Raw genomic sequence first — 47,955 nt, forward strand, 5'->3', positions numbered from 1 at the left:
CCGTACCACCCCGGTACGCTCCCGCAATCCTCGCGGGATGCTGGCACGCCACCCGGATTGTCCCCGCCCCCTCCGCCACGCCGGGCGCTAGGGAAATCCACTAGTCCGTTCCAACGATTCCCCGCCGCCGCGCCATCACTACGCTGTCACCACAGGCACAGGCACAGCCAGCGCCGGCAATTCCTCTTTACAAGGAGCGAGACTTCAATGAAATCCAGCACAAGACAACTGATACGCGGTGGCCTGCTGCTCACCAGCATGGCCCTGGCGGCGGCATCGTGGGCGAAGGCCACCCCGGAGGAGCTCAAGCAACTGGATGGCACCCTCACGCCGATGGGCGCCGAGCGTGCCGCCAGCAAGGACGGCGAGGTCCCGGCGTGGACCGGCAAGTGGTTGGGCACGCCGGCCCATGTCAAATACCAGCGCGGCGAACGCTACCCGGACCCGTATGCCGATGAGAAGCCGCTGTTCGTCATCACCGCGCAGAACATGGCGCAGTATGCCGAGCGGCTCAGCGACGGGCAGAAGGCACTGTTCAAGAAGTACCCCGACAGCTTCAAGATGCCGGTGTACCCCAGCCATCGCGACTTCCGATATGAGGACACCGTCTACAAGGACATCCGCACCTACGCCTCCACCGTCAGCATGACGAGCGATGCCAACGGCCTGAAGGAAGCAGGACCCCAGGTTCCCTACCCGATTCCGAAAACCGCGATGGAGCTGTTGTGGAACCAGCGCTTCTCGTCGGCCATCGGCACCGAGAAGGCGCAGTTCGACCAGGCCGTGGTCTATCCGAACGGCTCGATCGCGTGGGGGCGCGTCTCATACAGCATCCTGTCGCCGCGCAACAACGGCAAGTTCGACCCGCGCAGCGCGCTCAACGAGCGCTCCTTCTTCCGCACCGCCACGGACCTGCCGTTGCGTGACCGCGGCCAGGTGATCGTTGGCTATGCGGTCTGGGACCAGGAGGGTTCGGACACCAACCGCACGTGGATCTACAACCCGGGCACGCGGCGGGTGCGCCAGGCACCGGAATTCGGCTTTGACCAGCCCCAGGGCCCCGGCGGCTTCCGCACGGTGGACGACGACCGGCTCTTCAACGGCTCCGGCGAGCGCTACAACTGGAAGATCGTCGGCAAGAAGGAGATCTTCGTCCCGTACCACAACTACAAGCTGCTGAGCACTTCCGTCAAGTACAAGGAGCTGCTCACGAATGGCCATGCCAATCCGGACGTCATGCGCTATGAACCGCATCGCGTATGGGTACTGGAAGCAACGCTCAAGTCCGGTTTCCGCCACCAGTATGCGAAGCGCGTGCTGTATCTCGACGAAGACAGCTGGCTCGCCCTGGCGGCCGACAACTACGATGGCCGCGGCCAGTTGTGGCGCACCAATCTTCAGGCCTCGGTGTACGCCTATGATGCACGCCGCTACTATCCGACCACGGTGTTCTACCATGACCTGATTTCGGGTGCCTACCTGGCCGACCGCCTGACCAACGAAGGCCCGATGGCAACGCTGAACAACAGCCCGGAATTCAACGAGGCGTTTTTCTCCCCGGACGCCGCGCGCGGGTCGGGTACCTGATCCCATCGTGATATCCGGCCGGGCGCAGCCTTTGGCGCCCGGTCGCGCTCCCCGCCCTGAACTGCCCCCCAAAAGTTGGAGACAACTTTTGGGGGTTTTTGCATGGCAAAGCCCAGCCGCTCCGATTGCAACCCGGGCTGCACCGGTTGCTTCTACCTCGAAAAGGAAGCCATGTATCCCGGCGAACGCGAGCGCCGGATGCAGGACGATGTCGTGGCCGCGTAAGTCCGGAACGCCATCAAATAAAAATGGGGCATCCGCCGCGGCTCGCGGCGGATGCCCCATTGACCAGGAGATCAGAAGTTCAGCGGTCGCTGCGCGGCATCCAGGCCGCCGTCGATGAACACCACGTTGCCATGGATGTAGGCAGCCTGCGGCCCGCACAGGAACGCGATCAGCGCGGCCACCTCTTCAGGCTGGGCGCGGCGCCCCAGCGGCGGCAGGAAATCGCGGATGGCATCGCCATAGCGCGGATCCTTGAGCCCTGCCTGCAGCAGCGGCGTTTCCACCGCGCCCGGCGCGACCACGTTGAGGCGCACGCCGGCCTGGCCCCAGGCGGCGGCGCGTTGCCGCGCGGCCGCCGCCACCGCATGCTTGGAGCTGGCATAGGCGATATAGCCTGCCTGGTCGCGGGTGGCTTGCGCCGCAGCGGCGGCTGCCACCATCGCGCGCACGCCTGGCTCGTCGCCGGCAAGGTAGGCATCACGCAGCGGGCTGCTCTCCCAGGACTGGAGCGTGGCCGAGTTGGACGACACCACCACGGCGCACGGTTCCGAGCCCTGGCGCAGCGCCTCGAACAGGCCATCCAGCAGCGCCACCACGCCGAAGTAGTTAACCGATGCCACCAGCGTGGCGGGTTCGACATGCGGGCCCAGGCCGGCGCAGCAGACCAGCTGGTCGATGCGGCCGCCTGACCGCGACAGTACGGCGTCGATCGCGGCAGCGCGGCCCTGCTGGCTGGACAGGTCGGCAACGATGTCGGCATCGCGCAGGTCGATGCCGATGACCCGGCAGCCGTCGGCGAGCATGCGCTGGCGCACGGCCGCACCCATGCCGGACGCGGCTCCGGTAATGACTACGGTTTTCATGGTGCGAGGTTCCGTGGAGATTGCCATCAGGCCTCGAACACATGCCGCAGCGCCGGCGGCTCGATATTGCCCGGGTTCAGCTCAAAGATGCGCCGTGCCACGCTGGACGGCCGCACCTGCTCCACGTCGGTGTAGAACTGCTGGTACCAGTCACGCATCTGGTAGATGGGCCCGTCGCCTTCGCACAGCAGCGGGTTGTCGATGCGGATCTTGCTGTCCCAGATCGCCACGTCCTCGTAGAAGGCCTGTTTGGCCTGCTCCACATAGGCTTGCGCCATGGCACGGTTCTGTTCCTCGGACAGCCCCGGGATCTTCTTCACCAGCACGCCGTAACGCAGCGCGAAGCTGTTGAGGTCGATCGGCACATGGCAGTTGAGCAGGATCGAGTGGATCTGCTGGTCGCCCATCTGTCCGATCATCTCGGTGATGTGGTACGCGGGCCCGAAGTACGTGGACAGCGCCGTCAGCTGCGCATCGCCCGAGAGCCGGGCACTGCGCCCGATCATCAGCTGCGTGGCCTTGTGGTCTTCGAACAGGTTGGCAAAGTAGTCCACCGGCGCGCCGTGGACCGTGCCGAAATGCGCCATGTCGGAGATATTGTCGACCAGCTCGCGGCAATTGGTGCGGATCAGCATCTCGTCGATGGCCCAGTCCGACCAATCCGAAGAGAAGCAGGCCTCGATGCGCGGAATCGCCACCTCGGGGGGTGCCGGGCGGCCTTCGGGATCGTGCCAGATGAAGAGCAGGCGGTTCTGCTCGCAGGTCTCCCAGGCGCCGACGCGGGCCTTGGGCGGCACGCGCTTGCAGTAGGGAATGGACTTGCAGCCGCCGTCGCCGCCCCACTGCCAGCCGTGGAACGGGCAGACCAAGTTGTCGCCCTGCACGGTGCCGGTGCTCAGGTCCGCGCCCATGTGCGGACAATAGCCGTCGATCACGCGAATCGCGCCGGTCGAGTCGGCAAACGCCGCCAGGCGCCGGCCGAAGATATTCAGCGTGTGCGGCGCGCCGTCGCGGTAGCCATCGGCCGGGCCGAGGCAATGCCAGCCGCGCGCGTAGCGGGCCTCGAGCGGGCGTGATTCGATCTTGTAGCCGGCCTTGTAGCCAGTCTGGTTGCCGTCAGCGGTCATTGCGTCTGTCTCCTTGAATTCCCGTGGGACCTTCAAGATAAGAGCGTCTGGCCGGCGGCTCATCGTCTCATCGGACTACTGCAGCGCGGCAATCCTGGTCAGCGCCGGATCATTGCCCGGGCCATGCACGCAACTGACGCCGGCCGGATCGTAGATCCGGGCCACGCAGCCATTGCAGCTGTCACAGGCCGAATGCGCCACCGCGCCGCTGCGCCAGTTGGCGACCAGCGCGGGATCGTGGATCAGCGCGCGCGCCAGCGCGACGCAGTCGAAGCCCTCTTCCATCAGCTGCGCGACATTGCCGATCGACTTGACGCCGCCGATATAGGCCAGCGGCATGCGCACCGCCCGCCGCACCACGCGTGACGCCTCCAGGAAGTACAGCTCGCGAAAAGCCAGCTCGCGCGGCGTGCGCTTCTCCAGCATGGTGATGCCGAAGCGCGCCACCGCGGTCGGCGCGGCGGCCTTCATCTGCGCCGTGGGCATGGGGCTGCCGAACAGCGCCCACGGGCTCTCGACGTTGCGCCCGCCGCTGAGGGTCAGCAGGTCGGCGCCTTCCGCCTCCAGCAGGCGCCCGGTCACGGCGGAATCCGCGGGCTCGTTGCCGCCCGGCACGCCGTCGCTGACGCTCAGCTTGCAGCAGACCGCCAGCTCGGCGCCGACCGCGTCCTTCACCTGGCGCAGCACCGAAGCCGGAAAGCGGGTGCGGTTCTCCACGCTGCCGCCGAACGCATCGCGCCGCCGGTTGCTCAGCGGCGACAGGAACTGGTTGAGCAGGTAGCCGTGCCCCATGTGGATTTCCACCGCGTCGAAGCCGGCTTCGCGCGCCAGCCGCGCCGCCGCGGCGAACTGGCCGGCAACGCGTGCCATGTCCGCCTCGCGCATGGCACGCTGGAAATACACGCCATGCAGCATGCCAAACGCATTGAGTCCGGATGAAGCACTGCCCGGGGCGCGGCTGCCGCCGTGGCGCATAGTGGTGAACGAGCCCGCATGGGTGATCTGCAGGCAGGCCGCCGCGCCTTCGCGATGCACGGCATCGGTCAGCACGCGCAGGTGCGCAACCTGCTCCGGGCGCATGCTGAGCTGGTGCGAAAAAGTCAGGCCGTCGTCGGCCACGGCCGCGTATGCGACCGTGGTCATGCCCACGCCGCCCGCGGCAAGCTCGCGGTGGTGCCTGACCAGCGCCTGGGTCGGCAGGCCCTGCGTCGTCATGCCCTCGTTGGCGCCGGCCTTGATAATGCGATTGCGCAGCGTGAGCGGGCCGATGCGGACCGGCGTGAATGCCGCCGCCGCGTAAGCCTGGTGATCGTGCATGCTGTCTCTCCGGGTCATCGGCCTTACACCGCGTCGGATTTCAGGGCGTGCGCCGGCGGCACCGTCTCGCCGCGCGCGGCGCCACCGGCACCACCGGCGGCCACGCGCGCACGCTCTTCCTCCTCCACGCCCAGCCATGCAGCCAGCGCCGGCAGCAGCGACACCGCGCCGAACAGGTTCACCAGGAACATGAAGGCCAGCAGGATCCCCATGTCGGCCTGGAACTTGAGCGCGGCAAAGGCCCACGTGCCCACCCCGATGCACATCGTCAACGCCGTGAACAGCGCCGCCGAACCGCGCTGGCGCATGGCCTCGGCAAAGGCCTGCGGCAAGGCCTGCCCTTCCTCGCGGATCTGGTGCTGGATGCGCTCATACAGGTAGATGCCATAGTCCACGCCGACGCCCACGCCCAGCGTGATGACCGGCAGCGTCGACACCTTCAGCCCGATGCCAAGCCGCGCCATCAGCGCATTGCACAGCACCGACACCAGCGTCAGCGGCACGATGATGCACAGCACCGCGCGCCACGAGCGGAACGTCAGCAGGCACAGCAGCGTGATCGCGCCGAAGATCGACAGCAGCATGGTCACTTCGGCTTCTTCCACGGCCTCATTGGTGGCCGCCATCACGCCGATATTGCCCCCGCCCAGGCGGAACGCCACGTTGGGGGTCTTGTCGGCGGCGGTGAAGCGGCGGATCTCGCGGATGATGTGGGCGATGGTGGCGCCCTCATGGTTGGCGGTGTAGATCAGCACCTGGATGGCCTGGCAGTTCGAGGTATTCATGCCGTTGTCCGGGTCGAAGGCCTTGGCGCCCTGGCTCAGGCCCTCGCTGCTGCGCGGCAGCGCCTCCCAGCGCGGGTTGCCCTCGTTGTAGGCGCCGATCACTACCTTGGCCAGCGACGACACGCTCACCACCGACTGCACGCCGGACACGCCGCGCATATGCATCTCGAAGCGCTCCACCGCACTCATCACCGGGTAGTGCAGGCAGCCGTCATCGAAGCCGGTCGGCTCCACCACCACGGTCAGTGCATCCGAGCCGATGTTGTACTGGCTCACGATGCTGGCGCTGTCGCGGTTGTAGCGCGAATCCGCGCGCAGTTCCGGTGCGCCGCTGCCGACATCGCCAATCTTCAGGCCGCGCGAATCGATGGCGCCGGCCGCCAGCAGCGCGAGCGCGGCCACGAACACGCCCAGCGCCGGGCCCGGGCGCGCCAGCGCGCCGAACTTCTGCCACAGCCCGCCGGATCCGTTCGCGCGCCGGGCCTGCGCCGATGCCAGCGCCGACGGCTCCAGCCGCGTGTACGACAGCAGGATCGGCAGGAACACCTTGTTGGTCACGATCATCAGCAGCACGCCCAGGCACGCCGTGATGCCAAGCTCGCGCACGATGTCGATCTCGATGCGCATGATGACCATGAACCCGAGCGCGTTGGTCAGCAGCGCGACCGTGCCGGGGATGAACAGCTTGCGGAAGGCCGCGCTGGCGCTGTCGAGCGCGCCATGTCCCTGCACCACTTCCTGCTTCCAGGCATTGGTCATCTGCACCGCGTGCGAGACCCCGATCGAGAAGATCAGGAACGGCACCAGGATCGACATCGGGTCGATGCCGTAGCCCAGCAGCGGCAGCAGGCCCAGCAGCCAGGCCACGGGCAGCAGCGCCACCACCAGCGACAGCAGCGTGATGCGCAGCGAGCGCGTGTACAGCCACAGCAGCAGCGCGGTCACGGCGAAGGCCAGCGCGAAGAAGCCCATCACGCCGGCGATGCCCTCTTCCACATCGCCCACCAGCTTGGCAAAGCCGACGATATTGACCTCGACGTCGGTGCCGCTGAATTCCCCGCGGATCTTCTCCAGCTGGCGCGCGACCGAACCGTAGTCGATGGTCTTGCCGGTCGCCGGATCGGTCTCGCGCAATTCCGCGCGGATCAGCGCGGACTTCAGGTCGTTGCTGACCAGGCGGCCGATCTGGCCGGAGCGCGCCACGTTGCGGCGCACCTTGTCGAGCTCGGCCGGCGTGCCGGAGAAGCGTCCCGGCACCACCACGTCGCCGCGAAAGCCCGCCTCCGTCACCTCGGTGTAGCGCACATTGGGCGTGAACAGCGAGAACACGCGCGAGCGGTCCACCCCGGGGATGAAGAACACGTCATCGGTGGCGCGGCGCAGCTTGTCCATGAAGGCCGCGTTGTAGATGTCGCCGTCGCCCTTCCAGCGCAGGCTCAGCAGCACCGTATTGGCACCGGAGAAGGTGCTCGCGTACTTGGTGAACACCTGCATGTACGGGTGCTGCAGCGGGATCATCTTGTTGAAGCCGGGATCGAGCCGCAGCCGCGTGGCCGAGACGCCCAGCACCACGGTCACGGCCAGGCACAGCACCAGCAGCAGGCGGCGCCGCTGCATCAGCAGGCTGGCGCAGGCATCGACAAAGCGGCCCAGGCGGCCGGAGGAATGGGGGCGGTTCATGATCGTTCTCGCATTCGGTAAGCCAGGGTCAGGCAGGGTCAGCGGGGATTGGCGGCGAGCGTGGCGCCGGCAAGGCCGCCATTGCCGCCCAGCGCCAGCGTGCCCTTGCCGGCAGGGGCCAGCGCGGCCAGGGTCTGCGGGCTGCCGGCGGGCAACGCGGTAAAGTGGCGCCCGCCGTCGGCGGACATCACCAGCGTGCCGCCCTGCCCGGCCAGCACGATGCGGCCATCGGGCAGCTCGACGCCGCCGAAGAACGAGGTCTTGAGGCCAGTGTCCGCGGCCTGCCAGGTGGCGCCGAAGTCCTCGCTGCGCAAGGCGTTGCCGCGCATGCCGAAGGCCAGCCAGGCGCCGTCGCGCAGCGGCTGCACGCCGTACAGCGAACCCTCGTAGGGGGACTTCACCACTTCCCAGCGGCTGCCGCCGTCGGGCGAGCGCAGCACCAGGCCGGCTTCGCCGACCAGCATCAGGCGTCCCTGCCCGTCGCCGGCGATGCCGTTGAGGTGGCGGTCCTGCATGGCCCTGTCTGCGGCTGTCTCCCAGTGCCGGCCCTGGTCGCGCGAGACCAGGAAGCGGCCAAAGCTGCCGACCGCGAACCACGGGCCGCCCGCCTGCGCCCAGGCGCCCAGCAGCGGATCGGACGAGCTCGCGTCGAACGCCACCTGCTGCCAGTGGGCACCGCCGTCTTCGGTGCGCAGGATCCAGCCGCTGTGCCCGACCGCCATGCCGTGGCGGCTGTCGGCAAAGGCCACCTGGGTCAGCGCGGCGCCTTGCGGATGATCCACGGCGGCCGTGCGCCAGTTGGCGCCCTGGTCGTCGCTGAACAGGATCTGGCCGCGCTCGCCCACTGCCACCAGGCGCTCGCCGGCGCGCGCGATGCCGTTGACCTGCAGGCCGTCCGGGCGCAGCGTCGTGGCCGCGAACGGCGGCAGCGGGCGCGGCGCGAAGGCCCATACCGCGGTGGCCAGCACGGCCAGCGACATGGCGACGCCGATCAGTCGTTTCATGATGTCTCCTCCTGATGGAGTGATGGCAGGCGGCCTCGTTGCGGGCCGGTCCGTGCCGGGCTGCTTATCGAACCAAAGTGTTTGCTCCCCTCTCCCGCTTGCGGGAGAGGGTTGGGGGGAGGGCCGGCGTGTCTTACGAAGTATGGCCTGCGGTATGCCACCGCCCGCCCCCCCCCCCCCCGCCCCGGGAGCGGGGAGAGGGAGCACACCCATCGGCACACCAACGGCTATCCCCGTCCAGGGTTCTTATTACAGAACGTCGAACAGCGCGGCGGCGCCCATGCCGCCGCCGATGCACATGGTCACCACCGCCTGCTGCACGCCGCGGCGCCGGCCTTCAATCAATGCGTGCGCGGTCATGCGCGCACCGGACATGCCGAACGGATGGCCGATCGAGATCGCGCCGCCGTTGACATTCAGCCGCGCATCCGGGATGCCCAGCTTCTGCTGGCAGTACAGCACCTGGCAGGCAAAGGCCTCGTTCAGCTCCCACAGGCCCACATCCGCCACCGTCATGCCATGGCGCTCGAGCAGCTTGGGCACCGCGAACACCGGGCCGATCCCCATCTCGTCCGGCGCGCAGCCCGCCACCGCCATGCCGCGGTAGCGGCCCAGCGGGCGCAGGCCACGCCGGCGGGCCTCGTCGGCGCTCATCATCAGCACCGCGGCGGCGCCGTCCGACAACTGCGAGGCATTGCCGGCAGTGATGTGCTCGCCGGCGGCCACCGCCTGTCCGCCGCTCCAGACCGGCTTCAGCGCTTCCAGGCTGCTGGCCGTGGTCTCGGGCCGGTTGCACTCGTCGTGCGCAAGCCGAACGGTCTCGTGGCCGGTCAGCGTGCCGGCCTTGTCGAACAGCGCGCGGCGCGTTTCCAGCGGCACGATCTCGTCGTCGAAGGCACCGCGCCGCTGTGCCTCGGCGGTGCGCTGCTGGCTGCGCCAGGCGTAGGCGTCCTGCTCGGCGCGGCTGATGCCGTAGCGTCGCGCCACTACCTCGGCGGTCTCGATCATCGCCATATAGGCTGCCGGCTGCCGCGCCAGCACCGCTTCGGACTGGGCGCGGTAGCTGTTCTTGTGCTTGGTCTGCGTCAGCGAGATAGACTCCGCGCCGCCGGCGACGATGATGTCGGCCTCGCCGCACTGGATCGCGCGGGCGCCCGCAGCGATCGTCATCAGGCCCGAGCCGCACATGCGGTCCATGGTCATGCCGGGCACGCTGTCCGGCAGGCCGGCCGCCACCGCGCACAGGCGGCCCAGGTTGTAGCCCTGGGTGCCCTGCTGCGCGGCCGCGCCGATCAGCACATCTTCCACCTCGGACGGATCCACGCCGGCGCGCTCCACCACCGCGCGCACCACGTGGCCGCCCAGCGCCGGGGCCTCGGTGTCGTTGAAGGCACCGCGGAAGGCCTTGCCGATCGGTGTGCGCGCGACGGCGACGATGACTGCTTCTTTCATGCTGGATTTCCTGTTCAGAAGTAATAGCGGCTGATGGTCTCGGCTACGCAGGCCGGCTTGTCGCCGCCTTCGATTTCCACGGTCATGCGCACCACCGACTGCACGCCGCCCTGCAGGGTCTCGGCCCGCACCAGTTCCCCCACCCCGCGCACGCGCGCGCCCACGCGCACCGGCGCCGGGAAGCGCACCTTGTCGCAGCCGTAGTTGACGCCCCACTTCATGCCTTCGACCGTGACCAGCTCCGGCAGGAACTGGTTGACCAGCGCCAGCGTCAGGTAGCCGTGCGCGATGCAGGCGCCGTATGGGCCCTGCTCGGCGCGCTCAGGGTCCACGTGCAGCCACTGGTGGTCGCCGGTGGCATTGGCGAACTGGTTGACCTGTTCCTGGGTGATCTGGGTCCAGGCGCTTTCGCCGAGGCGCTGGCCGACGGCGGCGTGGATGTCTTCGGCAGAACGGAAGATTCTTGGCATGTCTGGTTCCTGCGTTGTTCCCGGTCCCAACTGTTTCCCTTCAAGCCCGCTGGCTGCTCACCGGCAGCACCTCGCCCGTCATGTACGAGGCATAGTCGCTGGCCAAAAACACCATCACATTGGCCACCTCCCACACCTCCGCCGCACGCCCGAACGCTTCGCGCTCGCTGAGCCGGCGCAGCAGGTCGGCCGGCGCCGACTTCTTCAGGAAGTCGTGCAGCGCGATGCTGGGCGCCACCGCATTGATGCGCACGCCAAATTCGGCGGCCTCCATCGCGCTGCAGCGCGTCAGCGCCATCACCCCGGCCTTGGCCGCGGCGTAGTGCGACTGCTCCTTCTGCGCACGCCAGCCCAGCACCGACGCGTTGTTGACGATGGCGCCGCGCCGGCGCGCCTGCATGTGCGGCAACATCGCGCGCGTCATGCGGAAGGTGCCCGTGAGGGAAATATCGATCACGCGCGACCACTCGGCATCGTCCATATCAACTAGGCGGCGCGAGCCGCCCAGGCCGGCGTTGTTGATCAGTACGTCGGTTCCGCCCAAGGCTTCTTCGGCGGCGGCCACAAGTGCGCGCACCTGCGCTTCATCCGACACATCGCAAAGCTGGCCATGGATCGCGTGCAGGCCGGTTTCCGCGCGCAGGCGCTCAACCGCGTCTGCCAGGCGCTTCTCATGGACGTCGGAGATCATCAGCGCGCGGCAGCCCTCCTCGGCGCAGCGGCGCGCGGCGGCAAAGCCGATGCCGGCGCCCGCCGCCGCGGTGATGAGCACGCTCTTGCCGGCGAGCAGCTGATGGCCGGGCACATAGGCCGGGGCGCTGGGGATTTCGGTGTTCAGGGTCATGGCTGTCCTCGTGCTTCGCGCGGCATGCCGAGGCCGCGTTCGGCGATGATGTTGAGCTGGATTTCGTTGGTGCCGGCGTAGATGGTGTCGGCGCGCGAGAACAGCGCCATCTGCTGCAGCCGCGTGCGGCGCGTGTCGCCGGCGTCCAGCACATTGGCCAGCGGGCCCAGCACGTCCAGCGCCAGCTGGCCCAGGTCGCGGTGCCAGTTGGACCAGTAGTACTTGTAGATCAGCGCCTCTCGCTGCAGCGCGGTGCCGCCGTCCTGGCCCGCCTGCGCCGCGCCCGCCAGCATGCGCAGCGCATTGGCGCGCATCACGCGCAGGCCGGCCCAGGCGCGCGCAATGCGCTGGCGCACCAGCGCGTCGCGGCTGCTGCCGTTGTCGCGCGCGGCCTGCGCCACCCACTCCAGTTCATGCGTGAACTGCATCTGCTGGCCCAGCGTGGAGATGCCGCGCTCGAAGCCCAGCAGCGCCATGGCGATGCGCCAGCCATCGCCGGGCGCGCCCAGCACATCGGCGGCGGCGGCACGCGCGCCGTCGAAGAACACTTCATTGAATTCGGCGCCGCCGCCCATCTGGCGGATCGGGCGGATCTCGATGCCGGGCTGGTCCAGCGGCAGCATCAGGAAGATCAGGCCCTTGCTGCCGCGCGAGCCGGGCTCGCAGCGCGCCAGCACGAAGATCCAGTCCGAATCGTGCGCGAGCGAGGTCCACACCTTCTGGCCGCTCACCAGCCAGTCGCCAGTGACCGCATCGCGCTCCGCCCGCGTGCGCACATTGGCCAGGTCCGAGCCCGCCCCAGGCTCCGAATACCCCTGGCACCAGAACGTGGTGCCGTTCAGGATGCCGGGCAGCAGGCGCGCCTTCTGGTCGTCGGTGCCGAAGGCGACCAGGGTCGGGCCGATCAGCCCCTCGCCGATATGGCCCATGCGGCCCGGTCCCCCTGCCCGCGCGTATTCCTCATGGAAGATCACCTGCTGCATGACCGGCAGCTCGCGCCCGCCATGCGCGCGCGGCCAGCCCAGGCCGGTCCAGCCGCCTTCGGCCAGCCGGCGCTCCCACGCCTTGCGCAGTTCGGGATAGGCCTCTTCGTCGCCGGGGCCGCCGCGGTGCTTCAGGCAGGCGAACTCGCCGGCCAGGTTGGCGGCCATCCACTGCGCGACTTCGGCGCGGAATGCCGCCTCTTGATTCGCTGTCATGCTGTCCTCCAGGCATGCGGGCCATTGGCTGCGAGATACGCCAGCGCCGCGCCGGCACCGCCCAGCCAGTGGCTGGCGGCCTGCGCGCGCTTGAAATAGAGCTGGGGGTCGTATTCCCAGGTGAAGCCGACACCGCCATGCAACTGGATAGCCTCCTGCGCGCAGAAGCGCAGGGCATCGTCGGCGGCCACGGACGCGGCGGCGATGTCGAGGCGGATGCCGGTGTCATCGGCCACCTCGCCCGTTTCCCACGCCTGCGCCGCGCCATACACCGCCGAGCGCGCCGCCTCGACCAGCACCATCATCTGCGCGCAGCGGTGCTTGACCGCCTGGAACGAAGCGATGGCGCGCCCGAACTGGATCCGCTCCGAGGCATAGGCCACGGTTAGGTCCAGGCATTGCTGGGCCGCGCCAAGTTGCTCCGCCGCCAGCATCAGCTTGCCGTGCCACCAGGCCTGGGCCAGGCCGAAGGCCGCCGCGTCCGCGCGCGCCAGGCACGCGCTGGCGGGCACGGGCAGCCCGTCCAGCCGCAGCGCGGCCAGCGGCCGCGTGCGGTCCAGCGTATTGAGCGGCGCCAGCATGAATCGCGCATCCCGGGCCAGGGCTGCCGGTTCCAGCAGGAACAGCGCAGGCATGCCGTCTTCGAGCCGGGCCGGCACCAGCAGCCAGTCGGCGCCGGCGGCATCGGCCACCTGGGCGGCGCTGCCACGCAGCACGAAGCCATCCACGCTTGCCTGCGCGCCAATGGCGACGCCGTCGTACTGCCAGCCGCCATCGTCCGGCAGCACCGCGGCGGCACGCAGCTCGCCACAGGCCAGCCGCTCCAGCCACTGCGCGCTGCCACGCGGGCCCAGGCTGGCCTGCAGCCAGGGCGCGGCCACGCACACAGCGGACCAGAACGGCACGCAGGCCAGGCGCTGGCCCAGTTGTTCCTGCAGCAGCACCAGCCCGGGCGCGCCCAGGCCGGCGCCGCCCACGGCTTCGGGCAGTGCGATGCCGCACCAGCCGAGGTCGCCCGCGACCGCGTGCCACAGCGCTTCATCGTGCGCGGGACCCGCCTCGGTCACGCGCCGCACCGCCGCCGAATCGCTGTGCGCGGCGAGGTAGTCGCGCGCGCTGTCGCGGACCATCTGCTGTTCGACGCTAAGGGAGAAGTCCATGGCCGTCGCGCTCAGCTGCCGTAGACCGGCTGGGGTGCCTGCGCCTGCGCCAGCAGTTCCGCCACGGCTGCGCCCAGTTCGGCCGGCTGCCAACGTGATCCCTTGTCGGACTTCGGTCCGGTGCGCCAGCCGTCGGCCACCGAGACCATGCCGCCGGCCGCCTCGAACATGCGTCCGTTGACCTGCGCGGACGCGGCGCTGCCCAGCCATACCACCAGCGGCGCGACGTTGGCCGGGTCGTAGTAATCGAAGCCGTCTTCCGGCGCCCGCATCATGTCGGCGAACACATCTTCGGTCATGCCGGTGCGCGCCGCCGGCGCCAGCGCATTGGCGGTGATGCCGTAGCGGCCCAGCTCGGCGGCCTGCACCAGCGTGAGCGCGCCAATGCCGGCCTTGGCGGCGGCGTAGTTGGACTGCCCGACCGAACCCTGCAGGCCCGCGCCGGAGCTGGTGTTAATAATGCGCGCGTCGACGGCGCGGCCGGCCTTGGCGGCATCGCGCCACCGCTTGGCGAGCAGGTTGGCCAGGCAGAAGTGGCCGCGCAGGTGCACGCGCATGACGTCGTCCCAGTCCGCTTCGGTCAGGCTGACAAACATGCGGTCGCGGCAGATGCCGGCGTTGTTGACCAGCACATGCACCTCGCCGAAGGCCTCGACCGCGGCATCGACGATGCGCTGCGCGGTGGCCAGCTGCGTGATGTCGTCAGCGCTGGCCAGTGCGCTGCCGCCGGCCGCGCGGATCTCCGTACAGACGGCCTCGGCCGCCTCGCGCCGGATGTCGTTGACGACTACATTGGCACCCTCGGCGGCGAAGGCCAGCGCATAGGCGCGGCCCAGACCGCCGCCGGCGCCGGTGATGATGACGGTGCGTGCGTCGCAGATTCCCATGGCGCTCTCCTTACAAGCGTTCGATGATGGTGACGTTGGCCAGGCCACCGCCTTCGCACATGGTCTGTAGGCCGTAGCGGCCGCCTGTGCGTTCCAGCTCATGCAGCAGCGTGGTCATCAGGCGCGCCCCGGTGGCGCCCAGCGGGTGGCCCAGTGCGATGGCGCCGCCGTTGGGGTTGGTGCGCTCGGCCGCGTAGCCGGTCTCGGCCAGCCATGCCATCGCTACCGAGGCAAACGCTTCATTGATCTCGACCACGTCGATATCGGCCAGGCGCAGGCCGCTGCGCTCCAGTGCGTGTTTGGTTGCCGGGATCGGCGCGGTCAGCATCCACAGCGGGTCGTCGCCCAGCACGCTCATATGCGCGATGCGCGCACGCGGCTTGAGCTGGTAGCGCTTGAGCGCGTCTTCCGAGACGATCAGCAGCGCGGCGGCGGCATCGGCGGTCTGGCTGGACACGGCCGCGGTCAGCGAACTGCCGGGCATCAGCGGTTCCAGCGCAGCCATCTTGGCCAGCGTGGTATCGGGGCGCGGGGTCTCGTCATGCTTCACGCCTTCGCACGGCACGATTTCACGCGCAAAGCGGCCGCCTTCGATGGCGGCAGCGGCGCGCTGATGGCTTGCCAGCGCGTAGGCTTCCATCGCTTCGCGCGACAGCTTCCAGTGATCGGCAATGCGCTGCGCGGCATGGAACTGCGACACCGGCGCATCGCCAAAGCGCGCCTGCCAGCCCTTGCTGCCCGAGAACGGGTCGGCAAACCCCAGCGCCTGCCCGGCCAGCATGGCCGACGAGATCGGAATCTGCGTCATGGTCTGCACGCCGCCGGCGATCACCACATCCTGCGTGCCGCTCATCACCGCCTGCGCGGCAAAGTGCACCGCCTGCTGCGACGAGCCGCACTGGCGGTCCACGGTCACGCCCGGCACCGTCAGCGGCAGGCCGGCTGCCAGCCACGCGCTGCGGGCGATATTGCCGGCCAGCGGGCCGATGGTGTCGACGCAGCCGAACACCACGTCGTCATAGTCCTCGGCGGGAATGCCGTTGCGGCGCACCAGCTCGGCCAGCACGAAGCCGCCCAGGTCGGCGCCGTGCATGTGCGACAGTCCGCCCTTGCGGCGCCCGGTGGGCGTGCGCAGGGCATCAACGATATAGGCGTCTTTCATGGTCATTGGTCTCTTTGGAATCAGGCGAAGGTGGCGCCGGCGCCGATGTCATGCGCGCCGTCAAGGATGTGCGCGCCCATGCGCGCCTTGTGGAAGGCACGGTCGCCCCAGCTTCCCGCCAGGGCCCAGGCCCGCTTGGTGAAGATCTGCAGGTCCAGTTCCCAGGTGTAGCCCATTGCGCCGTGCACCTGGATGGCCTGGCGCGCCGCGCTCCACGCGCAGCGCGCGGCGGCCACGCGGGCGTGCGAGACATGCAGGCCCGCATCGGGCAGGCCATGCGCCAGCGCGGCGGCGGCGCGCAGCAGCACCGGCCTGGCGAATTCAAGCTGGATCGCCACGTCGGCCAGCAGGTGCTTGACCGCCTGGTAGGCGCCGATGGCCTTGCCGAACTGCTTGCGCTGCGCGCTGTAGTCGATCGCCAGGTCCAGCATGCGCTGGGTCAGGCCCAGTTGCTGCGCGGCCACGCCGAGCGCGCCGCGGTTCAGCGCGCTGTTCCACAGGCCACTGCCGGACGGGATCAGCTCGGACTCCGCGGCCGGCGTCCAGGCCAGCTCGAACAGGCGGCGCGAAGGATCGAGCCCGGTGCGCGCCGTCAGCACGGCCTGGTCGGGCCGCACCAGGTGCACGGCACCTTCGTGCGCGCACAGGATGGCGTCGGCCACGTGGGCGTCGGCGACCAGCCGCTCTTGCGGATGCGCCACTGCCACGCGCGCATCGCCGGCGGCGATGCGCTCCAGCAGCGTGGCGCAGCGTTCGCGCGCCGAGGCGTTCGGCGCTGCCGCGAGCGCATCGCGCAGCAGCCCGGCCGCCACCAGCGCGGTGTCGAGCAAAGGCTCGGGCAGCGCAAAGTAGCCGCAGGCCTGCGCCAGCGGCGCCCATTCGACCTCGCCCAGCCCCAGTCCGCCCTGCTCCTGCGGCACCATCACCGCGGTCAGGCCCTGGTTGGCAAGCTGGCGCCACAGCGCGTCGGAGCGGCCGGACTCGGTGGCCCACAGCTCGCGCGTCAGTTCGGGCGTCATCTCGGTCATCAGGAAGCGCCGGATCGCCTCGGCAAACTGCTCCTGCTCTTCGGTCAATGCGAAATCCATGGTGTTTTCCCCGGGTGCCGTCATGCGCGCGGCATGCCGAGCAGGCGCTCGGCGACGATATTGCGCTGGATCTCGTTGGTGCCGGCATAGATCGGCCCGGCCTGCGAGAACAGGAAGCCATCCAGCCAGTGGCCGAGCGAACCCGGCGGCTGGCCGTCGGGCGCGACCTCTGCGGACTGCCCCAGGATGGCCAGCGCGGTATCGTGCATATGGATGTCCAGCTCGGACCAGAACACCTTGTTCGTGCTCGACTCCGCGCCGATATGGCCGCCGCGCACCAGGCGGCTCGCGGTGGCGTAGGTGGACAGCGTGTAGGCCTCGGCGTCCATCCAGGCGCGCAGCACCGCCTCGCGCAGCGAGGGGTCACGGTCCGCCGCTTCGCGGTTGGCCTGGTACAGCCTGACCAGCGCGCGCGCGGTTTCCTGGAAGCGCGCCGGCGAGCGCAGCATCAGGCCGCGTTCGAAGCCGGCGGTGGCCATGGCCACCTGCCAGCCGGCGCCTTCGGCGGCCAGGCGGTTTTCCACCGGCACGCGCACGTCGTCGAAGAAGATCTCGGCAAAGCCGGTCTGGCCGTTGAGCTGGCGGATCGGGCGCACGGTAATGCCGGGCGTATCCAGCGGCATCAGGATGAAGGTCAGGCCATGGTGTCGGGTCGAGGCCGGGTCGGTGCGGAACAGGCCGAACAGCCAGTCCGCCCACACCGCCCTCGTCGACCAGATCTTCTGGCCGTTGATCACATAGTCATCGCCCTGCCGGATCGCGCTGCAGCGGATCGCGGCCATGTCGGAGCCTGCGTTCGGCTCGGACCAGCCCTGCGCCCAGACATGCTCGCCCGAGGCCATGCGCGGCAGGAAGCGCGCCTTCTGCGCCTCGGTGCCGAATTCCATCAGCGTGGGTCCGAGCAGGAAGATGCCGTTCTGGTTGACGCGCATCGGCGCGCCGGCACGCCAGTACTCTTCCTCGAAGATCAGCCACTCGATCAGGTCGCAGCCGCGCCCGCCCAGTTCGGCCGGCCACGTGACCATGCTCCAGCGACCCTGGTTGAGCGTGGCCTCCCAGGCGCGGTGCTGGGCGAAGCCCGCTTCGGTATCGAAGCTCGCTAGCGGCGTGCGCGGCACGTGCGCGGCCATCCAGTCGCGCACCTCGGCGCGGAAGGCGCGCTGGGCGTCGGTGTATTCAAGCTGCATCGCGCTCTCCCTGCGCAAAGCGGGCTTCGCGGCCTTCGACGAAGGCGGCACGCGCCTCGCCGGAATCCGCGCTCATATAGGCCTGCAGCGTGAAGCCCTGCTCCCAGCGGTACTTGTCCTCGAGGTTGCCGTCCTCCACGCCATTGAGCGCTTCCTTGGCCAGCTGCAGCATGGCCGGGCTCTTGGCGGCGATCTGGCGGGCCAGCGTCATGGCGGCCTCGCGCAACTCTGCGCGCGGCACCACGCGCTCGACCGCGCCCAGCCGGTATGCCTCGGCGGCATCGATCATCTCGCCAGTGAAGTACATCGCCCTGACCTTCTGCACGCCGAACATGCGCTGCAGGTGGGCGCCGCCGCCCATGGCGCCGCGGTCGATCTCCGGCACGCCAAAGCGCGCGCAATCGGCGGCCATGATGATGTCGGCCGCGCCGCAGATGCCGATGCCGCCGCCCAGCACGAAGCCGTGCACGGCCACGATGACCGGCTTGGGATTGCGGTGCACGGCACGGAAGGTGGCATAGTTGCCGGCGTTGACATCGACGATGCGCTGCGGGTAAGCGGCCAGCTCCTTGATGTCGACGCCGGCGCAGAAGCCGCGGCCTTCGCCGCGCAGCACGATCACGCGCACGGCGGGATCGGTGCCCAGCTGGTCGATCGCGGTGGCCAGCGCATGCCAGCCGGCGCTGTCGAGCGCATTGACTGGCGCATGGTCGATCACCAGTTCGGCGATGCCGTCGGCGGTGTCGATGCGGAACGGCCCGGTCTTTTTGTTCGTTTGCATGGTTTCCTCTGTCTGTGGGTCAGGCCGCTGCAGCCAGTCCGGCGCCAGCCAGCGCCGCAAGGCGCGCCTGTGCCTGCGCGGCCATGCCGGCCACGATCTGTTCGCAGGATTCGATGGCCCGGATCGCCGCGGCGGCCTGGCCGCTGGGCAGCACGCCTTCATCGGGGCATCCCTCCACCATCGCGCGCTGGATCAGCACCGGCGCGTTGGCGGCCATCAGGGTCTGGGCGGCGCTGTAGTCCTGCTCGCGCATCGCGCGCCAGGCGGTGGCCAGCATCTGCGCGCTGCGCATGCCGGTACGCGCCTGCCATTTGCGCGCGGCCGCCAGCGCCAGCCAGGTGCGCCGTAGCGGACCGGCCTTCTCCAGCGCCAGCAGCAGGTCGTTGTCGATCATTCGCTGCGGCAGGCCGTCAATGGCCAGCGATACGCGGATGCTGGCCGGGTCGCGCACCTTGACGTAGCGCTCCAGCGTTGGCGCCGGCACCGGCGATTCGGCCGACATCAGGAAGCGCGTGCCCATGGCCACGCCGGCCGCGCCGTAGGCCAGCGCCGCGGCCAGTCCGCGGCCGTCGAAGAAGCCGCCGGCGGCCACCACCGGCACGCTCACGCTGTCCAGCACCTGCGGCAGCAGCAGCGTGGTCGGCGTGCCCCCGGTATGGCCGCCGCCCTCGCCGCCCTGCACGGTGACCACGTCCGCGCCCAGTTTCACGGCCTTGGCCGCATGCTTGGCCGCGCCCACGGTCGGCATGCAGACCACGCCAGCCGCCTTGAGCTTGCCGATCATCTTCGCGTCCGGGCCGCGCCCGTAGCTGACCGCGCGCAGCCGGTGGCGGATCGCCATCTCGATCACTTCATCCGCGTTGGGCTGGAACATGTGGAAGTTGATGCCGAAGGGCCGGTCGCTGAGCGCCTTCACGCGCAGGATCTCGCGCTCGACCTCGCCGGGCGCAATGGTGGCGCCGGCCAGGAAGCCGAAGGCCCCGGCATTGCCGCTGGCCGCGACCAGCTTCGCATCCGCCACCCAGCCCATCGCCGTCTGCACGATGGGGTAGCGACAGCCCAGCAGGTCGCACAGCACGGTGTGCAGGCTCGCGGTGCTCATGCCTTGTCCTCGCCGGTGCGTTGCGAAGCGGCCATGGCGCGCGCGTCATAGCCGCCGAGCTTGTCGCCGCTGACCAGTTCGTTGTGCGCATGGGCGAAGTGGTGCCAGGCAAAGACGGCATCCATCGCGGTGCGCTTGCCCTGCAGGTCTTCCACATGGTTGACCGCCTGCTTGGTCAGCGTCAGGCCCAGCCGCGGCATCTGCGCAACCTTTGCGGCCATGCCGTAGACGGTGTCTTCCAGCGCGTCGCGCGGCACCACGCGGTTGACCATGCCCATGCGCTCGGCGCGTTCGGCGCCCATGCGCTCGCCCAGGAACAGGAACTCCTTGGCGATGCGCGGATGCAGCTCGTAGGGATGGGCGAAGTACTCGACGCCGGGAATGCCCATGCGCACCACCGGATCGGCAAAGAAGGCATCGTCCGACGCCACGATCAGGTCGCACACCCATGCCAGCATCAATCCGCCGGCAATGCAGGCGCCATGCACCATGGCGATGGTCGGCTTGGGCAGTTCGCGCCAGCGCCGGCACATGCCCAGGTAGACCTCCTGCTCGCGGGCATAGAGGAACTCGCCGCCCGGCTTGTTGACGTGGTCATACCAGAGCGAGGCACGCTCGAACGACTCGTTGATGTCGCGTCCCGGCGTGCCGATGTCGTGCCCGGCCGAAAAATGCTTGCCGGCCCCGCGCAGCACGATCACCTTGACCGCGTCGTCCGCGGCGGCGCACCGGTAGGCCTCGTCCAGCGCGTAGGTCATCTTGGAGTTCTGCGCGTTGTGGAACTGCGGCCGGTTCATGGTCACGGTGGCAATGCCGTCCGCGACCTGGTAGAGCACCTCGGCATTGGGGCCAAGGCTGATGGCTTCGGTAGCTGGCGTTGTCATGTCGGCCTCACACGCGTCCGGAAGGATTGCCGCGCACGATGGCCGCGCGCAGGTTGTGCGGATCAAGCTGGGCGATCAGCCGCAGCTCTTCCGGTGTCGGCGGCGCCGTCTCCGGCAGGGCCTCGCCGGGTATATTCGCCAGCGCAAAGCCCGTGGCCGCCTGCACCTGGTCGAAGCTCGCGCCCGGGTGCAGCGAGCGCACGCGGATGGCATGGTCAGCCCCCCCGAAATCCATCACGCACAGGTCGGTTACGATCACGCGCAGGTCAACGAAGCTGCGCATGCCTTCGATCTGGCGGGCCGGGTTGTAGCCGGCGCTGCAGACCATATCGACTTCACCCGCGACGAACGCGCGCGTGCTGTGGGCCGGCACGAAGAAGGAATTGGCGTGGTGGATGCTGTTGCCGGGAAAGCCGCGCGCGCCCAGCAACTGGGTCTTTGGCTGCGCATGCGTGCCGCCCAGCCAGGAGATATTGGCCTGGCCGAAGCGGTCGATCTGCGTCGGCATCACCAGCGCGTGGCGCCGCCCGCCCCACAGGCAGTCGAACACGCGCGAGTAGCCCATCCAGCCGCTCGCGCGCACCTTGTAGCCGGGCTCGCGCGGGCCCAGCGGCACCGGCGTTTCCACCAGGTAGGCCTCGCCGTCGGTCAGCAGCAGGCCCGGGTTGTGCGCAAGCCGCGCCAGGCCGGCGGCGATGCGCGGGCCGGTGCCGATGCCGGTGGCCAGCACCTCGCCGTCGTCGCGCCATTCGCGGGCGGCGGCGGCAATCATCAGCTCGGCGCGGGTGAATTCATAAGTGGCGCTCACGGTCGCTCCTTGGGTTGGCGGGTTCAAAGTACCGGCAGCGGCAGGTCGTGCACGTGGCCGAGGCCGCCGATGCGCTCCAGGTAGGCCGCTTCGCTCGCGCCCACCACCTCGTCGCGGTAGGTGCGGAAGCCGTCCTCGGCCTCGGCGCCGGCGCAGTACGCCTTCAGCGCGGGCAGGTCCCAGCCATAGGCCGGCGCACAGGAAGTGGGATGGGCGCCGCCAGGTGCGTGCACCACGCCGCTTACCAGCGAGCGCTCGAAGGCGTTGTTGCGCGCGCGCGCCAGGTCTTCGTCCTCCAGGCGCGGGTGCAGCGTTTCGCAGCTCACATAGCAGCGGTGCGCGGCGCGTGCGAACCATTCATCGAAGAACGGATCGGGGCCGTCGATGCGGGTGTTGCCGAGCACATCGCTGTCGTTCACGTGCAGCAGCGCGGCATCGAGCTCGATCGCCGGCATCGCCACCAGCACTTCGCCGTCGGCATAGGGCGAGCGCACCGTCTTCAGCTGGGGATTCATGTCCAGCACGTCGGTGCCCAGCGCGGCGCGCGTCGGCAGGAACGGCAGGCGCGCGGCCGCCGCGCGCAGGCCCAGCTGCAGCATGCCTTCGTCAAGCTCCGTCACTTCCAGCACGCCGCGCTCGCGCGCCCGGCGGAAGTAGGGCTCGAGCGGAATCACGTCGAGCGAGACGAAGCCGAACACCAGCCGGCGCACCTTGCCGGCCGCGCACAGCATGCCCACCTCGGGGCCGCCGTAGGCGACCACGGTCAGGTCCTTCAGTGGCGAGCGCAGGATCTCGCGCACCAGCGCCATCGGCTTGCGGCGCGGGCCCCAGCCGCCGATGCCGATGGTCATGCCATCGGCGAGCTGGCCGACCACGTCGGCCGCGCTCATGGTCTTGTCGATTGTCTTGGTCATGGTGTGTTTAGCGGTATCCGATGCTGAAGTCGTGTCCCCACAGGCTGACGCGCGTGGCCTCGTAGGCGGCGTGGTGGCTCCAGTCCACCTCCAGGCCGCCGTGGCCGAACTCGAGGTCGAAGCCGCCGGGGGTCTTCATGTAGAAGGAAGTCATGCGGTCATTGCAGTGCTGGCCCAGCGTGGCCGAGAGCTTCACGCCGTGCTGCTGCACGCGGTCCAGCGCGCGGCCCACCTCGGCCATGTCCGGGACCTCGGCCATCACGTGGATGCAGCCGGCTTCCGACGGCATCTCGAAGATCGCCAGGCTGTGGTGGCGGGCGTTGCCGCAATGCAGGAAGTGGATGCGCTTTTCCGGCTCGGCCGGGTCGTTGGTAAAGCGCACGCGGAAGATGTCGGACAGGCCGAAACCCATCACCTCGCACAGGAAGGCATAGGTCTCGTCGAAGGCCGGCGCGGGCAGGACCGCATGGCCCGCCCCCATCGGGTCCGTGATGAAGCGCGGCACGCCCACCGGCGAGACAAAGCGCAGGAAGTCCGAGCGCATGCCCCAGGAGATCTCATGGCGGTTGCCCGAGGGATCGGCAAACCAGGCCATGGCCTGCACGCGGCGCTGTGCCAGTTCCGCGGCGCTGGCGTGCACGACCTCAACGTTCGCCTGGCGCAGCGTGTCGAGCGCATGGCGGTAGGCCGGCTCGTCGGCCAGCTCCCAGCCCGATGCCAGGTAGCGGTCGCGCGCTCCCGGCACCACCAGATAGCGGTAGTCGCGCTCGTCCATCTTCACGTACAGCGCACCGCCGGGGGCGCCGGAACAGGCCATGCCCAGCACCTGTTCGGCATAGTGTCGCCACTGGCCCAGGTCGGTGGACTCGACCACGATGTAGCCAAGCGCACGGATATCCAACATGCCGGTCTCCTCTGGTTCGATGTGGGTGTCGAAGTGGGCTGCGCTAATGCGGCAGCCCGTCGATGGGACCGATTCTTTCGCTTGCGGGCTGGGGGCACATCGTCCTGGCGGACTAGCTGGTCTGGGCGCTACAGCCGCGCATTGTTGCGATCTGGCCCGCCTGTGGCGACTGCGTTGGACCAGCCAGAAGCCGTGCCTGGCGGTGCGGCGTCCTCACGCTTTTTGGGTGGGGATGGCGGGCCTGTCGGATTTGCGTTGGCGGCCGGAGGTTGAAGGAAAGCCTCGTTATCCGTGGAAGTTCCAGCTCGAATTATGGCGAAAAAGCCACCATGAGCTGGATATTGTTCCTGAAATATAAGAACTATAACGAGGCCAAGTCGACAAGCAGGCTTTATTCCTTGAATATCGGAACTATTGACCAGACCAAGTAGGCCGACCCATAATTCTGATATCGTCGTAACAATAAGAAACCAGAGCCTGAACAACCGTTTGTTCCTGGGATATCAGAACTATGGCCAGAACCTTGCCGCGCGTGAATCCAGCTCCAGACCCGTTTGCCCGAGACCTCGCGGCCTTCGGCGCCCTGGTGCGAAACCGGCGGGCGCAAAGCGAACTGCGCATCGATGACGCTGCGGACATGCTTGGGGTCTCCAAGGATGTGCTGTCCAGACTCGAAAACGGCCGGCCAGTCAGTTTCGACAAAGTGTTCCAGATCCTGAACGGCCTTGGGCTGAACCTGCTGGTCCTCACCAGGCAGGAAACGGACGATGCGCTCCGAGCTTTGCGCCCGGACTCGCCGGAGGCATTCTGATGGCACATTTGCTGCGGGTCTCAAACAACGGCGACGCCGTTGGCCTCCTGGGCTTCGACGCGCCGGCGGATAAGTACACGTTTGCATACGACCCGAACTGGCTGCGCAGCAAGCAGGCGTTCTCGCTGTCGCCGCACATCGCGCTACGCGGTGGGGAGCCGGCTGCCGGCGCCGTGCAGCGCTTTATCGCCAACCTCCTGCCGGAAGGACGCGCACTGGATGTGGCGTCCTACATGTTCCAGGTATCGAAGAGCAATACCTTCGGCCTGATTCGCATGCTCGGCAAAGAGCCCGTGGGGGCGCTGAGCTTTCTTGCCCTTGATGATGACGCGCCAGGCGACGAAGCCCCGCGCAAGGCCCAGGTCCTGGAGCCCATCAGGCGGGTGATAGCCAACGAAGAGCTGACCGAGCGCATTCGCGACCGCGATGCGGTTCCGTTTCCCGTCTGGGACGGGAAAGTGCGCCTGTCCGTGGCCGGCTACCAGGACAAGCTGCAGGTAATGGTGGAAGGCGAACAGCTCGCCCTGGTCGAAGGCTCGCTCAGCTCCACGCACATCCTGAAGCCCGAGTCGCGCAGCCACCTGTCTCCGTGCATGGTAGCCAACGAGCATTTCTGCATGACGCTTGCCAGGCGGATGGGCTTGCCCGTGGCGCCAGTGGAGCTTCGTCGGATTCCTGAGCCGATCCTGCTGATCGAGCGCTTCGACCGGATTGTGAAGACCGACCCGGACAGCCCGGGACGGATCAAGCAAGTGCTGCGCCGGCATGTCATTGACGGTTGCCAGGCCCTCGATTTGCCAGTCTCGTTCAAGTACGAGCGCAACTTTGGCAATACGCTGGACGTGCAGAACATCCGGGAAGGCGTCAGCTTCCAGAAGCTTTTTTCGCTGGTACCGCATTTCGACCTGCCAGCTGCCGCGACGACTTTCCTGGTGAGGTGGGCAATACTGCAGTTGCTCATCGGCAATAGCGACGCCCACGGCAAGAATGTCTCATTCTTTGTCCAGGGACGGACGATTCGGCCTGCCCCGCTCTATGACCTCGTTTCGGTCAATGTCTATGGCGACCATGTCGAGCAAGACATGGCGATGGCGTACGGCGATGCATTCCGGCTCGAGGAGGTCACGGCCTTCGAGCTGGCCGCCTTCGCACACCGTACGGGTACGCGGCCGGCATTCCTCGCCCGCGAGTTGAAGCGCATGGCCACCATGGCGCTGGACCTGGCTCCGAAGCAAGCCAGTGCGGACTTGTACATCGGTGAAGAAAGAGCGTTGGTGAAAGAGGTCTCCGACTTCATTTGCACCCAAGCCACGCACCTCCTCAAATGGGCGCCCATGGTGCCCAAGGTCGACACGAAACTCCTTTGACGAACGCATGCGTGGCTAGTCCGAACGAGCGATGTGCCGCCCCACCCGCACCGCACGCTTGAAGCCTGACCAGCCCTGGCGCTCAGCCGAGCGTCACGACACTGCTCAGCAGCATGCGCACCAGCGTGGCCTGCCGCGTGACCCCGGTCTTGGAGAAAATCGCGCGCAGGTGGGCGCGCGCCGTGTTCTTGCTGGTGCCCAGCGCCTCGGCGGCTTCGTCAAGCGTCATGCCGTCGGCAAGCACCAGTGCCAGCGCGGTTTCGGCCGGCGTGAGGTCGAACAGCTTGCGCACCACCTCGTGCGAGGCGCGCGACTTGCGCTCGGGATCGCGGATAAAGACCGCGCAGGCCGGGCGATGGCGGTGGTCTTCCGACCATTCGCTGAGCGGAATGGTGCGGATCAGCACGCCCAGCTTGCCGCGCCCCGAGGGGCGGGTGATCGACATGGCCTCGGCCAGCGCCGGCGCGCTGCCGTGGTGCCCCATCTGGGCGCGGCGCAGCAGGTACTGGAACTTGCGGCTTTCCTGTGCGTAGGCGATCTCGAAGTTACCGCCATTGAGGCGGATGCCGTCGTTCTCCGCCAGGATCTCGTCGGCTTCCGCATTCTTCTTCAGGATTGCGCCGGCTGCGTCGAGGATGACCATGCCCACCAGCATGCGGTCGATCGCGCCCGCATAGAGGCTGCGCTCCGATTCGACCACATCCAGCCTGGAATGCAGCCGGACCGCGCGCCTCAGGTGCGGCAGGATGGTGGCACACGCCGCCTTGTCCACCTCGGAGAAGTCCTGCGCGTCGTGCTGGCGGCAGACGCGCAGCCGGCACTCGACCCCGTCTTCGGTGCGGATGTCCGCGCCCAGCAGGTAGCGCACGCCAAGCGGCTGCAGGAACTGCCGGTAGATCTCGCTGCGGCACCAGTTGCCGGCGCCCATCGCTTCGTCGACCGTCACGGCCCGGTCGGTGGGCAGGTTGATAAAGGGATCGATGGCGTAGTAGTAGGTGTTGTACGACGCCTCGGCCTCCAGCGAAGTGCCGTCCTGCGACGCGTGCACCGCGATGCCACTGCGGTCGCTCGCGGGTGAGCGCAGGATGAAGCTCACATAGCTGGCACCAAGTTGCTTGCGCAGCATTTCCAGCGCGCGGCCCCAGGGCACGGGTTCCATCGGCCCTTCGTAGACCGCCGCCAGCAGCGCGCTGAAATGCGGCAGGCTCAGTCCGGACTGCGCAAACCAGGGCGACGCCACCTCTTGCGCCTCAACGGTCGCCATCAACATTGTCTGTCTCCTGTTTCCACACCCCATGCGTGGACTGACCGGTGCTCTGCGGCACCTGGGCAGCGCAGATTATAGGGAGGCTGCCTGCCGATGTCCGGCGCGCAGCGCTCTTGTTTGCCCTGGTTTGCGCCCTCTCAGTGTTTTCCCTGACCTGCAATCGGACGATGCCCGTCGCGCCTGCCGCCGATCAAATGGCTGCACACCACAGTGCAACCGAAGGAGAACGACTCAGATGGATTTCACCGACAAGACCGTGCTGGTCACCGGCGGCGGCGCCGGCATCGGGCTCGCCACCGCGCAAGCCTTCCTGGAACAGGGTGCGCGCGTGGCGCTGATCGAGATCGACGCACAGCGCGCCGAGCAAGCCCGCGCGCTGCTGGGCAAGCCCGGCACGGAAGTTCTGGTGGTACAGGGCGATGCCACCGATGCCGGCACCGTGCGCGAACTGGCTGCGCAGGTCGAACAGCGCTTCGGCGTGCTGGACGTGCTGGTCAACAACGTCGGCGATTTCCTGCGCATCGCCAAGCCGTTCGAGCACTATGCCGACGACGAGATCGCCAGCCTGTACGCTGCCAACCTGGGCCACGTCTTCACCGTCACGCGCGCCATGCTGCCGCTGCTGCGGCGCAGTGCCGCCGGCAGCATCGTCACGGTGTCGTCGATCGAGGCCTTTCGCGGCATTCCGTACTGCAGCGTCTACGGCGCCTTCAAGGCCGCCATCACCGGCTTCACGCAGAGCCTGGCGCTGGAGCTGGCGCCGGCGGGCATCCGCGTCAACCTGATCGCCCCCGAGACCACCGAAACGCCGCAGGTTCCGGTGTCGCAGATGGTCGCGCCGGAACACCAGCACCATATCCCGCGCTGGATTCCGCTGGGCCGCTTCGGTACGCCGCGCGACATTGCCGACGGCATCCTGTTCCTGGCCGGCCCGCGCGCGGCCTGGATCACCGGCACGGCGCTGCATGTCAACGGCGGCGCCCTGGCCGCGGCCGGCTGGTATCGCGACCCCAAGGGCGCGTGGACCAACATGCCGGTCATCGGCGGCAACGGCATGAACCTCTGATGGCCGCGCACCGCGGCCACACCACCCCACCAAGGAGACAAGCATGAAGATACTGATCGTCGGCGGCACCGGCATGATCGGGGGCCACGCGGCCCTGCACCTGCGCAGCCGCGGGCACGAGGTCACCATCGCGGGCCGCAATCGCCCCGCGCCCGGCACGGCGCTGGGCGGGCTGGACTTCCTGCGCTGCGACTACATCGCCAACGATGTGCCGGCCGCGCAGCTCGGCGCCTTCGACGCGCTGGTCTTCGCCGCCGGCAACGATGTGCGCCACGTGCCGCCTGGCGGCGACGAAGCCGCGCACTGGGAACGCGCCAACATCGAGGGCGTGCCGCGTTTCCTGCGCGCGGCGCGCGCTGCCGGGATCCGGGTCGCCGTCCACGTCGGCAGCTTCTACCCGCAGGCGCAGCCGCGGCTGGCCGAGGACAACGCCTATATCCGCTCGCGCAAGCTGGCCGACGAAGCCGTGCGCGCGCTGGCCACCGACGCCTTCCGCGTGAGCAGCGTGAACGCGCCGTTTGTCGTGGGCACGGTGCCGGGCATGACGGTACCGATGTTCAAGGCCTATACCGACTACGCGCGCGGCAACTTTGCGCCGATGCCGGATTTCGCGCCTCCCGGCGGCGTCAATTTCATCTCGGCCACTTCGCTCTCGGAAGCCATCGAAGGCGCCCTGTTGCGCGGTGAAAACGCCAAGGCCTACCTGGTAGGTGACGAGAACCTGTCGTTCCAGGACTATTTCGGTGCCTTCTTCCGCGACGCGGGCCGCCCGGTGCCGCCTGTCATCGACCAGGAGCACCCCTTGCTGCCGGACTCGGCCATCTGCTTCGGCCGGGGCAACACCCTCTACTACGAGCCGGATGCGGCCGAGACCGCCCTGCTCGGCTATCGCCGCCGCGACATCCTGCGCACGGTCGGCGAGATCGTGACGCAGTACAGCTAGCCTGGCGCCGCGGCGGCCTGCTTGCGCGGGCCGCCGCAGCGGGCCTTACAGCCCCGAGATCAACTGCGCGTTATCGATGCGCAATTCCGCGCCATTGATAAAGCGCGACGCGTCCGAAGCCAGAAACAGGACCAGGTTGGCCACATCCTCCGGCTGGCACATGCGTGCCATCGGGTCGGTGCCGATACCAAGCGTGGCCGGATCCAGGTCCGGCACCAGCGCCTGCGTCATCGGCGTCCAGACACCATCGGGATGGATCGAGTTGCAGCGGATCCGGTAGCCGTTCTGCTTGCAGTGCACGGCCACGCTGCGCGTCAGCGCGGTAACGGCGCCCTTGGCGCCGCTGTACGCGCACATCATCGGCAGCCCGCCCAGCGCCGCCACCGACGACATCACCACGATGGAGCCCCCGGCGGGGTTGCCCTTCATTGCCTGCACACCGAACCTGCAGCCCAGGAAATAGCCGTCGGCATTGACGCGCATGACCTGCCGCCAGCTGTCGAGCGAGGTTTCCTCGATCGACCCGAGCGGACAGATGGCCGCATTGTTGACCAGCACGTCGAGCCGGCCGAAGCGGTCCTGTGTGGCGGCCATGGCCTTGCGCCAGTCCTCCTCGCTGGCAATGTCGTGGCGCACGAACATGGCCGCATCCCCGATCTCGCGGGCCAGTGCCTGCCCGGCGTCCTGGTTGACATCGCTGATGACCACGCGCGCGCCTTCTGCCGCCAGCAGCAGCGCGTCGGCGCGCCCGACCCCGCTGGCCGCACCGGTCACCAGCGCAACCTTGTCCTTGACTTGATGCATCGTTTCTCTCCTTGGGTTGCCGGCTTCAGCCGGCTTCGGGAATCCTGCCGGCCAGCACGGCCTGCAGCGCGGCGTGGCCATACACCGCAGCCACGGTTTCATCGAGGATGGGATTGCCGCGCAGCTCGCTGCCACCGTCCACGGCGATGCTCTGTCCGGTCACCCAGCCCGATTCCGGCCCGGCCAGGTAGCGCACCGCGCTGGCAATGTCGTCCGGTTCTCCGGCGCGGCCCAGCGGCATCTGCGCGACGAACTTGTCGAGCATGGCCGGGTTGTCGAACATCGGCCCGGTCGCGCCGGAGCGGGTGAGCCCCGGCCGCACCGCATTGACGCGGATGCCGCATCCCGCCAGCTCCTCGGCCGCGGCGCGCACGAACGCTTCCAGTCCCGCCTTGGCGGCGCAGTACGCCGACAGCCAGCGGCAGGTCATGCGCGCCGCGTTCGACGAGATACAGACGATGGCGCCGCCATGCGGCGCCATCAGCGGCGACGCGTGGCGCACCGCCAGGAATGCGCTGGCGAGGTTCAGCTCCAGCTCCGCCATCAACGAGGCCGCGTCATGCATCAGCAGCGGACGGAAACCGCCCCCGCCAACGGTCGCGACCACGATATCGAGGCGCCGCTCCAGCTCCCAGGCCTTCTGCAGCGCGGCCTGCACGTCATCCTCGCGGCAGGCGTCGCCGACGCTGATTGCCACGGTGGCGCCGGCCACCTGCGCGCACAGGCTGCGCCGTGCCGCTTCCAGCGCTTCGCGCCGCCGCCCCATGAGGACCACCGCCGCGCCGTCGCGCAGCAGCGCCAGCGCGCTGGCCGCACCGATGCCGCCGGCGCCGCCGGTGACGAGGGCCGTCTTGCCTTCCAGTACACGGGTCGTCGTCATCATGCCCCCCGCAGCGGCAGGTCCTGCGTCCAGTCCACCACCAGCTCGCGCGCGGCAATGCGCCACTGGCCGCCGCGCCGCACGAAGCGGTCCTGGTAGCGGATGCCCCAGTCCAGCTTGCGCGGCGCGCCGTCCTGCTCGTACAGGTGGTTGGCCACGCAATAGGTCTCGCCGGTCGCGGTATCGCCATCGACTTCGACCAGTTGCTGGTGCACGTGATGCTGCGTGGCGCTGTACTGGCCGAGCGATGCCATGCCGTCAGCAATCGCCTGCGCTCCGTCCATGCGGAAGCCCGGCCCGCTCAGCCATGCGTCCGCCGTGAACAGCGCAGCCAGTTTCGGAAAATCGCGCCGGTCCACCGCCTGCGCATAGCGGCAGGTCAGGGCATGGATGGCTTCTTTGCACTCCAGTTCAGACATGGCCAGTCTCACTCCTTGTTGTGACCGCCGTTGCCGCGATACGGCGCGCGGGCGGTCGTTGGGATGGGGACTATCGTCGGCCTTGCCGCGCCGGGGGCCATCGTCCACGTGGAGTATCCGGACCGGGTAGCGCTTAGTCCGAACGAAGGATGTAACGACGCCGCGCCCGCCCCAAGCTTCGATGACATCAATGACACAGGAGACACACATGAAGCAGGCGGAACAGGCCATCGTCGCGGTCGTCACGGGCGGCTCGCGCGGTGCCGGCAAGGGCATCGCGCTGGCGCTCGGTGCGGCGGGCGCTACGGTGTACGTGACCGGACGCACCGAGCAGGAAGGCAGCGCGCCGCTGCCCGGCACCATCCACGCCACGGCGCGCGAGATCGATGCGCTGGGCGGGCGCGGCATCGCGGTCGCGTGCGATCATCGCGACGATGCGCAAGTGGCGCATCTGTTCGCGCGTGTGCGCGAGGAATCCGGTCGGATCGACATCCTGGTCAACAATGCGACCTTCCTGCACGACGAGCTCATCATGCCGGGGCCGTTCTGGCAGAAGCCGCTGGAGATGGCCGGGATTCTCGACGTGGGCCTGCGCTCAGGTTACGTGGCCAGCTGGCATGCCGCGCCCATGATGGCCGCGCAGGGCCGCGGGCTGATCGTGTTCACCTCGTCATTTGGTGCCAACTGCTATATGCACGGTCCGGCCTACGGCGCGCAGAAGGCTGGCATCGACAAGTTCGCGCACGACATGGCGGTCGACCTGCGGCCCTACGGCGTCGCGGCGGTGTCGCTGTGGATGGGGCCGCTGCGCACGGCGCGCACGCTGCGGGTATGGGAGAAGCATCCGGACAAGTACGCGGGATTCGCGCCGGTGGCGGAGACGCCGGAGTTCACGGGGCGGATTGTTGATGCGCTGTATCGCGATCCCGCGCTGATGGATAAGTCCGGCCGCGTGCTGATCGGCGCCGAGGCGGCGCTGGCCTATGGCATCGTCGATGCCGAGGGGGTGCAGCCGCCGTCGTACCGGCAGGCACTGGGCGGGCCGCCGCCTGTGCATCCGGCGATTGTGGAATAGGAATTGGGCGCGCGCGAGCGCTGGAACTTGCCACCACCTCTCGCGTACGCACCCCTCTCCCGCGAAGTGGGCGAGGGGTGGGGGTGAGGGCTGGAGCTTCAACGAAGTAAAGCCGTCGGTATGCCAGCGCCTACCCTCACCCCTGCCCCTCTCCCGCAAGCGGGAGAGGGGAGCAAACCGTCGCCGCAAGCGCTTCCTCTACGCGCCCTCCGACAACAAACCCGTCGTAAACACCGTCGACCGGATCATCCACGCACCATCAACCCGCACATACTCATCTGCATAGCGCCCGGTCAGGAACGTACGCGAACCACTGGCATCATCCAGCGCCAGGTAAGCCAGATCCCAGCTACCCTGCGCCGTATTCTCATCCAGCACACGGATATCCCCCTGCCCCGCAAAATGCATCTCCCGCAGCGTTGGCCGGCAAGCCAGCTCCGCAAAGCACTGCACCAGCGCCTCGCGCCCCGCAAAGCTGCCGATCCGGTCATAGTGGATATGCGCGTTGTCCGGCACGAAGCAGGCGCGCATCGCGTCAGGATCCTTGTCATCGCAAGCGCGCAGGTAGCGCAGCTTGAGCGCGCGGATCGCCTCCGCGGCTTCCAGCCGCGCGACGCGGTCGGCAATGGCGGCAATGTCGGTCATGATCGGTTCCTTGTACATCAGGCTTCACGCAACTGGTACTTCAACACCTTGCCTGCCGCGCTGACCGGCAGCGACGTCACGAACAGCACCTCGCGCGGCACCTTGTAGTTGGCCATGTGCCGGCGCGCCCAGGCGATCAGGGTTTCGGCGTCCACGCGCGCGCCGTGGCGCAGCACCACGTAGGCACGCCCCACTTCGCCCAGCCGCTCATGCGGCATGCCCACCACCGCCACCTGGGCCACGGCCGGATGCGCCACCAGCAGCTTCTCCACCTCCGCCGGGTAGCAGTTGAAGCCGCCCACGATAAACATGTCCTTGATGCGGTCGGTGATGCGCAGGTAGCCGCGCGCATCGAGCGTGCCGACATCGCCGGTATGCAGCCAGCCTTCGCTGTCGATGGCTTCGGCGGTGGCTTCGGGCAGGCCGAAGTAGCCCTGCATCACGTTGTAGCCCCGCACCAGCACCTCGCCCGCCTCGCCGGTGGCGGCCGGCTGCCCCTGCCCATCGATGCAGCGGATCTCGATGCCCGGCATGGCGCGGCCGGAGGTGGCGGCGACGGTTTCGGCGTCGTCGCCGGCGCGGGTCAGCGTGGCAAAGCCGCACGATTCGGTCAGGCCGTAGCCGGTGATGATGGTGTCGAAGCCCAGTTCGTCGCGCATGCGCTGGATCAGCGCCGGCGCGATCGCCGAGGCGCCGGTCACCGCGACGCGCAGCGACGACAGGTCGAACTCACGCAGGCGCGGCGCGTTGAGCAGGGTCTGGTAGAGCGTCGGCGGTCCGGGCAGCACCGTGATGCGTTCGTTCTCCACGCGCGTCATCACGGCCTCGGCGTCGAACACCAGGTGGGGCAGCACCGTGGCCCCGCGCGACAGCGCGGCGAGCCATCCGGCCTTGTAGCCGAAGGTATGGAAGAACGGATTGACGATCAGGTAGCGGTCGCCCGGCCGCACCCCGGTGATTGCGGCCCAGCCGTCGATGGCGCGCAGGTTCTGCGCGTGGGCGGTCATCACGCCCTTGGGGCGCCCGGTGGTGCCCGAGGTGAACATGATGTCCATCAGCGTGTCGCCGCGCACCCCAGCCTCGCACTTTGCGAACGCCGCCATGTCCGTCTGTGGCGCCAGCGCGAGGAAGGCTTCCCAGGCCAGCTCGTCGGGGCCGGGCGTGCGGCCCTGCCCGGGGCGCAGGATCAACAGCCGCTCCAGCGTGGCGGGGCGGTGCGGCGCCAGCATCTGCGGATAGCTTTCGCCGAGGAAAGCGTCGACGCAGAACAGCAGGCGCGCGCCGCTGTCGGCCAGCACGTCACCGGCTTCGGCGCCCTTCATGCGCGTGTTGAGCGGCACCAGCGCCGCGCCTATGCTGTGCGTGGCCAGCGCCGCGATGATCCATTCGGAGAAGTTGGGCGCCCAGACGGCAACCCGGTCGCCGGGCTGCGCGCCCAGCGCCATCAGCGCCCGGGCCGCCTGTATCCGGCTGGCGTCGAGCGCGGCGTAGGTGAGGCGTAGCCCGTCTTCCTGGATGGCGATGCGCTCGCCGTGGCGCCTGGCCGCGCGCCGCACCAGCTCGGGAATGGTCGCGGCAATGTCGTCGTTGGCGGCGGCGAGATCGAGGTCGAGGCCGGCCGGTGCCGCAATGGCGTCGATGATGTCAGATGGGGTCATGTCAATCCGGGAACTTCAGGTGGATTTCGGCGCTGGACGGGCGGGCCTGGCAAGCCAGGGTCCAGCCCGCCTCCAGGTCGGCACGGTCGAGCACATGGTTCTCGCCGAGCGTCACGTCGCCCTGCGTCACCTGGCACATGCAGGCGCCGCACAGCCCGGCGCGGCAGGAATTGGGCGCGGCCACGCCGGCGCGCTGCAGGGCGTCGAGCACGGTTTCGTCCGGCGCCACGCCGACGTGGTGGGTCTCGCCGTCGAGCTGCACGGTCAGTTCTGCGCCGCGCATCGCGGGCGCGGGAGACGCTGGGACGGTGTCCCGCGCGCTGGCGGCCCCGCTTGCCGGCGCCTTTGCCGTCGGCCCATCGGGCAAGGACACGAAGCGCTCCACGTGCAGCTGCCCGCGCGGCACCCCCAGGGCCTGCAGCGCGGCCTGGGCGCCGTCCATGAACGGGCCGGGCCCGCACACAAAGCATTGCGCCATGCTCCACGGCCGCACCAGTTCCTCGATCTGGCGCTGCGTGGGCGGCCCCTGCACGCTGTCGAGCCAGTGGATCACGCGCAGCCGGCCAGGGTGGCTGCGCGCCAGTTCCGCAAGCGCCTCGCGGAAGATGATGGAGCGCTCGTCGCGGTTGGCATAGACCAGCGTGACCGCGCCGCGCCCGTGGCGCAGCGCCGCCTTGGCGATCGACAGCACCGGCGTGATGCCGCTGCCGCCGGCCAGCAGCAGGAAATCGCCATGCAGCGCGGGCGGGGTGAACACCCCGGCGGGCGGCATCACCTCGACCGTATCGCCCGCGCCCAGGTGATCGCAGATCCAGTTGGACACGCGCCCGCTCTGCACGCGCTTGATCGTCACGCGCAGGGCGTTGTCCACCTCAGGCGTGCTCGACAGCGAATAGCAGCGCTGCAGCGGCACGCCGTCCACGGGCACGCGCAGGGTCAGGAACTGCCCGGGACGGTAGGCAAACGCATCGCGCAGGCCGTCCGGTAGCGCGAATACCAGCGAATGCGCCTGGTCCGTTTCCGTGACCACTTCGGCGATCTGCAGCCGGTGGAATTGCACTGGCGCCATGATGTCCTTCTTCTGCTTGAGGGCGGGGTCAGGCCACGCCCATGATGGTCTGCGCGTTGTCGATGCGCAGTTCCGCACCGTTGATAAAGCGCGATTCGTCGGAGGCCAGGAACAGCACCAGGTTGGCCACGTCGCGCGGATGGCACATGCGCTGCATCGGTTCGGCGCCGCCCACCTCCTCCGGCAGGGCCGTGGCACCGCCCGGCAGGAAGGCCGCGGTCATCGGCGTGAGGATGCCGTCCGGGTGGATCGAGTTGCAGCGGATCCGGTAGCCGCTCTGCTTGCAGTGCCCCGCTACGGCGCGCGTGAGCGCGGCCACCGCGCCCTTGCTCGCGCTGTAGGCGCAGAACGCGCCCATGCCGCCCAGCGCCGCCACCGACGACATATTGACGATGCTGCCGCCGCCCGCCTTCATCGCGGCCACGCCGTACTTGCAGCCGAGGAAGTAGCCGTCGGCGTTGATGCGCATCACGCGCTGCCATTGCTCGAGCGTGGCGTCCTCGACCGAACCCAGCAACAGGATGGCGGCATTGTTGACCAGCACGCTGGGCGCGCCGAATTGCTTTTCGGTGCGCGCCATCACCTGCTGCCAGCCGGCTTCGCTGGCGATGTCATGCGGCACGAACAGCGCGGTTTCGCCGATCTCGCGCGCCAGGGCGTGGCCCGCTTCCTCGTTGAGGTCGGTCAGCACCACGCGCGCGCCCTCGCGCGCCAGCAGCAGCGCGTCTTCCTTGCCGACGCCGCTGGCGGCCCCGGTGACGATGGCGATCTTTCCTTCAGTACGTTGGCTCATGGGTGGTCTCCTCGTTGGTGTGTGCCTGCCGGTCGCCGGCAGGCTGTCGTGTCAGGTGGCGGCCCGCGTTGCGCCCCGACCAGATGCAGTCGGCAAGCGACAGGCCGCTTACGTAATGGTTGGATGCGATGCCGACGGCAGTGCGGCCCACGGCGTAGAGCCCTGGAATGGGTGCCCCGCCAGCGGCGGCCAATACACGGCCACTGGACTCTTCCACCGACAATCCGCCCAGCGTGATGGCAGGACACGGAAAGACGCGGCTGTTGGCCGAGATGTCGATGGCAAGCCACGGCCCGGTTTCGAGCGACGCGCACATCGGCGCCGACTTGCCGGCCGGATCGGGGATCTCGCCCCGGGACGCGGCGTTATAGGCATCGACGGTAGCCCGCAGCGCCGCGCCGGGCATGCCCAGCTTGCTGGCAAGCGCTTCGAGGCTGGCGGCGCGCCGCGCCCCCGCCAGCATCNNGCCAGCATCAGCAGCGCCGCGGGCAAGGCCTGGAAGGCCCACAGCCGGCCGCCCAGGCATTCGCGCAGGGCGGCGCGCGCCAGTTCGCGGTTCAGGACCAGCCAGGCCCGCCCGCCGTGCCGTTCGCAGATGGCGTGGCCAAGGGTCGCGCCGTAGGTTTCCTCGTTGCCGATGCGCGCACCCTGCGCATCGACCACGCAGCCGCGCGCCCAGTCGAACGGCGGATTGATGAAGCGCCATGCCGAGACCCGCTCCAGGTGCCGCGTGGCCGCGCCCGCCGACTCGCCAAGGCGGATGCCGCTGCCATCGCAGCCGGTCGTGCCAAGGCGCCAGGTCTGCAGGTACTTGCCGGCGTGGCGCGCCACCATGGCGCGGTTGAAGATAAAGCCGCCGGTGGCCAGCACCACCGCGCCGGTGCGCACCGCAACCGGGCGCGCATGGCGCAGTTCCAGTTGCAGCACGCGCTCGCGCAGCAGGTCGGCCAGCGCAGGCGCTGCGTTGTGCAGGCGCTCGGCCAGGCGCGCCAGGCGGGCGTGGCGCTTCTGGTGGCGTCCCGGCGGCAGCTGCCACAGCTCGATGCCGACGACCGCGCCGTCCTTGTCGAGAATCAGCCGCCGCGCCGCGGTCTGGCGCATCACCGCCACCTCCGGCCGGGCCTGCACGGCGGCGCGCAGGACGGCGTACAGCGTGCGGCCGGACATGCCGGGGCCTTTCACGCGGTGGCCGCGCGGCGCGGGCGCGGCGTGTTGCGCGTAGGCAGCGACCGCTTCGTTGCCGGAGTAATAGAGGTAATAGGGCTGCGCCGGATACGAGGTCTTGCGCGGCGGCACGGTGGCGGCAAAGCGCACGCCCAGGCCTTCCAGCCAGCCGATCATGTCACGGCTGCACTGGCAGAACGCCTGCAGCGTGGCATCGCTGACGACCCCGCCGGTCTCCTGGCGCAGGTAGTCCGCCATCGCCTGCGGTGTATCGGCATAGCCCGCGGCTGACTGGTAGGGCGTGCCGCCACCCGCGTAGACCACCCCGCCGCTCTTGGCGCTGGCGCCACCGCCTTCGAAGCGTTCCGCAACGATCACGCGCGCGCCGCCATGCGCGGCTTCCAGCGCGGCGCAGGCCCCGGCAGCGCCGAAGCCCACCACCACGGCATCGCAGGCGGCCTGCCACGGGTGGGCGTCCGGATCGTCGAGGCGCAGCGGCGCGTGGACCGGCGTGGCGGAATCGGGCGGAGGGTACATGCTGGCTTGCGCTCCCGGCTTATGCCGAACACAGTGCGCCAAGCGGCGCGGACGTGGTATAGGCACCGTCGACATAGACCAGCGGCGACACCTCGCCGGCCAGCTTTACCTCGCGCAGGCGCCCGATGAAGACCGCGTGCGTGCCGTAGTCGAAGCGGCCATCCTGCTGGCACACCAGGTTCGCCTGCGCGTCGCGCAGGCACGGCACGCCAAGCAGGTCGTCCTCCCACTCGCCACTGGTGAAGCGTTCCTCGCCCTTGAGCCGGCCGCTGCAGTCCACCGCGATATCGCGGTGGTCGGCTGCCAGCAGGTTGATGCAGAAGTCCGCGCCGGCATCCAGCGGCGGGTAGATCGAAGAATTGCGGTTGATGCAGATCAGCAGCGAAGGCGGGTCCGCGGACAGCGAATCGACTGCGGTCACGGACATCGAATAGCGGCGCTCGCCATGGCGGCAGCTGATCACCGCCACCGAGCGCGCCATGCGGCGCATCGCCATCAGCATGTCATCGCGCAATGCGGTGCTGGGTTCGGGGTTGGCGCTCATAAGGCCTCCTGTACGGTTTGAGCATGGGGCGCGGCGGCAGGCTGGCGCGCGTTCTGCGAGAGCACGTCGGCAGCGATAAAGCCGAAGGTCATGGCCGGGCCCAGGGTGGAGCCCGCGCCGGGATAGCTGGTGCCCATCATCGAGGCACTGGTATTGCCGATGGCGAACAGTCCGGCGATGGCGCTGCCGTCGTCGCGCAGCACGCGCGCGCTGGCGTCCGTCACCAGGCCGCCCTTGGTGCCGATGTCGCCGGCATCGATGCGCACGGCGTAGAACGGCGCCTTGCCGATTGGCGCCAGGCACGGGTTGGGCTGCACTGCCGGGTCGCTGTAGTAGGTATCGAACAGGTTGTCGCCCTTGCCGAACTCCTCGTCCACGCCGGTGGCCGCATAGTGGTTCATGCGCGCCACGCTGTCGGCCAGACCGCCGGCATCGACACCGATCCGCTGCGCCAGCTGCGCCAGCGAGTCGGCGCGCACCAGGATGCCGGACAGGCTTGCCGGAATGCTGCGGTCCGGCATGACCGAGCCGGGCAGGATCGGCCCGCACGGGTATTTGTGGCGGAAGGTGGCGTCGAACACCATCCACGCCGGCACGCTGCTGCCGGTCTTCTCGTGGTCGCGGTACATGGCGGGAACGAACTCGGAATACGGCGCGGCCTCGTTGACGAAGCGCCGGCCCTGCCCGTTCACCACCAGGCAGCCGGGCATGGCGCGTTCGATAAAGAGCGCGCGCTGCTTTTCCTCGCCCTGCACATGCACGGTGGGTGCGCCCCAGACGTGGGACATCAGCGCCACGCCGGCGCCGGCGGCCTGGGCGGCGCGGATGCCGTCGCCGGTGTTGTTGGGCGGGGTCGCGCTCCAGGCGGCCTGGGTCGGTTGCGGCAGGTACTGTTCGCGCATGGCCTGGTTGCGCTCGAAGCCGCCGGCCGCCAGGATCACGCCGCGCAGCGCGCGGATCTCCACCACGCGCCCGTCCTGCACCGCGCGCACGCCGCGCACGGTGCCGTCCTCGACGATCAGGTCCTGCAGCGCGGTGTCGAGCCACAGCGGAATCGCGCGGTCCATCATGGCCCGCCGCAGGCCGCCGACCAGGCTGTTGCCGAGCGTGAGCCGGCGGTCTCGCCGGGTCTTGCGGCGCCAGCCCAGGTCGAGCCAGTAGCGGGCAAACTGGCGCACCGCCAGGCCCAGCCAGCCGGGCGCGCGGCACAGCAGCGCATGCGCCTCGGCCGAGGTCACGGCCACGCGCCCGCCCACCAGCGTGCCCGGCGACGGCGGGCCCCCACCCCCCGGAGCCCCCCCCCCCCCCCCCCAGCGTGCCCGGCGACGGCGGCCGCAGCCGCGCGAATTCCTCGCGCAGCTGCGCGCCGTCGAACGGCATCGGGTCGAGCGCGCGGTAGCCCGGCATCGCGCCCGGAACCTTCTGGAAGTAGTCCGCGTAGCGCGGCAGCGTGTAGTAGCGCACGCCGGCCTGCTGCTCCAGGTACTGGAGCATGCGCGGCGCCTGCTCAAGATAGGCGCGCACGCGCTGCGGATCGCCGTGCTCGCCGGCGCACGCCAGGATGTACTCCAGCGCCGTGGCGTAGTCGTCGCGCCCGCCTGCCGGCGCGATATGGTGGTTGAGCGGAATCCAGATGCCGCCGCCGGACACCGCCGAGGTGCCGCCGTACTGGCTGCTCTTTTCCAGCACCACCACCGACAGTCCGCGGTCCGCGGCGCGGCAGGCGGCCAGCATGCCGCCGGCGCCCGAGCCGACCACCACCACGTCGAACTCGCTGGGCTGCATGCGCGCTCTGCTCTGGCTCATATTGGATCTCCGTGCGGCGCGCGGCTCAGATGAAGAAGTCAGTGTTGGCGCGGCCCATCATCACGCCGCCCAGGTTCTGGCCGAAGCGGTCCAGGTTGTTGGCGTAGTGGGCGCGGGCCGCATGCAGGTCGAGGAAGCGGCGCACCATCGGGTTGCTGCGGTAGATGCCGTTGCCGCCGGCATAGCGCAGCAGGCCGTTGGCCAGCTGCGCGCAGCGCTCGGCCACTTGCGCGGACTGGTAGCGGAAATGCAGGCGGCGCGGGGTCTGCACCTGGCCGCCTTCACGCGCAACGGCCAGCAGCTCGTCGAAATTGCGCTCAAGGATGGTCCGCATCTCGTCGATGGCGACCTGCGCGTTGGCGCAAGCCATCTGCGCGCCGCCGTCTTCCGCGGTCTTGCCGCCACCGTTGCTGCTGACGCGGCCGTCGGCATAGGCGACAAAGTCATCGAGCGTGCCTTCCAGCGCGCCGATGCAGGCGGTGCACACCGCGCGCACGAAGATCTGCGCGAACGGCAGCCGGTACAGCGGCGCGTCATTGACCGCCAGCCCCGGGCTGGTGCCCATGGCGCCATCGACGGCGCGGTGGGTGCGGTAATCGGGCACGAACACGTCCTCGACCACGATATCGTGGCTGCCGGTCGCGCGCAGGCCCAGCACATCCCAGTTGCGCACGATCTTGTAGTCGGAGCGCGGCAGCAGGAAGGTGCGGTAGTCATAGGCGCCGCCCGGCTCCGCCGGCGGCACCAGCCCGCCCAGGAAGATCCAGTCGCACAGCTCGCTGCCGCTGGAGAACTTCCAGTGGCCGGAGAAGCGATAGCCGCCTTCCACCGGCGTGACCTTGCCCACCGGCATATAGGTCGAGGCGATCAGCGTGGCAGGGTTGCTGCCCCACACTTCCTGCTGCGCGCGCTCGTCGAACAGCGCCAGCTGCCAGTTGTGCACGCCGACCACGCCATAGACCCAGGCGGTGGACATGCAGCCCTTGGCCAGCGCCATCTGGATGCGGAAGAAGGTCTGCGGATCGAGTTCGTAGCCGCCGTGGCGGCGGGGCTGCAGCACCTTGAAGAAGCCCGCGGCCTGCATGTCGGCAATGGTCTCGGCGGGAATGCGCGCTTCGGCCTCGGCCTGCGCTGCGCGCTCGGCCAGCACCGGAATCATCTGCTCGGCACGCGCGATCAGGCGTGCCGCCAGTTCCTTGGGATTGTTGTCGTGATGCACCGCGGTCTCCTTGTTGCTATGTCGCTTTGTCTTGGGCTGGCATCGATGTTTGCACCGGCGGGGCGGGGTGCCATCGTCTGTTGGGACTAGCTATGTGCTTCAGGCACCTTTCAACTTCCGCTTGCCTGCCCCCTCTCCCGCAAGCGGGAGAGGGGCGAAAACCTGCAGCTGCGTAANGGGGGGAGAGGGGCGAAAACCTGCAGCTGCGTAATGTGCCTCAGGGTCCTCCAACTTCCGCTTGCGTGCTCCCTCTCCCGCTTGCGGGAGAGGGGCAGGGGGGGGGGGCGGGGGCGGGGGGGGGGAGGGTCGGGAAGGAGAGGGGGGCGGTGGCATACCGCAGGCTTTACTTCGCAGGACACGCCCGCCCTCACCCCAACCCTCTCCCGCAAGCGGGAGAGGGGAGCAAACACGCGGGGAAGCAAACCCTCAAGCCAGCGCGCGCAGCTTCCGTCCCTGCTTGCGGAAGTGCGGGATCACGTGCTCGCCGATATTGCGGATGGTTTCCAGCTGCGCCCACTGCGGCACCGTGCCCATCTGGCAGATGAACAGGATCTCGTCGGCGCCGGAATCGATCAGGCGCTGCACATAGCCGATGCAGTCCTCGACGGTGCCGTAGGCATGGTTGGGGTTGAGCATCATCATCGACGGGTCGCTGAAATCCACCGAGACCTTCTCTGAGGCGAACTTCGTGTTGATGACAGCCTTGCCCTGCGCGTCCGTGGCGGTGACATGCTCGTCGTCCCAGGTGGACGGGTCGGGCCGCTCGCCACCGGCATACCAGTACGACAGCGACTCCATGAAATAACGCTGGCCCTTGATGCCGATCTTGCGCGCGGCCAGGCCGTCTTCCAGCACGATGGTCGGGCACAGCGCGGCCAGGTGCTGGTGCGGGCGGAAGCCCACCTGGTCCTCAGGCTTGCGGGTCTCCCACGCGGCGCGGTAGATCTCGTTCTTCTTGGCGACATCCTCGGGGCCGCCAAAGCCGAGCACCAGTGCGCCCATGCCGCGCGCGCCGGCGCGCTGCAGGGTGTCAGCATTGGTGCAGGCCAGGTACATCAGCGGGTGCGGGTCCTGGCGCGGCTTGGGGTGAATCGGGCGGCGCGGGATCTTGATGAACTCGCCGTCGTGCTCGATCTCGTCCTGCGTCATGATCTTCGGGATCAGGTACATCGACTCGTCGATCATCGGGTGCAGGCTGTTCAGGTCGTAGCCGAAGGTGCCGGCCTCCTGCTGGGTGCCGCCCTTGCCCACGCCGAAGTGCACGCGGCCGCCGGACAGGATGTCCAGCGTGGCGATGCGCTCGGCCACCTTGACCGGATGGTTCATCGCCGGCGGCAGGCACACCACGCCGTGGCCGATGCCGATGCGCTGCGTGCGCCCGGCGACGAAGGCCAGGAAGGTTTCCGGCGCGCTCATGTGCGCATAGTTGGTCAGTGCGGTGTGCTCGACCGCCCAGACCACGTCAAAGCCCATGTCCTCGGCCAGCACCACCTGTTCCATGATTTCATCGAACACCTTGTGGTCGCCGGCACGCGAGGCATCGACGGTCTGGGCTTCATAGATCAGTGAAAAACGCATTGCAGTCCCCTTGTCTGGCAGTGATGGTTCAGGACCGCCGCCGGGGCGCCGCCCGTTGCCGCGCCACCGGCCCGAAACGGCCTGTGTGATCGCAGTGTGGTCGGCGCAAGGCGTTGCAACATCGTCTGATTGGATTATGAACAGGACATGGAGCATCCCTATCATTGGCCACGGGCATCACGCCCGCTTTCACCAGGAGGATCAGGACATCATGCAAGCCAGGCTGCTGCTTTACCCCGTCGCGGACATCGACACCGCGCTGCCGTTCTTCACGGAAGGACTCGGACTACCGGTGAAGTTCCGCGACGGAAACCGCTATTGCGCGCTCGACGCGGGCGCGCTGACGCTGGCGCTGGTGGCCGGCGAGGAACGCCTGGTGGACCAGCCCGCGCTGGCCTTCAAGGTGGATGAGGGTGACGATATCGCCGCGGCGATGGCGCGGCTGATGGATGCCGGTGCCAGCGTGACGCTGCCCGCGGCGCAGGGGCCGCATGAGACGCGCGCGGTGCTGGAAACGCCGGAAGGCTTTGCGCTGGTGCTCAGCGCAAAGCCCTGACGTGCGTTACGTGGCTTAGCCGAGAGAAATCACGCTGCTCAGCAGCATGCGGACCAGCGTGGCCTGCCGGGTCACGCCGGTCTTGGAGAAGATCGCCCGCAGGTGCGCGCGCGCCGTGTTCTTGCTGATGCCGAGCTCGTCCGCGGCCTCATCGAGCGTGAGCCCGTTGGCCAGCTGCAGCGCCAGCTGCGTCTCCGCCGGGGTGAAGTCAAAGAGCTGGCGCACCACCTCGTGCGATGCCTGCGAGCGCCGCTCCGGGTCGCGGATGAACACCACGCAGGCGGGGCGCTTGCGGTTGTCCTCGGACCACTCGCTGAGCGGGATGGTGCGGATCAGCACGCCCAGCCTGGCGCTGCCGGACGGGCGCGTGATCGACATCGCTTCCATCAGCGCCGGCGTGGTGCCGAGGTGGCCCATCATGGCCTGGCGCAGCAGGCGCTGGAACTTGCGGTTCTCCTGGCCGTATTCCACGTCCAGGCTGCCTTTGGCGACACGGATGCCATCCTTGGCGCCCAGGATTTCATCGGCGGCGGCATTGGTCTTGATGATGGTGCCGGACTCGTCCAGGATCACCATCCCAACCAGCATGCGGTCGATAGCGCTGGCATACACGGTGCGCTCGGATTCAACCACGTCGATGCGCGAGTGCAGGTCCACCGCGCGCTTCAGGTGCGGCAGCAGCGCGGTGCACAGCGCCTTGTCCGCGGCGGAGAAGTCGCGGCCGTCATGCTCGCGGCACACGCGGAAGCGGCATTCGACACCGTCATCGGTACGCAGGTCCGCGCCAAGGATGTAGCGGATGCCGATGTCCTTGAGGAACTGCTGGTAGAGCTCGCTCTGGCACCAGGCGCCGGGCCCCAGATGCTCATCGATGGTCACCACCCGGTCCGACGGCAGGCCGATGAACGGGTCGAGCGCGTAGTAGTAGTTGTTGTAGGAGGTCTCGCCCGGCAGGGTCGAGCCATGCTCGGACGCATTGATCATCAGCCCGGGCCGGTCCGTGGCCGGCGAGCGCAGGATCAGGGTGCAATAGTTGGCATTGAGCTGGCGGCGGATCTGTTCCAGTGCCTTGCCCCAGGGCACCTGCTCCATCGGGCCCTGGTAGATATTGCCCAGCAATGTGCTGAACTCCGACAGCGACACCGTCGCCTGCGCGAACAGGTGTGCGGCCGCCTGGTTCTGGCTAACCTCCATCAGCATTTCCTCTGTCTCCATTGTGGCGTGCGCAGCGCTTCGGACGTGCCGGGTCGGCGCTGGCCTGCTACGGGCTCTGTGGCCCTTTTTTGTGCCCTGATTATAGGGACGGCGTAGGGGTCGCGGCTTGCCCCCGCCTTCATGGTTTGCCCTAGGCAAGACCGGCTAAAACACGCTGGCCGGACTAGTCCTGCGGGACAGGCCAATCCTCACGCGCCGGCGGGCCGAACACATACTCCAAACAGACTAAGGACAGACCCATCCCGGCCTATCGAGGGCAAACCCCTAGACACCATGTGACGCCGCCCTCCTACCCAAACAGACGATGCCGTGCCGCCGCGCTGCCGCTACAAGTCAGCCATGCGCGGCGATCCCCGCCGCCTTCTTTTCACGGAGAAACATGACCATGGCGGCAAACCCGCGGCAGCAGGCCGCAGTGATCACCGGAGCGGCCAGTGGCATCGGCCGCGCGCTCGCGCAGGCGCTGGCAGCACAAGGCTACGCGCTGGCGCTGGCCGATATCGACGCCGGCGCGCTTGAAGCGGTGCGCGAGGCGCTTGCCGGCCAGGGGGCAAACGTCATCGCCATCCCCACCGACGTCTGCGACGCGCGGCAGATCGAGCACCTGTGCGAGGAAAGCTTCCTGCGCCTGGGCCGTGTCGACCTGCTGGTCAACAACGCCGGCGTGCTCGTCACCGGCCGCTGCTGGGAGCTGCCGCCGGAAGTGTTCGACCACGTGATGCGCGTCAACCTGTGGAGCGTGCTGCACGCGCTGCGCTGCTTCGTTCCGCGCATGGCGGCGCAAGGCGCGGGCCATATCGTCAACGTGGCCTCGATGGCCGGCCTCGCCGTGGGGCCTTGGCTGGCTCCCTACACGCTGTCCAAGCAAGCGGTAGTGGCGCTCAGCGAAGGGCTCGCGCTGGAGCTGCAGGCCGCGGGCCTGCCGCTGGGCGTGTCCGTGGTCTGCCCGGGGCCGGTGGCCACCGGCATTGCTGCAGGCCTGGACGGCGGCGGCGCGCAGGAGGTAGACCATATGAACGGGGCGCTGCGCAGCGGCATTGCCGCCGGCATGACGCCGGACGCGGTCGCGCGCTACATCCTGGACGGGGTCTCGGCCGGCCAGTTCTGGATCCTGCCGCACGAGCAGGCCGTGCATGCGGCGCTGGCGCGCGCGCAAGGCATTGCCGCCGGCACCGCGCCGGCGTTCGCGCTCTGACACTGATTTCCCCACCGCAATCCAGGAGACCCCATGCCGCTCGATCCCCAGGCCCGCGCCGTGCTTGAAGCCATGGCCGCCATGCCCAGCCCCGACTTTTCCACCCTGCGCGCCGCCGACTACCGCGCCGCGCTGGCAGCCATGCCCGCGTTCGCGCCCGGCGACACCATCGCCGCGCAGCAAGACCTGACTATCGATGGCGCCGCAGGCCCGCTGCAGGCCCGCCTGTACCGGCCCGACGACAGCACGGCACTGCCGCTCGTGGTCTACTTCCATGGCGGCGGCTTCGTCCTCTGCGGCCTCGATTCGCACGACAACATCTGCCGCGGCCTGGCGCGCCGCAGCGGCGCGCTGGTGCTGTCGGTCGACTACCGGCTCGCGCCGGAGGCACGCTTCCCGGCAGCCGCCGACGACGCCGTCGCGGCCGTGCGCTGGGCCGCCGCGCATGCGGCGCAACTGGGCGCCGACCCGGCCCGCCTAGCCGTGGCCGGCGACAGTGCCGGTGGCAACCTTGCCGCCGTGGCCTGCCAGCAGTTGCACGGCAGCGGCATCGCGCTGCGGCACCAGCTGCTGCTCTACCCCTACCTGGACTGCAGCGACGCCGCGGCCGCCAGCGCCAGCTACCGCGAATGCGCGCAGGGCTACTTCCTCAGCGCCGCGGAACTGGACTGGTATCGCGCCCAGTACCTGGCCAACCCCGCCGACGCCACCGATGTGCGCGCCAGCCCGCTGCACCAGCGCGAGCTGCGCGGCCTGGCGCCGGCCACCATCATCACCGCGGAATACGACCCGCTGCGCGACCAGGGCGAGGCCTATGGCGAGGCCCTGCAGCGCGCGGGCGGCAGCGCCACCGTGCGCCGCTGGCCCGGCCAGTTCCACGGCTTTATCAGCATGCAGGGGATGATCGATGCCGCCAGCGATGCGCTGGATGCGGCCGCGGCATCGCTGCGCCAGGCCCTCGGCCGTACCAGCCGGAAGGAGGCAGCATGAGCGCCGCCACCACCCTGGCGCCGATGGCCGACGTGCTGGCGGCGCTGGCCGCGGGCCAGCGTGTGCTGGTGATCGAGGACGAAACCGACGAAGCCACCGGCTGCGTCCTGGTTGCCGCCGAGCGCGTCAGCGAGGCCGATGTCAACTTCATGGCCGCCGAGGCGCGCGGCCTGGTCTGCATGGCGATCACCGAGGCGCGCCGCGCGCTGCTGCAGCTGCCGCCGATGGCCGCAAACCACCGCCAGCGCGAGCGCTACACCGTGTCGATCGAAGCGGCCACCGGCGTCAGCACCGGCATCTCCGCCGCCGACCGCGCGCTCACGCTGCGCGTGGCGGCGGCAGCGCGCGCGCAGCCGCATGACCTGGTCCAGCCCGGCCACATCTTCCCGGTGGTGGCCCAGCCCGACGGCGTGCTGCGCCGCGCGGGCTTTGCCGAGGCCTGCTCCGACCTGCCGGCGCTGGCCGGGCGCGTCGCCGCCGGCGCCTATGCGATGCTGCTCGATGACGACGGCGACCTGCTGCGCGGCCCCGCCCTGCTGGCCTTCGCGCGGCACCACGGCCTGCCGGCGGTTTCGATCAGCGGGCTGATCCACCACCGGCTGCTGACCGAAAGCGCGCTGCGCCGCACGCACTCGACGGAACTGGCCACGCCCTTCGGACGCTTCACCGTGCACGCCTACCATGACGCGCCGGTCGATGCGCTCCATCTGGCGCTGGTGCTGGGCCAGCCCGATCCTGGGCAGCCGGTGCTGACACGCGTTCAGACCGTGGAAATGCAGCGCGACGTGCTGGGCTTCGGCACGCCGGCCCAGCCCGCGTGGAACCTGGAGCGTTCGCTCGCCCGCATCGGCGCCGAAGGTTGCGGGGTGCTGGTGCTGCTGGATGAACGTGAATCGCCGCAGCAGCGGCTGGACCGGCTGGGGG

General features: G+C 68.9%; 43 protein-coding genes and 2 pseudogenes. 11 read left to right on the top strand and 34 right to left on the bottom strand.

Annotation, left to right across the window (positions count from 1 at the left end):
- The first annotated feature begins 207 nt into the window (after positions 1–207).
- Together CF68_RS31115 and CF68_RS39035 are read left to right on the top strand one after the other, a co-directional pair.
- Complete coding sequence (locus CF68_RS31115; protein WP_035826608.1) at positions 208–1,587, top strand: DUF1329 domain-containing protein; 1,380 nt, start codon at positions 208–210, stop codon at positions 1,585–1,587.
- Positions 1,588–1,689: 102 nt separating this feature from the next.
- Complete coding sequence (locus CF68_RS39035; protein ID WP_255351165.1) at positions 1,690–1,812, top strand: hypothetical protein; 123 nt, start codon at positions 1,690–1,692, stop codon at positions 1,810–1,812.
- 71 nt (positions 1,813–1,883) lie between these two features.
- Here the strand turns inward: CF68_RS39035 and CF68_RS31120 are convergent, their stop codons facing one another.
- The 20 genes from CF68_RS31120 to CF68_RS31215 form a co-directional block, all read right to left on the bottom strand.
- Positions 1,884–2,675, bottom strand: coding sequence for an SDR family oxidoreductase (locus tag CF68_RS31120; protein ID WP_035826610.1), 792 nt, complete (start codon positions 2,673–2,675; stop codon positions 1,884–1,886).
- Positions 2,676–2,701: 26 nt separating this feature from the next.
- Positions 2,702–3,802 carry a Rieske 2Fe-2S domain-containing protein gene (locus tag CF68_RS31125; RefSeq protein ID WP_051591777.1) on the bottom strand — a complete coding sequence of 367 codons (1,101 nt, stop codon included), beginning with the start codon at positions 3,800–3,802 and terminating at the stop codon, positions 2,702–2,704.
- 75 nt (positions 3,803–3,877) lie between these two features.
- On the bottom strand, positions 3,878–5,071 hold the full coding sequence (locus CF68_RS31130) for an NADH:flavin oxidoreductase (protein WP_369798929.1): 1,194 nt from the start codon (positions 5,069–5,071) through the stop codon (positions 3,878–3,880).
- 71 nt (positions 5,072–5,142) lie between these two features.
- Entirely contained in the window at positions 5,143–7,584 is a 2,442-nt protein-coding gene (locus CF68_RS31135; RefSeq protein ID WP_035826613.1) for an RND family transporter, read from the bottom strand.
- A gap of 38 nt (positions 7,585–7,622) precedes the next feature.
- A complete protein-coding gene (locus CF68_RS31140; protein WP_035826615.1) occupies positions 7,623–8,588 on the bottom strand; it encodes a YCF48-related protein in 966 nt (321 codons plus the stop codon).
- A gap of 249 nt (positions 8,589–8,837) precedes the next feature.
- A complete protein-coding gene (locus CF68_RS31145; RefSeq protein ID WP_035826617.1) occupies positions 8,838–10,040 on the bottom strand; it encodes an acetyl-CoA C-acyltransferase in 1,203 nt (400 codons plus the stop codon).
- A gap of 14 nt (positions 10,041–10,054) precedes the next feature.
- Positions 10,055–10,510, bottom strand: coding sequence for a MaoC family dehydratase (locus CF68_RS31150; protein ID WP_035826619.1), 456 nt, complete (start codon positions 10,508–10,510; stop codon positions 10,055–10,057).
- A gap of 40 nt (positions 10,511–10,550) precedes the next feature.
- A complete protein-coding gene (locus tag CF68_RS31155) occupies positions 10,551–11,354 on the bottom strand; it encodes an SDR family oxidoreductase (protein WP_035826622.1) in 804 nt (267 codons plus the stop codon).
- Entirely contained in the window at positions 11,351–12,553 is a 1,203-nt protein-coding gene (locus CF68_RS31160; protein ID WP_035826625.1) for an acyl-CoA dehydrogenase family protein, read from the bottom strand. Before CF68_RS31160 ends, CF68_RS31155 begins: the two co-directional genes overlap by 4 nt.
- Complete coding sequence (locus tag CF68_RS31165; protein WP_035826627.1) at positions 12,550–13,713, bottom strand: acyl-CoA dehydrogenase family protein; 1,164 nt, start codon at positions 13,711–13,713, stop codon at positions 12,550–12,552. Before CF68_RS31165 ends, CF68_RS31160 begins: the two co-directional genes overlap by 4 nt.
- An 11-nt stretch (positions 13,714–13,724) precedes the next feature.
- A complete protein-coding gene (locus tag CF68_RS31170) occupies positions 13,725–14,600 on the bottom strand; it encodes an SDR family oxidoreductase (protein WP_035826629.1) in 876 nt (291 codons plus the stop codon).
- A gap of 10 nt (positions 14,601–14,610) precedes the next feature.
- Positions 14,611–15,762 carry an acetyl-CoA C-acetyltransferase gene (locus CF68_RS31175; protein WP_035826712.1) on the bottom strand — a complete coding sequence of 384 codons (1,152 nt, stop codon included), beginning with the start codon at positions 15,760–15,762 and terminating at the stop codon, positions 14,611–14,613.
- Between the two features lie 20 nt (positions 15,763–15,782).
- Complete coding sequence (locus CF68_RS31180) at positions 15,783–16,850, bottom strand: acyl-CoA dehydrogenase family protein (RefSeq protein ID WP_035826631.1); 1,068 nt, start codon at positions 16,848–16,850, stop codon at positions 15,783–15,785.
- A 20-nt stretch (positions 16,851–16,870) separates the two neighbouring features.
- Entirely contained in the window at positions 16,871–18,037 is a 1,167-nt protein-coding gene (locus tag CF68_RS31185; RefSeq protein WP_035826634.1) for an acyl-CoA dehydrogenase family protein, read from the bottom strand.
- Entirely contained in the window at positions 18,027–18,818 is a 792-nt protein-coding gene (locus CF68_RS31190; protein WP_035826713.1) for an enoyl-CoA hydratase family protein, read from the bottom strand. Before CF68_RS31190 ends, CF68_RS31185 begins: the two co-directional genes overlap by 11 nt.
- 19 nt (positions 18,819–18,837) lie before the next feature.
- Positions 18,838–19,920 carry a nitronate monooxygenase family protein gene (locus CF68_RS31195; protein WP_035826636.1) on the bottom strand — a complete coding sequence of 361 codons (1,083 nt, stop codon included), beginning with the start codon at positions 19,918–19,920 and terminating at the stop codon, positions 18,838–18,840.
- The gene (locus CF68_RS31200; RefSeq protein ID WP_035826639.1) at positions 19,917–20,804 is read right to left on the bottom strand and encodes an enoyl-CoA hydratase; all 888 of its coding nucleotides are present in this window, start codon (positions 20,802–20,804) and stop codon (positions 19,917–19,919) included. The genes CF68_RS31195 and CF68_RS31200 overlap by 4 nt, the downstream gene beginning before the upstream one ends.
- 7 nt (positions 20,805–20,811) lie before the next feature.
- The gene (locus CF68_RS31205; protein WP_035826643.1) at positions 20,812–21,612 is read right to left on the bottom strand and encodes a CoA-transferase subunit beta; all 801 of its coding nucleotides are present in this window, start codon (positions 21,610–21,612) and stop codon (positions 20,812–20,814) included.
- A 23-nt stretch (positions 21,613–21,635) separates the two neighbouring features.
- The gene (locus CF68_RS31210; RefSeq protein ID WP_035826646.1) at positions 21,636–22,526 is read right to left on the bottom strand and encodes a CoA transferase subunit A; all 891 of its coding nucleotides are present in this window, start codon (positions 22,524–22,526) and stop codon (positions 21,636–21,638) included.
- A gap of 7 nt (positions 22,527–22,533) precedes the next feature.
- Entirely contained in the window at positions 22,534–23,430 is an 897-nt protein-coding gene (locus tag CF68_RS31215) for a VOC family protein (RefSeq protein WP_035826648.1), read from the bottom strand.
- 511 nt (positions 23,431–23,941) lie between these two features.
- On the opposite strand from CF68_RS31215, the gene CF68_RS31220 reads away from it, so the two are divergent.
- Together CF68_RS31220 and CF68_RS31225 are read left to right on the top strand one after the other, a co-directional pair.
- Positions 23,942–24,241: a helix-turn-helix domain-containing protein gene (locus CF68_RS31220; RefSeq protein WP_051591778.1), complete on the top strand. Its 300-nt coding sequence runs from the start codon at positions 23,942–23,944 to the stop codon at positions 24,239–24,241.
- Complete coding sequence (locus CF68_RS31225; RefSeq protein ID WP_035826651.1) at positions 24,241–25,608, top strand: HipA domain-containing protein; 1,368 nt, start codon at positions 24,241–24,243, stop codon at positions 25,606–25,608. Before CF68_RS31220 ends, CF68_RS31225 begins: the two co-directional genes overlap by 1 nt.
- Positions 25,609–25,690: 82 nt before the next feature.
- Here CF68_RS31225 and CF68_RS31230 read toward each other — a convergent pair whose 3' ends face one another.
- Positions 25,691–26,878: a helix-turn-helix transcriptional regulator gene (locus tag CF68_RS31230; RefSeq protein ID WP_035826653.1), complete on the bottom strand. Its 1,188-nt coding sequence runs from the start codon at positions 26,876–26,878 to the stop codon at positions 25,691–25,693.
- A gap of 232 nt (positions 26,879–27,110) precedes the next feature.
- On the opposite strand from CF68_RS31230, the gene CF68_RS31235 reads away from it, so the two are divergent.
- Together CF68_RS31235 and CF68_RS31240 are read left to right on the top strand one after the other, a co-directional pair.
- Positions 27,111–27,941: an SDR family NAD(P)-dependent oxidoreductase gene (locus CF68_RS31235; protein WP_035826656.1), complete on the top strand. Its 831-nt coding sequence runs from the start codon at positions 27,111–27,113 to the stop codon at positions 27,939–27,941.
- A 43-nt stretch (positions 27,942–27,984) separates the two neighbouring features.
- Entirely contained in the window at positions 27,985–28,884 is a 900-nt protein-coding gene (locus tag CF68_RS31240; protein ID WP_035826658.1) for an NAD(P)-dependent oxidoreductase, read from the top strand.
- A gap of 45 nt (positions 28,885–28,929) precedes the next feature.
- Here CF68_RS31240 and CF68_RS31245 read toward each other — a convergent pair whose 3' ends face one another.
- Genes CF68_RS31245 through CF68_RS31255 form a run of 3 tightly spaced genes read right to left on the bottom strand, consistent with a single transcriptional unit; the run spans position 28,930 to position 30,987 of the window.
- A complete protein-coding gene (locus CF68_RS31245) occupies positions 28,930–29,688 on the bottom strand; it encodes a glucose 1-dehydrogenase (protein ID WP_035826660.1) in 759 nt (252 codons plus the stop codon).
- A gap of 25 nt (positions 29,689–29,713) precedes the next feature.
- On the bottom strand, positions 29,714–30,571 hold the full coding sequence (locus CF68_RS31250) for an SDR family NAD(P)-dependent oxidoreductase (protein WP_084187559.1): 858 nt from the start codon (positions 30,569–30,571) through the stop codon (positions 29,714–29,716).
- Positions 30,568–30,987 carry a nuclear transport factor 2 family protein gene (locus tag CF68_RS31255; RefSeq protein ID WP_035826663.1) on the bottom strand — a complete coding sequence of 140 codons (420 nt, stop codon included), beginning with the start codon at positions 30,985–30,987 and terminating at the stop codon, positions 30,568–30,570. Before CF68_RS31255 ends, CF68_RS31250 begins: the two co-directional genes overlap by 4 nt.
- 208 nt (positions 30,988–31,195) lie before the next feature.
- Between CF68_RS31255 and CF68_RS31260 the strand changes: the two genes are divergently transcribed.
- Complete coding sequence (locus CF68_RS31260; protein ID WP_035826665.1) at positions 31,196–32,062, top strand: SDR family NAD(P)-dependent oxidoreductase; 867 nt, start codon at positions 31,196–31,198, stop codon at positions 32,060–32,062.
- 198 nt (positions 32,063–32,260) lie between these two features.
- Here the strand turns inward: CF68_RS31260 and CF68_RS31265 are convergent, their stop codons facing one another.
- The 9 genes and pseudogenes from CF68_RS31265 to CF68_RS31305 form a co-directional block, all read right to left on the bottom strand.
- Positions 32,261–32,725 (bottom strand): nuclear transport factor 2 family protein, encoded by a 465-nt coding sequence (locus CF68_RS31265; RefSeq protein ID WP_051591779.1) that lies wholly within the window; start codon positions 32,723–32,725, stop codon positions 32,261–32,263.
- Positions 32,725–34,365: a FadD3 family acyl-CoA ligase gene (locus tag CF68_RS31270; RefSeq protein WP_035826667.1), complete on the bottom strand. Its 1,641-nt coding sequence runs from the start codon at positions 34,363–34,365 to the stop codon at positions 32,725–32,727. The genes CF68_RS31265 and CF68_RS31270 overlap by 1 nt, the downstream gene beginning before the upstream one ends.
- A gap of 1 nt (position 34,366) precedes the next feature.
- Positions 34,367–35,434 (bottom strand): ferredoxin--NADP reductase, encoded by a 1,068-nt coding sequence (locus tag CF68_RS31275; RefSeq protein WP_035826670.1) that lies wholly within the window; start codon positions 35,432–35,434, stop codon positions 34,367–34,369.
- A gap of 28 nt (positions 35,435–35,462) precedes the next feature.
- Positions 35,463–36,227 carry an SDR family oxidoreductase gene (locus CF68_RS31280; RefSeq protein ID WP_010813994.1) on the bottom strand — a complete coding sequence of 255 codons (765 nt, stop codon included), beginning with the start codon at positions 36,225–36,227 and terminating at the stop codon, positions 35,463–35,465.
- A 466-nt stretch (positions 36,228–36,693) separates the two neighbouring features.
- Positions 36,694–38,003: pseudogene (locus tag CF68_RS31285) on the bottom strand (FAD-binding protein); the annotation flags it as partial.
- Positions 37,948–38,472, bottom strand: a complete 525-nt coding sequence (locus CF68_RS31290) for a flavin reductase family protein (RefSeq protein ID WP_035826672.1) — start codon at positions 38,470–38,472, stop codon at positions 37,948–37,950. The gene CF68_RS31290 and the pseudogene CF68_RS31285, both read right to left, overlap by 56 nt.
- Positions 38,469–40,278: pseudogene (locus CF68_RS31295) on the bottom strand (FAD-dependent oxidoreductase). Before CF68_RS31295 ends, CF68_RS31290 begins: the two are co-directional and overlap by 4 nt.
- A 25-nt stretch (positions 40,279–40,303) precedes the next feature.
- Positions 40,304–41,497: an acyl-CoA dehydrogenase family protein gene (locus CF68_RS31300; RefSeq protein ID WP_035826674.1), complete on the bottom strand. Its 1,194-nt coding sequence runs from the start codon at positions 41,495–41,497 to the stop codon at positions 40,304–40,306.
- Between the two features lie 426 nt (positions 41,498–41,923).
- Positions 41,924–43,075: an LLM class flavin-dependent oxidoreductase gene (locus CF68_RS31305; RefSeq protein ID WP_035826676.1), complete on the bottom strand. Its 1,152-nt coding sequence runs from the start codon at positions 43,073–43,075 to the stop codon at positions 41,924–41,926.
- A gap of 211 nt (positions 43,076–43,286) precedes the next feature.
- Between CF68_RS31305 and CF68_RS31310 the strand changes: the two genes are divergently transcribed.
- Positions 43,287–43,631 carry a VOC family protein gene (locus tag CF68_RS31310; RefSeq protein WP_035826679.1) on the top strand — a complete coding sequence of 115 codons (345 nt, stop codon included), beginning with the start codon at positions 43,287–43,289 and terminating at the stop codon, positions 43,629–43,631.
- 15 nt (positions 43,632–43,646) lie between these two features.
- Here CF68_RS31310 and CF68_RS31315 read toward each other — a convergent pair whose 3' ends face one another.
- Positions 43,647–44,831: a helix-turn-helix transcriptional regulator gene (locus CF68_RS31315; RefSeq protein WP_010814001.1), complete on the bottom strand. Its 1,185-nt coding sequence runs from the start codon at positions 44,829–44,831 to the stop codon at positions 43,647–43,649.
- A gap of 400 nt (positions 44,832–45,231) precedes the next feature.
- On the opposite strand from CF68_RS31315, the gene CF68_RS31320 reads away from it, so the two are divergent.
- The 3 genes from CF68_RS31320 to CF68_RS31330 form a co-directional block, all read left to right on the top strand.
- Entirely contained in the window at positions 45,232–46,041 is an 810-nt protein-coding gene (locus CF68_RS31320; protein ID WP_035826719.1) for an SDR family oxidoreductase, read from the top strand.
- Between the two features lie 33 nt (positions 46,042–46,074).
- A complete protein-coding gene (locus CF68_RS31325) occupies positions 46,075–47,031 on the top strand; it encodes an alpha/beta hydrolase (protein ID WP_035826681.1) in 957 nt (318 codons plus the stop codon).
- On the top strand, positions 47,028–47,955 hold a 928-nt coding region (locus CF68_RS31330), incomplete at its 3' end, for a 3,4-dihydroxy-2-butanone-4-phosphate synthase (RefSeq protein ID WP_369798930.1). The genes CF68_RS31325 and CF68_RS31330, both read left to right, overlap by 4 nt.

The organism is Cupriavidus sp. SK-4 (assembly GCF_000611125.1).
GTDB lineage: Bacteria > Pseudomonadota > Gammaproteobacteria > Burkholderiales > Burkholderiaceae > Cupriavidus > Cupriavidus necator.

Excerpts from the sequence above, each read along its gene's own strand:
- CF68_RS31215 (WP_035826648.1), bottom strand. The coding sequence starts at position 23,430 with ATGTTGGATATCCGTGCGCTTGGCTACATCGTGGTCGAGTCCACCGAC.
- CF68_RS31270 (WP_035826667.1), bottom strand. The coding sequence starts at position 34,365 with ATGACCCCATCTGACATCATCGACGCCATTGCGGCACCGGCCGGCCTC.
- CF68_RS31250 (WP_084187559.1), bottom strand. The coding sequence starts at position 30,571 with ATGATGACGACGACCCGTGTACTGGAAGGCAAGACGGCCCTCGTCACC.
- CF68_RS31160 (WP_035826625.1), bottom strand. The coding sequence starts at position 12,553 with ATGACAGCGAATCAAGAGGCGGCATTCCGCGCCGAAGTCGCGCAGTGG.
- CF68_RS31115 (WP_035826608.1), top strand. The coding sequence starts at position 208 with ATGAAATCCAGCACAAGACAACTGATACGCGGTGGCCTGCTGCTCACC.
- CF68_RS31280 (WP_010813994.1), bottom strand. The coding sequence starts at position 36,227 with ATGAGCCAACGTACTGAAGGAAAGATCGCCATCGTCACCGGGGCCGCC.
- CF68_RS31140 (WP_035826615.1), bottom strand. The coding sequence starts at position 8,588 with ATGAAACGACTGATCGGCGTCGCCATGTCGCTGGCCGTGCTGGCCACC.
- CF68_RS31265 (WP_051591779.1), bottom strand. The coding sequence starts at position 32,725 with ATGTACAAGGAACCGATCATGACCGACATTGCCGCCATTGCCGACCGC.
- CF68_RS31135 (WP_035826613.1), bottom strand. The coding sequence starts at position 7,584 with ATGAACCGCCCCCATTCCTCCGGCCGCCTGGGCCGCTTTGTCGATGCC.
- CF68_RS31235 (WP_035826656.1), top strand. The coding sequence starts at position 27,111 with ATGGATTTCACCGACAAGACCGTGCTGGTCACCGGCGGCGGCGCCGGC.
- CF68_RS31145 (WP_035826617.1), bottom strand. The coding sequence starts at position 10,040 with ATGAAAGAAGCAGTCATCGTCGCCGTCGCGCGCACACCGATCGGCAAG.
- CF68_RS31320 (WP_035826719.1), top strand. The coding sequence starts at position 45,232 with ATGGCGGCAAACCCGCGGCAGCAGGCCGCAGTGATCACCGGAGCGGCC.
- CF68_RS31230 (WP_035826653.1), bottom strand. The coding sequence starts at position 26,878 with ATGTTGATGGCGACCGTTGAGGCGCAAGAGGTGGCGTCGCCCTGGTTT.
- CF68_RS31240 (WP_035826658.1), top strand. The coding sequence starts at position 27,985 with ATGAAGATACTGATCGTCGGCGGCACCGGCATGATCGGGGGCCACGCG.
- CF68_RS31120 (WP_035826610.1), bottom strand. The coding sequence starts at position 2,675 with ATGAAAACCGTAGTCATTACCGGAGCCGCGTCCGGCATGGGTGCGGCC.
- CF68_RS31180 (WP_035826631.1), bottom strand. The coding sequence starts at position 16,850 with ATGGATTTCGCATTGACCGAAGAGCAGGAGCAGTTTGCCGAGGCGATC.
- CF68_RS31170 (WP_035826629.1), bottom strand. The coding sequence starts at position 14,600 with ATGGGAATCTGCGACGCACGCACCGTCATCATCACCGGCGCCGGCGGC.
- CF68_RS31210 (WP_035826646.1), bottom strand. The coding sequence starts at position 22,526 with ATGACCAAGACAATCGACAAGACCATGAGCGCGGCCGACGTGGTCGGC.
- CF68_RS31165 (WP_035826627.1), bottom strand. The coding sequence starts at position 13,713 with ATGGACTTCTCCCTTAGCGTCGAACAGCAGATGGTCCGCGACAGCGCG.
- CF68_RS31325 (WP_035826681.1), top strand. The coding sequence starts at position 46,075 with ATGCCGCTCGATCCCCAGGCCCGCGCCGTGCTTGAAGCCATGGCCGCC.
- CF68_RS31275 (WP_035826670.1), bottom strand. The coding sequence starts at position 35,434 with ATGGCGCCAGTGCAATTCCACCGGCTGCAGATCGCCGAAGTGGTCACG.
- CF68_RS31150 (WP_035826619.1), bottom strand. The coding sequence starts at position 10,510 with ATGCCAAGAATCTTCCGTTCTGCCGAAGACATCCACGCCGCCGTCGGC.
- CF68_RS31310 (WP_035826679.1), top strand. The coding sequence starts at position 43,287 with ATGCAAGCCAGGCTGCTGCTTTACCCCGTCGCGGACATCGACACCGCG.
- CF68_RS39035 (WP_255351165.1), top strand. The coding sequence starts at position 1,690 with ATGGCAAAGCCCAGCCGCTCCGATTGCAACCCGGGCTGCACCGGTTGC.
- CF68_RS31260 (WP_035826665.1), top strand. The coding sequence starts at position 31,196 with ATGAAGCAGGCGGAACAGGCCATCGTCGCGGTCGTCACGGGCGGCTCG.
- CF68_RS31190 (WP_035826713.1), bottom strand. The coding sequence starts at position 18,818 with ATGCAAACGAACAAAAAGACCGGGCCGTTCCGCATCGACACCGCCGAC.
- CF68_RS31220 (WP_051591778.1), top strand. The coding sequence starts at position 23,942 with ATGGCCAGAACCTTGCCGCGCGTGAATCCAGCTCCAGACCCGTTTGCC.
- CF68_RS31255 (WP_035826663.1), bottom strand. The coding sequence starts at position 30,987 with ATGTCTGAACTGGAGTGCAAAGAAGCCATCCATGCCCTGACCTGCCGC.
- CF68_RS31175 (WP_035826712.1), bottom strand. The coding sequence starts at position 15,762 with ATGAAAGACGCCTATATCGTTGATGCCCTGCGCACGCCCACCGGGCGC.
- CF68_RS31315 (WP_010814001.1), bottom strand. The coding sequence starts at position 44,831 with ATGCTGATGGAGGTTAGCCAGAACCAGGCGGCCGCACACCTGTTCGCG.
- CF68_RS31305 (WP_035826676.1), bottom strand. The coding sequence starts at position 43,075 with ATGCGTTTTTCACTGATCTATGAAGCCCAGACCGTCGATGCCTCGCGT.
- CF68_RS31125 (WP_051591777.1), bottom strand. The coding sequence starts at position 3,802 with ATGACCGCTGACGGCAACCAGACTGGCTACAAGGCCGGCTACAAGATC.
- CF68_RS31225 (WP_035826651.1), top strand. The coding sequence starts at position 24,241 with ATGGCACATTTGCTGCGGGTCTCAAACAACGGCGACGCCGTTGGCCTC.
- CF68_RS31245 (WP_035826660.1), bottom strand. The coding sequence starts at position 29,688 with ATGCATCAAGTCAAGGACAAGGTTGCGCTGGTGACCGGTGCGGCCAGC.
- CF68_RS31195 (WP_035826636.1), bottom strand. The coding sequence starts at position 19,920 with ATGAGCACCGCGAGCCTGCACACCGTGCTGTGCGACCTGCTGGGCTGT.
- CF68_RS31290 (WP_035826672.1), bottom strand. The coding sequence starts at position 38,472 with ATGAGCGCCAACCCCGAACCCAGCACCGCATTGCGCGATGACATGCTG.
- CF68_RS31155 (WP_035826622.1), bottom strand. The coding sequence starts at position 11,354 with ATGACCCTGAACACCGAAATCCCCAGCGCCCCGGCCTATGTGCCCGGC.
- CF68_RS31185 (WP_035826634.1), bottom strand. The coding sequence starts at position 18,037 with ATGCAGCTTGAATACACCGACGCCCAGCGCGCCTTCCGCGCCGAGGTG.
- CF68_RS31200 (WP_035826639.1), bottom strand. The coding sequence starts at position 20,804 with ATGACAACGCCAGCTACCGAAGCCATCAGCCTTGGCCCCAATGCCGAG.